45 protein-coding genes, 1 tRNA gene and 2 other annotated features (1 of these 48 running past the window's edge) are annotated in these 57,671 nt (G+C 33.6%); of the genes, 43 read left to right on the top strand and 3 right to left on the bottom strand.

Annotated elements, in window-relative coordinates; genetic code table 11:
* Positions 1 to 317 precede the first annotated feature (317 nt).
* The 25 genes from C7958_RS10985 to C7958_RS11105 all read left to right on the top strand — a co-directional run bounded on the left by C7958_RS10985 (position 318) and on the right by C7958_RS11105 (position 31,161).
* On the top strand, positions 318 to 1,079 hold the full coding sequence (locus C7958_RS10985) for a DeoR/GlpR family DNA-binding transcription regulator (protein WP_111572727.1): 762 nt from the start codon (positions 318 to 320) through the stop codon (positions 1,077 to 1,079).
* A 22-nt stretch (positions 1,080 to 1,101) separates the two neighbouring features.
* Positions 1,102 to 2,034, top strand: a complete 933-nt coding sequence (gene pfkB, locus C7958_RS10990; RefSeq protein WP_111572728.1) for a 1-phosphofructokinase — start codon at positions 1,102 to 1,104, stop codon at positions 2,032 to 2,034.
* Between the two features lie 21 nt (positions 2,035 to 2,055).
* A complete protein-coding gene (locus C7958_RS10995) occupies positions 2,056 to 2,505 on the top strand; it encodes a PTS sugar transporter subunit IIA (protein ID WP_111572729.1) in 450 nt (149 codons plus the stop codon).
* Positions 2,506 to 2,564: 59 nt separating this feature from the next.
* Positions 2,565 to 3,953: a PTS fructose transporter subunit IIC gene (locus tag C7958_RS11000; protein ID WP_111572730.1), complete on the top strand. Its 1,389-nt coding sequence runs from the start codon at positions 2,565 to 2,567 to the stop codon at positions 3,951 to 3,953.
* A 209-nt stretch (positions 3,954 to 4,162) separates the two neighbouring features.
* Positions 4,163 to 5,194, top strand: a complete 1,032-nt coding sequence (locus tag C7958_RS11005) for a peptidyl-prolyl cis-trans isomerase (protein ID WP_111572731.1) — start codon at positions 4,163 to 4,165, stop codon at positions 5,192 to 5,194.
* Positions 5,195 to 5,305: 111 nt separating this feature from the next.
* Positions 5,306 to 5,521 (top strand) — a binding site (T-box leader).
* A gap of 81 nt (positions 5,522 to 5,602) precedes the next feature.
* A complete protein-coding gene (locus tag C7958_RS11010; RefSeq protein ID WP_111572732.1) occupies positions 5,603 to 6,415 on the top strand; it encodes a transporter substrate-binding domain-containing protein in 813 nt (270 codons plus the stop codon).
* A gap of 26 nt (positions 6,416 to 6,441) precedes the next feature.
* Positions 6,442 to 7,605 carry an aminotransferase class I/II-fold pyridoxal phosphate-dependent enzyme gene (locus C7958_RS11015; protein WP_111572733.1) on the top strand — a complete coding sequence of 388 codons (1,164 nt, stop codon included), beginning with the start codon at positions 6,442 to 6,444 and terminating at the stop codon, positions 7,603 to 7,605.
* Positions 7,606 to 7,638: 33 nt separating this feature from the next.
* Positions 7,639 to 8,931, top strand: a complete 1,293-nt coding sequence (gene larA / locus C7958_RS11020; RefSeq protein ID WP_111572734.1) for a nickel-dependent lactate racemase — start codon at positions 7,639 to 7,641, stop codon at positions 8,929 to 8,931.
* 9 nt (positions 8,932 to 8,940) lie between these two features.
* Positions 8,941 to 9,618, top strand: a complete 678-nt coding sequence (locus C7958_RS11025) for an amino acid ABC transporter permease (RefSeq protein ID WP_111572735.1) — start codon at positions 8,941 to 8,943, stop codon at positions 9,616 to 9,618.
* A 2-nt stretch (positions 9,619 to 9,620) separates the two neighbouring features.
* A complete protein-coding gene (locus C7958_RS11030; RefSeq protein ID WP_111572775.1) occupies positions 9,621 to 10,355 on the top strand; it encodes an amino acid ABC transporter ATP-binding protein in 735 nt (244 codons plus the stop codon).
* Positions 10,356 to 10,479: 124 nt separating this feature from the next.
* Entirely contained in the window at positions 10,480 to 11,604 is a 1,125-nt protein-coding gene (ald, locus tag C7958_RS11035; RefSeq protein ID WP_111572736.1) for an alanine dehydrogenase, read from the top strand.
* 80 nt (positions 11,605 to 11,684) lie between these two features.
* On the top strand, positions 11,685 to 12,812 hold the full coding sequence (alr, locus tag C7958_RS11040; protein ID WP_111572737.1) for an alanine racemase: 1,128 nt from the start codon (positions 11,685 to 11,687) through the stop codon (positions 12,810 to 12,812).
* A gap of 135 nt (positions 12,813 to 12,947) precedes the next feature.
* Positions 12,948 to 13,159: a binding site (T-box leader), on the top strand.
* A 110-nt stretch (positions 13,160 to 13,269) separates the two neighbouring features.
* The gene (gene serS, locus C7958_RS11045; RefSeq protein ID WP_111572738.1) at positions 13,270 to 14,538 is read left to right on the top strand and encodes a serine--tRNA ligase; all 1,269 of its coding nucleotides are present in this window, start codon (positions 13,270 to 13,272) and stop codon (positions 14,536 to 14,538) included.
* A 443-nt stretch (positions 14,539 to 14,981) separates the two neighbouring features.
* On the top strand, positions 14,982 to 15,632 hold the full coding sequence (locus C7958_RS11050; protein ID WP_111572739.1) for a bifunctional 2-keto-4-hydroxyglutarate aldolase/2-keto-3-deoxy-6-phosphogluconate aldolase: 651 nt from the start codon (positions 14,982 to 14,984) through the stop codon (positions 15,630 to 15,632).
* Between the two features lie 473 nt (positions 15,633 to 16,105).
* A complete protein-coding gene (locus C7958_RS11055; protein WP_111572740.1) occupies positions 16,106 to 17,128 on the top strand; it encodes a sugar kinase in 1,023 nt (340 codons plus the stop codon).
* Between the two features lie 106 nt (positions 17,129 to 17,234).
* On the top strand, positions 17,235 to 18,194 hold the full coding sequence (locus tag C7958_RS11060; RefSeq protein ID WP_111572741.1) for a sugar kinase: 960 nt from the start codon (positions 17,235 to 17,237) through the stop codon (positions 18,192 to 18,194).
* A 384-nt stretch (positions 18,195 to 18,578) separates the two neighbouring features.
* Positions 18,579 to 20,843, top strand: coding sequence for an HD domain-containing phosphohydrolase (locus tag C7958_RS11065; protein ID WP_111572742.1), 2,265 nt, complete (start codon positions 18,579 to 18,581; stop codon positions 20,841 to 20,843).
* 188 nt (positions 20,844 to 21,031) lie between these two features.
* The gene (gene nrdJ / locus C7958_RS11070) at positions 21,032 to 23,422 is read left to right on the top strand and encodes a ribonucleoside-triphosphate reductase, adenosylcobalamin-dependent (RefSeq protein ID WP_111572743.1); all 2,391 of its coding nucleotides are present in this window, start codon (positions 21,032 to 21,034) and stop codon (positions 23,420 to 23,422) included.
* 528 nt (positions 23,423 to 23,950) lie between these two features.
* On the top strand, positions 23,951 to 25,318 hold the full coding sequence (locus C7958_RS11075) for an MATE family efflux transporter (protein WP_111572744.1): 1,368 nt from the start codon (positions 23,951 to 23,953) through the stop codon (positions 25,316 to 25,318).
* 61 nt (positions 25,319 to 25,379) lie between these two features.
* The gene (locus C7958_RS11080; RefSeq protein ID WP_111572745.1) at positions 25,380 to 26,300 is read left to right on the top strand and encodes an ABC transporter ATP-binding protein; all 921 of its coding nucleotides are present in this window, start codon (positions 25,380 to 25,382) and stop codon (positions 26,298 to 26,300) included.
* A complete protein-coding gene (locus C7958_RS11085) occupies positions 26,290 to 27,057 on the top strand; it encodes an ABC transporter permease (protein ID WP_243834331.1) in 768 nt (255 codons plus the stop codon). The genes C7958_RS11080 and C7958_RS11085 overlap by 11 nt, the downstream gene beginning before the upstream one ends.
* Before the next feature lie 84 nt (positions 27,058 to 27,141).
* Entirely contained in the window at positions 27,142 to 27,918 is a 777-nt protein-coding gene (gene djlA, locus C7958_RS11090) for a co-chaperone DjlA (protein WP_111572747.1), read from the top strand.
* Between the two features lie 48 nt (positions 27,919 to 27,966).
* Positions 27,967 to 28,920, top strand: coding sequence for a 2-hydroxyacid dehydrogenase (locus C7958_RS11095; protein WP_111572748.1), 954 nt, complete (start codon positions 27,967 to 27,969; stop codon positions 28,918 to 28,920).
* 47 nt (positions 28,921 to 28,967) lie between these two features.
* A complete protein-coding gene (locus C7958_RS11100) occupies positions 28,968 to 30,251 on the top strand; it encodes an iron-containing alcohol dehydrogenase (protein WP_111572749.1) in 1,284 nt (427 codons plus the stop codon).
* Between the two features lie 16 nt (positions 30,252 to 30,267).
* Positions 30,268 to 31,161 (top strand): SMP-30/gluconolactonase/LRE family protein, encoded by an 894-nt coding sequence (locus C7958_RS11105; RefSeq protein WP_111572750.1) that lies wholly within the window; start codon positions 30,268 to 30,270, stop codon positions 31,159 to 31,161.
* A 174-nt stretch (positions 31,162 to 31,335) separates the two neighbouring features.
* On the opposite strand, the gene C7958_RS11110 is transcribed toward C7958_RS11105, so the two are convergent.
* Positions 31,336 to 33,372 (bottom strand): methyl-accepting chemotaxis protein, encoded by a 2,037-nt coding sequence (locus tag C7958_RS11110; protein WP_111572751.1) that lies wholly within the window; start codon positions 33,370 to 33,372, stop codon positions 31,336 to 31,338.
* A 298-nt stretch (positions 33,373 to 33,670) separates the two neighbouring features.
* Here C7958_RS11110 and C7958_RS11115 point away from each other — a divergent pair, with 298 nt between their 5' ends.
* From C7958_RS11115 to tkt, 5 genes are all read left to right on the top strand, one after another.
* A complete protein-coding gene (locus C7958_RS11115) occupies positions 33,671 to 34,126 on the top strand; it encodes a PTS sugar transporter subunit IIA (RefSeq protein WP_111572752.1) in 456 nt (151 codons plus the stop codon).
* Between the two features lie 70 nt (positions 34,127 to 34,196).
* On the top strand, positions 34,197 to 34,466 hold the full coding sequence (locus tag C7958_RS11120; RefSeq protein ID WP_111572753.1) for a PTS sugar transporter subunit IIB: 270 nt from the start codon (positions 34,197 to 34,199) through the stop codon (positions 34,464 to 34,466).
* Positions 34,467 to 34,480: 14 nt separating this feature from the next.
* On the top strand, positions 34,481 to 35,758 hold the full coding sequence (locus C7958_RS11125; RefSeq protein WP_243834332.1) for a PTS ascorbate transporter subunit IIC: 1,278 nt from the start codon (positions 34,481 to 34,483) through the stop codon (positions 35,756 to 35,758).
* A 1-nt stretch (position 35,759) separates the two neighbouring features.
* A complete protein-coding gene (locus tag C7958_RS11130) occupies positions 35,760 to 37,943 on the top strand; it encodes a BglG family transcription antiterminator (protein WP_111572754.1) in 2,184 nt (727 codons plus the stop codon).
* Between the two features lie 28 nt (positions 37,944 to 37,971).
* Positions 37,972 to 39,927: a transketolase gene (gene tkt / locus C7958_RS11135; protein ID WP_111572755.1), complete on the top strand. Its 1,956-nt coding sequence runs from the start codon at positions 37,972 to 37,974 to the stop codon at positions 39,925 to 39,927.
* Between the two features lie 88 nt (positions 39,928 to 40,015).
* Here the strand turns inward: tkt and C7958_RS11140 are convergent, their stop codons facing one another.
* On the bottom strand, positions 40,016 to 40,753 hold the full coding sequence (locus tag C7958_RS11140) for a YaaA family protein (RefSeq protein ID WP_111572756.1): 738 nt from the start codon (positions 40,751 to 40,753) through the stop codon (positions 40,016 to 40,018).
* Between the two features lie 120 nt (positions 40,754 to 40,873).
* The gene (locus C7958_RS11145) at positions 40,874 to 41,746 is read right to left on the bottom strand and encodes an AraC family transcriptional regulator (RefSeq protein ID WP_111572757.1); all 873 of its coding nucleotides are present in this window, start codon (positions 41,744 to 41,746) and stop codon (positions 40,874 to 40,876) included.
* A 299-nt stretch (positions 41,747 to 42,045) separates the two neighbouring features.
* Between C7958_RS11145 and C7958_RS11150 the strand changes: the two genes are divergently transcribed.
* The 13 genes from C7958_RS11150 to C7958_RS11210 all read left to right on the top strand — a co-directional run.
* Positions 42,046 to 43,047, top strand: coding sequence for a TRAP transporter substrate-binding protein (locus C7958_RS11150; RefSeq protein ID WP_111572758.1), 1,002 nt, complete (start codon positions 42,046 to 42,048; stop codon positions 43,045 to 43,047).
* Between the two features lie 80 nt (positions 43,048 to 43,127).
* Complete coding sequence (locus tag C7958_RS11155; protein ID WP_111572759.1) at positions 43,128 to 43,598, top strand: TRAP transporter small permease; 471 nt, start codon at positions 43,128 to 43,130, stop codon at positions 43,596 to 43,598.
* A 21-nt stretch (positions 43,599 to 43,619) separates the two neighbouring features.
* Complete coding sequence (locus C7958_RS11160; RefSeq protein WP_111572760.1) at positions 43,620 to 44,915, top strand: TRAP transporter large permease; 1,296 nt, start codon at positions 43,620 to 43,622, stop codon at positions 44,913 to 44,915.
* Between the two features lie 19 nt (positions 44,916 to 44,934).
* A complete protein-coding gene (locus C7958_RS11165) occupies positions 44,935 to 47,340 on the top strand; it encodes a glycoside hydrolase family 31 protein (RefSeq protein ID WP_111572761.1) in 2,406 nt (801 codons plus the stop codon).
* A gap of 16 nt (positions 47,341 to 47,356) precedes the next feature.
* Complete coding sequence (gene uxaC / locus C7958_RS11170) at positions 47,357 to 48,772, top strand: glucuronate isomerase (RefSeq protein WP_111572762.1); 1,416 nt, start codon at positions 47,357 to 47,359, stop codon at positions 48,770 to 48,772.
* Between the two features lie 252 nt (positions 48,773 to 49,024).
* Positions 49,025 to 49,112 (top strand) — tRNA-Ser (locus C7958_RS11175).
* Positions 49,113 to 49,338: 226 nt separating this feature from the next.
* The gene (locus C7958_RS11180) at positions 49,339 to 50,094 is read left to right on the top strand and encodes an IclR family transcriptional regulator (protein WP_111572763.1); all 756 of its coding nucleotides are present in this window, start codon (positions 49,339 to 49,341) and stop codon (positions 50,092 to 50,094) included.
* A 252-nt stretch (positions 50,095 to 50,346) separates the two neighbouring features.
* Positions 50,347 to 52,032 (top strand): dihydroxy-acid dehydratase, encoded by a 1,686-nt coding sequence (gene ilvD, locus C7958_RS11185; RefSeq protein WP_111572764.1) that lies wholly within the window; start codon positions 50,347 to 50,349, stop codon positions 52,030 to 52,032.
* A 29-nt stretch (positions 52,033 to 52,061) separates the two neighbouring features.
* Positions 52,062 to 53,321: a GntP family permease gene (locus C7958_RS11190; RefSeq protein ID WP_111572765.1), complete on the top strand. Its 1,260-nt coding sequence runs from the start codon at positions 52,062 to 52,064 to the stop codon at positions 53,319 to 53,321.
* Between the two features lie 9 nt (positions 53,322 to 53,330).
* The gene (locus tag C7958_RS11195; RefSeq protein ID WP_111572766.1) at positions 53,331 to 54,224 is read left to right on the top strand and encodes a dihydrodipicolinate synthase family protein; all 894 of its coding nucleotides are present in this window, start codon (positions 53,331 to 53,333) and stop codon (positions 54,222 to 54,224) included.
* A gap of 496 nt (positions 54,225 to 54,720) precedes the next feature.
* Positions 54,721 to 55,311: a TetR/AcrR family transcriptional regulator gene (locus C7958_RS11200; protein ID WP_208320758.1), complete on the top strand. Its 591-nt coding sequence runs from the start codon at positions 54,721 to 54,723 to the stop codon at positions 55,309 to 55,311.
* A gap of 293 nt (positions 55,312 to 55,604) precedes the next feature.
* The gene (locus C7958_RS11205; RefSeq protein ID WP_111572768.1) at positions 55,605 to 57,377 is read left to right on the top strand and encodes a flavocytochrome c; all 1,773 of its coding nucleotides are present in this window, start codon (positions 55,605 to 55,607) and stop codon (positions 57,375 to 57,377) included.
* Between the two features lie 89 nt (positions 57,378 to 57,466).
* On the top strand, positions 57,467 to 57,671 hold the 5' portion of the coding sequence (locus C7958_RS11210) for a NusG domain II-containing protein (RefSeq protein WP_111572769.1). The gene runs 146 nt beyond the window's last position; only the first 205 of its 351 coding nucleotides appear in the window; the start codon lies at positions 57,467 to 57,469; the stop codon falls past the right edge of the window.

Consider the following 57,671-nt stretch of genomic DNA (forward strand, 5'->3'; position numbering starts at 1 on the left):
CCCCGATAGCTCAGTTGGTAGAGCAGATGACTGTTAATCATCTTGTCGTAAGTTCGAGTCTTACTCGGGGAGCCATTTTTATTTAGAGACCTTTTAGAGGTCTTTTTTTTATGCCATCTAAAATAAATCAAAAATTAGATCAAATTAATTATTATTTTACATATTATTTATTTATAGAAATAGAAGGGGATTTATTTTATTAAAAGTTTTTTGAAAATTGTGTTGACAAACATAAACGAATAATATATAATCATAAATGAACAAAAACGAAAGTAAACAATCATAAACAATCAAAATAATGAAAAGAGGTTTTATTAATGTTTGTCGAAGAGAGAAGAAAAAATATAGTAAGTTTATTACAAAATAAAAAAAGAGCAAGTGTTAATGAACTGAGTAAAACCTTTGATGTTTCACGTGCAACAATTCGTAGAGATTTAAGTGAACTCGAGAAGTCTGGTTTTCTTCGCCGCACCCATGGAGGAGCAATATTAAGTGGCAGCAGCAAATTAGAACCTACTTTTAAAGAAAAGGAAGATAAATTAGCTGACGAAAAAAAGTCGATTGGAAAAAAAGCTGCTGAAATTATAAAAGATGGAGATACAATATTTATTGATGCTGGAACTACAACCAGACAGATAATTGATTTTTTAGAAGATAAAAAAAATATAACAATTGTTACTCATGCTCTGCATATTATAAATAAGATAAATGAAGATAATCTTGATTGTGAATTAATAGTTATTGGTGGTAATTTTAAAAAATCAACAGAGGCTATGATTGGACCACTGGCTGAAGATTATTTAAAAAAATTAAGAGTGGATAAAAGTTTTATTGGTTCAAATGGATTTAATTTAGATTCGGCTGCGACTACTCCTGATTTGAGTGAAGCAAAAATAAAAGAAATTGGTATGGAAATTGCGGGAGAAAATTTTCTTTTATTTGATCAGAGTAAATGGGAAGATATATATTTTTATAGATTTGCAGAATTAAAGCAAATAGATTTTATTATTACAGACTATATTGATGAGAATAGGGAAAAAAGTTTAAAACAGGAAAATATTAATATCATTTTAGCTTAGATTTAATAAGGGAGGTGAGCAGATGATTTTAACAGTTACTTTGAATCCTGCCCTCGACAAAATTATTATTCTGGATAATTTAAAATTGGGTAAATTAAATAGAGTTAAGGAAACAACTATTCTGGCAGGTGGAAAAGGTATAAATGTTTCTGAAGTTTTAACAGAATTAAAAATTGATAATAAAGCTCTTGGTATTGTGGGAGGAAATAATGGTAGGGTAATCACTTCAATGCTTGAAAAAAAGGGTGTTAAATCTGATTTTATCTGGTCTGATTTTGAAACAAGAGTCAACTTAAAGGTTAAAGAAAAAAATATAAATAGAGAAACAGAAATTAATGAGGGTGGTAAGGTTAGTAAAGAAAATATTGATGATTTCAAGGCTGCTTTTGAAAAAAAAGTTAAAAAAAATAAAACTCTTGTTTTGTCAGGAAGTTTACCTGCAGGAGTTGAAAAAAATATTTATGCAGAATTAATTAATAAAGCTAAAGAAAATGATGCTAGAGTTATTTTAGATAGTTCTGGGGAAGAATTTAAACTGGCTTTAAAAATGGCGCCCTATTTAGTAAAACCAAATTTAGAAGAAATTGAAAATTTACTGGGACGAAAAATAAATAATAATGATGATTTGAAAAAGGGAGCTAGATATTTGCTTGAACAGGGTGTAAATGTTGTAATGATTTCACTGGGTGAAAAAGGAGCTTTTATTGCTTCCGAAGAAGAGGGATATAGAATTTATACACCTCAGGTTAAGGTTTCTCAGACAACAGTTGGTGCTGGAGACACAATGGTTGCTGGCCTGGCTGCTGAAATAGATAAAAATGAAAGTTTAAAGGATACAGGTATTTTTGCTGCTGCTTTAGCAACTGCTTTTGTGGAATCAGGTTCCATTTCCAGGATTGATGAAGAGTTAATTGAAAGAATAAAAAATAGCATTAAAGTTGAAAAGGTATATTAAGTAAAGAAAAGGGGTATAAAAATGGAAGTAAATGAATTTATTAATCAAAATTTAATTAAAATGAATCTTGAAAGTAAGGATAAGGATTCTGTAATCAAAGAAATGATCGAGATTATGGCTGAAAATGAAATAATAACTGACAAGGAAGAAGTTATAAAAAAAGCAATGGAAAGAGAAGAAAAAGGGACAACTGGAGTCGGAAAAGGTGTTGCTATTCCACATGTAAAAAGTGATGCTGTTAAAAGACCTGCTGTTGCTTTTGGACGTTCTGATGCAGGGATTGATTATGGATCAATGGATGAAAAACTTAGCCATTTATTTTTCTTAATTACTGTTCCCGAAGAATCTCACGATGAACATTTAAAACTTTTAGCTCAGCTATCCAGAAACTTAGTTCATGATGATTTTAGAGATAGTTTATTAGAAGCTAAAGATGCAGAAGAAGTAATGAATATTTTAGAAAATATCTAAATATTTTTTAAAAGTTATTTCTAAAATTAAGTTATTAAAAAAATGAGGAGGATTGGTTTATGAAAAAAATTGTTGCTGTAACTTCTTGTCCAACTGGTATAGCACATACTTATATGGCTTCTGAATCATTAGAAGAAGCTGCTAAAAAAATGGATGTGCAGATGAAGGTAGAGACTCAGGGTTCTGTAGGAGTAGAAAATGAATTAAGTGAGCAGGATATTAAAGAAGCTGATGCCGTTATAATTGCAGCTGATACAAATGTCAGCCATGAGCGTTTTGGGGGTAAGTCTATTGTAGAAGTAGCGGTTGCCGATGCTATTGATGATGCTGAATCTTTAATCAATCAGGCACTGGAAAAAGCAGAAAAGGGTGAAAAAACAGAAGTAAAAGCAAATTTACAGGGTCAGGTTAGTGATGAAAAGTCTAAAAGAAAAGCCAAAAGATCTGGTCCATATAAACACTTAATGACCGGTGTTTCCTTTATGCTACCTTTTGTTGTAGCAGGAGGTTTATCTATTGCATTATCCTTTGTATTTGGTATTAATGCTGCCGAACAGGAAGGTTCACTTGCTGCTGCTTTAATGCAGATTGGTGGAAGTTCGGCCTTTGCCTTGATGGTTCCAATTCTTGCTGGATATATCGCTTTCTCAATTGCTGATCGTCCTGGTATTGCTCCTGGTATGATTGGTGGTATGCTGGCAAGCAGTATAGGAGCTGGATTTTTAGGTGGTATTATTGCTGGTTTTTTAGCTGGTTATGTTACTCAGTGGTTAAAAGAACACATTAAACTTCCAGAAAATCTACAGGGATTAATGCCTGTTTTAGTTTTACCTTTTCTCTCCAGTTTAATAATTGGACTGTTAATGATTTATTTAATTGGGCCACCTGTTGAAGGAATAATGACAGGTTTAGAATCATGGTTACAGGGTATGACGGATGCTAATGCTGTTTTACTTGGACTTATTTTAGGTGCAATGATGGCTTTTGATATGGGAGGACCTGTTAATAAAGCAGCTTACACATTTAGTGTGGGACTTTTAGGTTCAGAAATTTATGGACCAATGGCAGCTGTAATGGCAGCTGGTATGACTCCTCCACTGGGACTTGCTTTAGCAACTTTATTATTTAAAAATAGATTTACCAATCAGGAAATTGAAGCTGGAAAACCTGCCTGGTTTATGGGTATTTCCTTTATCACAGAGGGAGCTATTCCATTTGCAGCAGCTGATCCAATTAGAGTAATTCCTTCTATCATGACCGGTTCTGCAATTACAGGTGCTTTATCAATGCTCTTTGGTGTTGGTTTAAAGGCACCACATGGTGGAATATTTGTCTTACCAATTCCAAATGTTGTAACTAATCTTGGATTTTATGCTCTGGCAATTATTGCCGGAACTATTGTCACAACATTTATGTTGAGATTATTAAAACCTAAATTAGCTGAATAAAAATAAAGAGTGAGCAGCTATCAATATTTATTATCTAAATAGAAAATTAGAGTTTAAAGGAGGCATCAATTTGATGCCTCCTTTTTTCTTGCCTTAATAATTAGAATAGGATTAGAATCACTTAAGTTCGTTTGCTTATCACTAAATTTGTGGTATAATAATTAACAATGGATAAATATTAAGAATATTTGAATTGGGAGTGTTTATTAATGAATTTAAAGAAAAATATTTTAATTATTGCAGCAGTAATATTAGTAGTTTTATCTATGCCGGTAATGGCACAGGATATGGAAGATGTTAATGAGGCAGTAAGTGAAGAAACTCCAGAAGTTGCAGCCTATGTAAATGGAGAAGAAATTTCAATGCAGGAACTTGAACAATTTGCTGGAGTTAGAAATATTTTAATGCAGATTTTACAATCAAATCAAGAATTTGGTTCTGTACTTTTACAGACTGAGGCTGGACAGAATGTTGTAGAAGAATTCCGTCAGTTGAAGCTGGAACAGTTAATTACAAATGAATTACTTGTTCAGGAAGCTCGGGATAGAGGACTTGAAGTTAGCAATGAAGAAATGAACAATATTTTTGATCAGCAGGTAAATGCTTTAAAACAGCAGAATAATTTAAATGATGAACAGTTAGAACAGGCTATTCAGCAGCAGGGATTTGAGTCCATGCAGCAGTATAAAGATATGTTTTTTGAAAATAATATGAATGGTTTTTTAGTTAATAAATTAAGAGAAGAAGTAGTAAACGAAGTCAGTGTAAGTGATGAAGAAGCAAGAGAGTATTATGATAATAATCAGCAGCAGTTTGAAACTTCTGAACAGAAAAAAGTTAGCCATATTTTATTTGATGATCAGGCTAAAGCTGAAGAAGTACTGGCTGAAATTAATAATGGTGCAGATTTTGCAGAAATGGCCAGAGAACATTCTACCGGTCCTACAGCAGAAAATGGCGGAGATTTAGGTTTTATCACTGCTAATGAGCAGGGTTTAGATAGAACTTTCCGTGATGCAGCTATGGAATTAGAGGTAGGAGAAGTAACTTCTGAACCTGTGGAAACTCAGTTTGGTTTTCATTTAATCAAAGTTACTGATTCCAGAGAAGCCGGAATGAGAGAGTTTGAGGAAGTTAAATCTCAAATCAAAAGTCAGCTGAGAAGTCAGAAACAGAATCAGGCTTTTCAGGAATTTGTTGAAGGTTTAAGAGAAGAAGCAGAAATAGATATTCGATTATAAATTAATAAAATAAAGTAAAGTTAAAATTCCTGCTCTGGTAAAATGAGCAGGAATTTTTTTAAAATACTTGCATTAATTTATCAAAAGGTGTATAATTATTAAAATTTAATATATAATCCTGTTAAAGGAAGAGTAAATTTTAAATTAGTCTAAGCAAGCTGGAGTAGCTGTGAGTCCAGAACTAAGGTTGAATTGAAACGCATCCTGGAGGAGCTTTGCTGAAAAATATATAATAATATTTTAGGTAAAGACATTTAAGCTGTGTTAAAGCATTGAGTGGATTTTTGTCAAGAAGAGTGGTACCACGGGTTTATTCTCGTCTCTAATTTATTTTAGGGGACGGGATTTTTTGTTTTATAGTATTTTTTAAAAATCTAAGGTGATAATATTTGAGGAGGAGAGAAGAAGATGTTTAAAAGCAAAAAAATTATTTTATTATTAGTGATGATTGTTGGAGTTTCTTTATTATTAAGTGGTTGTACTGGTGGCAATAACCAGACGAAGTTTGAAAAAATAAAAGAAGAAGGAAAAATTGTTTTGGGAACAGCTGCTGATTACCCACCATATGAGTTTCATAAACAAATTGATGGTGAAGATCAAATTGTAGGTTTTGATATTGAGATAGCAAAAGAAATTGCAAATGATTTAGATGTAGACTTAGAAATTAAAGATATGAAATTTGATGGATTATTAGCCGCCTTAAAAGCCGGTAATATTGATTTTATTATTGCAGGAATGGTTCCTACAGAAGAAAGAGCTGAAAGTGTAGATTTTTCTATTCCTTACTATGAAGCTGAACAAAGTTTTTTAACTAAAGTAGAAAATAAATCTAATTATAAAAAAATGTCGGATTTAAATGGTCTAAAAATTGGAGCTCAAAAAGCAACTACTCAGGAAAATATTGCAAAAACAAAGATTGATGCTTCTGAGTATAAATTTATCAGCAAAATAACCGATCTAGTTTTGGAGCTTAAAAATGATAAAATTGATGGAATAGTTCTCGTTAAACCTGTTGCTGAATCATATGCAAAAGCAAATGGAGATTTAGCTGTAGCTGATTTTATGTTGGGAAAAGAAGATAGTATTGCAATAGCAGTTGATAAAGGAAATGAAGCTTTAATGAAAGAAATTAATTCTTCTTTAGAAAGATTATTGGAAAAAAACAAAATCACAGAATTTATTGCTGAAGCTACAAAATTAGCTGAGTCTAACCAGGATTGATAAAATTGAAAATTAGGAATGATAAGATGAGCAATCGATATTTAAGTAGTATTTTTAAAAAAGAAAAAAAATCATTTTTTGCAAAAGCTGCAGAACTAAAAGAATCTAAAAAACATATAATAGATTTAAGTCTTGGCGATCCAGATTTAATTACAGCCAAAGAAATTATTAATAAAGCAACTTTTGATGCAAAAAATGGGCATACTCGTTATGCTCATCCTCGAGGCGATTATGAACTACGGACAGAAATTATAAAGTATTATAAAAAAACATATGATCAGAAAATAGCCAGAGAAAAAATTATGCTGACTGTTGGGGCCTGTCATGGAACATTTCTGGCTCTAGCAGCAGTTTTGAATCCTGGAGAAGAAGTAATTATACCTTCTCCTTATTTTGCTCCTTATAAAGAACAGGTAAAACTTGTCGGAGGGCAAGCTGTTTTTGTTGAAAGTAAATTTGAAGATAATTTTAAACTAGATCTTAAAGCTATTAATGAAGCAGTAAATAAAAAAACGAAAGCTATTCTTATAAATTCTCCTCATAATCCTACTGGAGTTGTACAATCAAAAGAAATTTTAGATCAATTAATGGAGATAGCAAGAGCAAATGATCTATTAATTTTCTCTGATGAAGTGTATGAAAGTTTTGATTTTGAAAATAAATTCCACTCTTTAATAAATTACAAAGAAGATTTTGAGAGAATTATAATCCTAAATAGTTTTTCAAAAACTTTTGCTATGACGGGTTGGAGATTAGGTTTTGTTATTGCGGATTCAGATATTTTAGATGTAATGCAAAATATTAATGAAGGTGTCTGCTATTCTGCCCCAACGATTTCTCAACGAGCAGCAACCGCTGCCTTAAAAAATGAAAATAAGTTTAAAACTGAAATTACTGTTGAATTCTCTGAAAGAGTAAAATATGCTAACCATAGACTAAAAGAAAATAAAATAATTGAGGTTGTAGAGGCTGAAGGAGCATTTTATATTTTTCCAAGAATTAAAAATACAGGTCTCACGGCTGAAGAATTTGCTTTGAGATTACTAAAGGAAAAAGAAGTTTTGGTTTTACCAGGAAATGATTTTGGTGATAAAAAAGGAGAATTTATAAGAATCGCCTGTACTTTAAAATTAGAAGAATTAAAAAAAGCTTTTGATAGAATAGATGAATTTACTGAACAATTTTTTTAAAATAATTACGTAAAAAAGATTGGGGTGAATAATTTGCAGCAAGAAATTTCCTTAAAATATGGAGAAAACAAATTTGAACTTAGAATAAAAAAAGATAGAATAAAAAACATTATTACTGCAAATTCTGTTGAAAAAGTTGAATTTGATAAAATGATTAGTCATGCTTTAAAGAATCCAATCGGAACTAAAAGGTTGAGCCAAAAAATGAAGGTTGGAGAAAGTGTTACAGTTGTAATATCTGATATAACAAGAAGTTGGCAGCAGATTGATAAGTTTCTACCATTTCTAATTGCTGAATTAGAAAAAGGTGGAATTAAGCTTGCAGATATTACTATACTGGCGGCAACCGGTTCTCATCGTTTTCATACGGAAAAAGAAATTCAATCGCTACTTGGAGAAGAGTATTATGGTAAGTTGAATTTTATTGATCATGATGCTAACGATAAAAAACAATTAGAATTTTTAGGAGAAACTTCTTTTGGTACTCCAGTTTGGATTAATAAATTAGCTCTAGATGCTGATCGCTTAATTTTAACAGGTGGAATTGTTTTTCATGACCTGGCTGGTTTTGCGGGAGGTAGGAAATCAATTCTACCTGGTATTGCAGGTTATGAATCAATTATGAAAAATCATTCTCTTTCTTTAAAAAAAGATGAGGGAGGAATTAAAGAAACTGTTACAAGTAACAATTTAGCAAATAATCCAGTTAATTTAGATATGCTGGAAGCGGCCAAAATGGTTAATGTCGATTTTATTTTCAATGTACTACCTGATGGGGCGGGTGGTATTGCAGCAGCAGTGGCTGGGGATTTAATTAAGGCTCATGAAAAAGGCTGTGATATTTGCAGAAATTTATTTGGAATTCAAATGGAGGAAAAAGCTGAGCTTGTTTTTGCTTCCTGTGGTGGTTATCCAAAAGATATCAATTTATATCAGGGATCTAAATCACTTGTAAATGCTGTTCAGGCTGTTAAAAAAAATGGGTATTTAGTTTTACTTTCAGAATGTAGAGAAGGGATTGGTCATCCAGAGGTCAAAGAAATAATTGAGAATTATAAAAGTAATATTGAGCGGGAGAAATATTTACGCAATAACTTTACTATTTCTCGTTACACAGGATATTTAATCACTAAAGAAATTGAAGACATCAATTTAATTTTGGTTAGTGAACTTGATAAAAAGATATTAAGCAGTACAAAGATAGAGGTCGTTGATAACTTGAAAGATGCTCTAAAGATTGTGGAAGCAGCATTTGAAGAACTGCCTGAGACATATGTTATGCCGGCAGCAGCAAATACTCTTCCAATATTTAAAGCTGATGATTAGGGGGATAACATGGATTTTTCATTTTTAGCTGATTATAAAGGTTTTTTTATTAGGGGAACACAGATCACAATTTTACTGGCATTTTTTGCAGTTTTATTTGGTATTTTAATCGGAATAGTTTTAGCTATGTTTAAAATTTCAAGCAACAAATTTTTAAAAGGAATTGCCTCAGTTTATATTGAATTTATTAGAGGAACACCGCTTTTGGTTCAGTTATTTATTATCTATTATGGTCTTCCATACTTGGGTATTGAATTCCCTGATTTTCCATTATTTGGCCAGAACGTAGGAGATTTTATGGCCGGGGTAATTGCAATGTCTGTTAATAGTGGGGCCTATGTTGCTGAAATTTTTAGAGCTGGTATTCAGGCAGTGGATAAAGGTCAAATGGAAGCAGCTCGTTCTTTAGGTATGCCCTATTTGATGTCGATGAAGAAAATAATATTACCTCAGGCGTTTAAAAATATACTACCTGCTTTAGGTAATGAATTTATAGTTGTAATTAAAGAATCAGCGATAGTTTCAATTATTGGTATTCACGATTTAATGTATAATGCAGATACTGTAAGAGGAAATACGTTTAAGCCTTTTGCACCTTTAATTGTAGCAGCTGTGATTTATTTTGTAATTACTTTTACCCTTTCTAAATTTGTTGGATTACTTGAAAAAAGGATGGATACAGAATGAATATGATAGAAATTAATAAATTAAATAAATATTTTGGAGATTTGCATGTCCTCAAAGATATAGATTTAAAGGTAAAGGAGGGAGAGGTGGTTTCTGTAATTGGACCCAGTGGTTCAGGAAAAAGTACCCTTCTCCGCTGCTTAAATAGATTAGAAGAGCCCAGTTCTGGGGATATTATTTTTGAAGATATTTCAATTATGGATGATGAGCAGCATGATATAAATGAATTGAGACAGAAAATGGGGATGGTTTTTCAGCAGTTCAATCTATTTAATCATATGAATGTAATGGAAAATATCACTTTAGCTCCTATAAAATTAAAAAAAATAAACAAAAACGAAGCTAAAAAAATTGCTTTAGATTTATTAGAAAAAGTTGGCCTTTTAAATAAAGCAGATGCCTATCCGTCCCAATTGTCGGGTGGACAAAAACAGAGGATTGCTATTGCTCGGGCTCTTGCTATGTCGCCTGATGTAATGCTTTTTGATGAACCAACATCTGCTTTAGATCCGGAAATGGTCGGAGATGTATTAGAAGTCATGAAAAATTTGGCTGCAGAAGGTATGACAATGGTCATTGTTACTCATGAAATGAGCTTTGCGCGCGATGTTGCAGATCGAGTAGTTATTATGGATGCGGGTAATATTATTGAAGAGGGAAATCCTAAAAAAATATTTAATAATCCTGAACATCCGAGAGCCAAAGACTTTTTAAGCAGAGTACTTAATCTATTTTAGATTTAAGTACTCTCTTTTTTTAAAAAAATGACATCAAAAATGAAAAATCTTTTATTAAAGTTTAATATCTGATATTATTAGTATAAATAAGATTTTCTTTAAAATAAATGAGGAGCTGATTTTAATGATAATTGCTGTACCCAGAGAAATTAAAAATAATGAGAATCGGGTAGCTTTAACTGCTGCTGGAGCTGAAATTTTGAAAAAAACAGGCCATCAAATTTTAGTCGAAAAAAATGCAGGTCAGGGAAGTGGTATTTTTGATCAGGATTATAAAAAGGCTGGAGCCGAAATAGTTGCTGATAAAAAAGAGCTTTTTCAAAAAGCAGAAATGATCATTAAAGTTAAGGAACCTCTAAAAGAAGAATATGATTTATTTAAAGAAGGTCAAATTTTATTTACTTATTTACATCTGGCTGCTGATCGGGAATTAACAGAAGCTTTAAAAGAAAAAAGTGTGACTGCTGTTGCTTATGAGACAGTACAGAATGAAGATGATGAGCTTCCGCTTTTAACACCGATGAGTGAAGTAGCGGGCAGATTATCAGTGCAGGCTGCAGCTTCTTTTCTGGAAAAACCTAAAGGTGGAAGTGGAGTTCTGCTGGGGGGAGTACCTGGAGTTAAACCAGCTAAATTAGTTGTTATAGGTGGTGGAATTGTAGGTCGTAATGCTGCCAAAGTTGCACACGGTATGGGTGCAGATATAACAATCATGGATATTAAACAGTCCACTATGCGCTATATTGATGATATTTTCCAGGGGAAAATAAAAACTATCATGTCAAATAATGCCCATGTGGCAGAAGAAGTGAGTCAGGCTGATGTAGTAATTGGAGCAGTTTTAATTCCTGGAGCCAAAGCACCTAATCTGGTTACAGAAAAAATGATAAAAACTATGACTGATGGCTCTGTAGTTGTTGATGTGGCAATTGATCAGGGTGGATGTATAGAAGGTACATATCCAACAACTCACGATGATCCAATATTTAAAAAACACGGAGTTATTCATTATTCAGTAGCCAATATGCCGGGAGCAGTTGCTCGAACCTCAACTTTTGCCCTGACTAATGCAACCCTTCCTTATATCAAAAAATTAGCTGCTCAGGGATATAAAAAAGCAATGTTGAATGATTATTCTCTGGCTTTAGGTTTAAATATTTATCAGGGAGAAATAGTCTGTCAGGCAGTTGCAGAAAGTTTTGATCAGGAACATAAAGACTTAGATCAGTTATTAAAAAAATGGAAGTAAAGCTCAGAATAAAAAATGCCACATGCAATTTGATTAAAATTAGATTTGAAGTATAGAAAGTAGTTGATGGAGGTAAAGAGATGGAGCTACAATTAAAAAGGCCGGCCTGGGTGGAGATTGATCTCAGCGCCTTAGAAAATAATTATAATTTTATTCGCAGTAGAATTAATGAGCAGACTAAAATTGCTGCAGTTGTAAAAGCAAATGCCTATGGTCATGGAGTTGTAAAGGTAGCTCAAAAATTATCTCAACTGGGAGCCGAATATTTTTGTGTTGGCAGTCCGGATGAGGGAATTGAATTAAGAAAAGCAGGAATAACAGAGCCAATTTTAGTGCTGGCTGAAGTTTTGCCAACTCAGTATCCTGATATAATTAATGGAAATTTAATTCAAACAGCAGCCTCTATAAAAACTCTAGAATCTTTAAATAAAGCAGGAATTAAGGCGGCCAAAAAAGTAAAAGTTCATTTAAAAGTTGATACCGGGATGGGCAGAATTGGATTTTTCCCAGAAGAGTTAGCTGAAGTTTATTCTCTGGCTCATAAATTAGAAAATATTAAAATTGAAGGAATTTTTTCTCATCTGGCAACAGCGGATGAGGAGAAAAAAGATTTTTCTTATCAGCAGCTGCAGAGATTTAATTCTGCCCTGGATAAAATAAAAGCTGACGGATTTAAATTGCCGCTGCTCCATATTGCCAACAGTGCAGCTGTAATTGATATTAAAGAAAGCTCTTTAGATTTAGTTAGACCCGGAATTATGCTTTATGGGCTTCTACCGTCGGCTGAGTTGAATAAAGAAGCAGATTTGAAGTCGCTGTTATCATTTAAGACCAGGGTAGTCCAGCTTCGAAAATTGCCTGCTGGTTCTGCGGTCAGTTATGGTTCTACATATAAAACTGAGACTGAGGAAAAACTTGCAGTTCTGCCGGTTGGTTATAAAGATGGATATCCACGACTTCTTTCTAACCAGGGAGAAGTTTTAATTAAGGGGCAAAGAGCACCAATCAGAGGTAGAGTCTGTATGGGTCAGACTATTGTCAGTGTTGATCAGATAGATAATGTTGAAGTTGGAGATGAAGTTGTTTTAATTGGCAAACAGGGAAATGATGAAATATCAGCTGCTGAAATAGCTAATCTCTGTGGGACAATAAATTATGAGATAGTCTGCAATTTAAGTGAGCGGCTGGAAAAAGTCTATTTTGATTAAACACTAAACTTGTGAGAGCAGATTATGGTTTAAAAATCTGCTCATTCTTCCCTTTTAATTAACTTTTAGTAAATTTAACTTGAATTTATAAAAATGCTGTAATATAATGAGCATAATAAATAAATAGCCAACTATCTAAAAGCTGTGAAGGACAATAGTAGATTTATTAACTGAAATTAGAGAGCTGATGGCTGCTGCAAATCAGTCAGTTAAAAATCGAATCCAGTCTGGAGCTGTGAGGCCGAAATAATTTGAGTAAGCTGAACCGGTTGAGTCCGTTAAAACTATTTAAGCGGCGGCATTTTTGCTGTCATTAGGGTGGCACCACGAGCAATCTCGTCCCTTTTTCAGGGAGGGGTTTTTTTATTTTCAGGGTAATTTTTTCTTATAATCAATTTTTTATAACTTAAGCTAATAATAAATTTAGATTTCAAAATAAATTTGAGGGGGAATAAAAATGTTAGATATGAGGTTTATCAGGGAAAATCCGGAAGATTTAGATGAAGCAATGGAGAAGAGGAAGATGGAGTCACCAGTTGCAAAGTTTCAGGAACTGGATGATAAGAGGCGGGATCTGTTATATGAAGCAGAACAGTTAAAACATAAGCGTAATGTTAATTCGGATAAAATTGGAGAGTTAAAAAGAAATGGAGAAGATGCTTCTGATCTGATTTCTGAAATGCAGGAAGTCTCGGCCAGAATCAAAGAACTGGATCAAAAAGTAGCAGAAGTGGAAGCCGAATTAAATGATTTACTGTTAGCTATTCCAAATATTCCGCATGAGTCCGTACCTGTCGGTACTGATGAGGAAGATAATAAGGAAATTAGAAAATGGGGTGAGCCCAGAAACTTTGATTTTGAAGATAAAGCCCACTGGGATATTGGCGAAGACTTAGATATTTTAGATTTCGAAAGAGGAGGGAAGGTAACTGGAACCCGTTTTACCTTTCTTAAGGGAGCAGGTGCCAGACTGGAGAGAGCTTTAATTAACTTTATGCTCAATCTGCATACAGATGAACATGGCTATAAAGAAGTATTTCCACCTTTTATTGCCAATGCAGACAGTATGACCGGGACGGGACAGCTGCCTAAATTTAAAAAAGATATGTTTAAATTGGAGGGACTTGATTATTATTTAATTCCAACCGCTGAAGTTCCGGTAACAAATATGTATCGTGATGAAATTTTAGATGTTGAGCAGCTGCCTGAATATTTTACAGCCTATAGTGCCTGTTTTAGAGCGGAAGCAGGAGCTCATGGTCGTGATACCAGAGGAATTATTCGTCAGCATCAATTTAATAAAGTGGAAATGGTTAAGTTTGTGAAACCAGAAGATTCTTATGCTGAGTTAGAAAAAATAACTGCTGATGCAGAGGATGTCCTGCAGAAACTGGAGCTTCCTTATCGAGTTGTCAGCCTCTGTACAGGGGATTTGACCTTTGCATCTGCTAAAACTTATGATTTAGAAGTCTGGATGCCGGCTTATGATACTTATAGAGAAATTTCTTCCTGTTCCAACTTCGAAGATTTCCAGGCCAGACGGGCTGGAATCCGCTATCGCCCTGAACCAGAAGCAAGTACAAAATTTGTGCATACTTTAAATGGATCCGGTCTTGCAATTGGAAGAACAGTAGCTGCAATTTTAGAAAACTATCAGAATGAAGATGGTACAGTGACAGTACCTGAGGTTTTAAGACCGTTTATGGGAACTGATGTAATTGAATAAAGTTAGTTCTTTGTAATTTATTTCAATTGTACCATATTTCACTTGTACCAGGTACAAAAAAACCTTTTTGTACCTGGTACCAATAATATATTAACTTTAAAAGATAATAATGTAAGTGATAGAGTCCTTTTTAGGGCTCTATTTGTTTTTTGTGAAATTTTTTAATTTTTTTGGTCAAAAAAGAAGGATTATTGCTCTGAGTATAGAATAATATTAAACGAGATGTAAATAAAACAGTGTTTTACTATTAGAAACAAAGTTATTTACTTGGCAAATTTAGTTTTTAATAGTAATTTTTGAGATAAAGCCGGATTTTAAATTACAATAGATTTATATGTACTTACTGTATTTTCTAAAAATATTTAATTACCGGCTGAGAGATTAGAGTAGATTGCTGAGCTGTTTTGACAAAGAAGATTTAAAATTAAAAGGAGGCTTATTTAATGAGTAAAGTTGAAGATTTAAAAAGAGTTGAGGAAACTGGGATTGTTGCTGTTGTTAGAGCAGAGAATGCAGAAAAAGCATTAAAAATTACTGAAGCTGTAAAAAAAGGTGGAATTGAAGCCATTGAGATTACAATGACTGTTCCTGGAGCTGTTGATGTAATTAAGCAGTTGACTGATGAGTACAGTAAAGATGAAATCTTAATTGGTGCAGGATCTGTTTTAGATGCAGAAACTGCTCGTGCCTGCATTCTAGCTGGAGCTGAGTATATTGTTTCTCCTTCTTTAGATGAAGAAACAATTGCTATGTGTAATCGCTATCAGAAAGCTGTTATGCCTGGTGCAATGAGTGTAACTGAGGTTGTTAAAGCAATGAAATATGGTGCAGATATTGTTAAGATTTTCCCTGCGACCTTATTTGGCCCCAAGATTATTAAAGCTGTTAAAGGACCTTTACCACAGGCACCTCTAATGCCTACTGGTGGAGTTAGCCTTGATAATGTTAAAGATTGGATCAAAGCTGGAAGTTTAGCTGTTGGTGTTGGTAGTTCTTTAAGTAAGGGTGCCAAGACTGGTGACTATGAACAGGTAACAGAAACTGCTAAAGAATTTATTAGGTTGATTAAGGAAGCCAGAGCAGAAATGAATTAAATTTTTAATTCAAAATCATTTTTAAGAATAACTATCATTCATCTCTCAGCTAACTCAGCTTACCTTCCCGATCAGCACCTCGTGTGCTGCGGTCAGCTCAAGACATCGTGTCTTTCGAGCTGAGTTAGCGGAGATATTCATTAAGTTATTCTAGAAAAAATTATAATTCATAAAAATTTAATATCATTTCTTTTAGGTGAGAACGCTGAGTTAATTTGATTTCATACAGATAAAGTTCTTAATTTATGAGATTTAAGACCATTTCTTTTAGTTAAGAAGATTGGCTGAAGTGTTCTCAGATTTGTGAGCAGATTAGCCAGCTGAATGGTCCGTTTTACTGTCAGAAGTAAATTTAATTGAGACTTGTTCATTCTGATATTTCTAAGTTTTATTAAATAAGGCTTAGTATTAAATTGTTATTTACTTAAATTGATTTTAATTTAAAACAAAAATTAACAGGAGGTTTTTATTTTATGTCTAAGAAAGTTGTTACATTTGGAGAGATTATGTTGCGTTTGACTCCACCGGATCATGAACGTTTTGTTCAGGCTGACACATTTAATGTTATTTATGGTGGTGGGGAAGCAAATACTGCAGTATCTCTAGCCAATTATGGCCTGGATGCTCGTTTTGTAACTAAGTTACCTGATAATCCACTGGGACAGGCTGCTTTAAATGAAGTTCGTCGTTTTGGAGTTGATACTGATTATATTGCCCGTGGTGGAGACCGTTTAGGAATTTATTACTGTGAGAATGGTGCAAGTCAGAGACCATCTAATGTAGTTTACGATAGAGCTCATTCTGCAATTGCTGAAGCTGAAAGTGCAGATTTTGACTGGGAAGAAATTTTTGCTGATGTAGACTGGTTCCACTATACTGGAATTACTCCAGCTTTAAGTGAGAAGATGTCAGATGTTACTTTAGAAGCTGTTAAAGCTGCTAAAAAGCATGGTGTAAAAGTAAGCTGTGACTTAAACTACCGCGCTAAGCTCTGGAGCAAGGAAAGAGCTGGTCAGGTAATGGAAGGTTTAATGGAATATACTGATGTTGTAATTGCTAATGAAGAAGATGCCGAAATGGTATTTGATATTAAGAGTGGTTCTGATATTACCAGTGGTGACTTAAATGTTGAAGGTTACAAAGATGTTGCAAAGCAGTTAATTGACCGCTTTGACTTAGAATTAGTAGGAAGTCACTTAAGAATCAGCCACAGTGCTTCTCGTAATGGCTGGTTAGTTATTCTCTTTGATGGAGAAAATTTTGTTCAGTCAACTAAATATGATATCACAATTATTGACCGGGTTGGTGGAGGAGACTCCTTTGCTGGTGGCTTAATTTATTCTCTGGTAACCGGTAAAGAGCTTCAGGAAGCTGCTGAGTTTGGTGCTGCTGCTTCTGCTCTAAAGCAGTCAATACCTGGTGACTTTAACCATGTAAGTGTTAAAGAAGTAGAAACTCTAGCTGGAGGAAATGCTTCCGGAAGAGTTAAGAGATAAGTAGTTAATAATTCTATTTCAATAAAGGGCTGCAGCTTTAAGCTGTGGCCTTTTTTTCAATTTTAGCATTAAAGGCAAATTTTTATTTTTTTAGGAGGAATTTCAAATGATTGATCTTGTTACTATTGGAGAGACAATGGCGGCAATGGCACCAAATGAGGTAGGTTCCTTAAAGTATTTGAATAATTTTTCTAAGTATATAGCAGGAGCAGAATCTAATGTTGCAATTGGGGTTAAGCGGCTCGGTTTTAATTCAGGTTGGATCAGTAAACTGGGGAAGGATCCGCTTGGTGATTATGTAGAGTTTTTTGTCCGCGGTGAAGGAGTAGATGTCTCTCAGGTAAGAAGAGATGAAGAACATAGAACTGGATTGTTGATTAAAGAAATGCATACAACCAAAGAACCGAAAGTTTTTTATTATCGTGATAATTCTGCTGCCAGTCATCTGGCTCAGGAGGATATAAATGAAGAATATATTAAAAATGCTAAACATCTGCATTTAACAGGTATTACACCTGCTTTAAGTCAGAGTGCTCAGGGAGCATTTTTTGAAGCTTTAAGGGTGGCTCGAGAAAATGATCTGAAAATTTCTTTTGATCCTAACTTAAGATTAAAATTATGGGATTCTATAGAGGAAATGAGAGAGGTAATGTTAAAAATTATTCCTCAGGTTAATGTTCTGCTGCCAGGAGTTGAAGAAGGAAAAATTCTACTTGGCCTTTCTGAACCGGAAGCAATTATCAAGGGGTTTTATGAGATGATGGAGCCGGGATCTTTAATTGTCTTAAAAATTGGTGCCAGAGGTGCTTTATATTATCAGGGAGACCAGATTGAACAGGTTGAGCCTTACTGTGTGGATAATATTGTGGATTTGATTGGAGCCGGAGATGCTTTTGCAGCGGGATTAATTACCGGTCTTTTAAGGGAACTGCCAATTAGAGAAGCAGTTGAGCTTGCTAATTTAGTGGGTGCCCTGTGTATTACTGTTAAAGGTGATATAGAAGGACTTCCCACCTGGGAACAGGTTGAGGTTTATCAGGGGAAAAAGGAAGAAATTCATCGATAGTAAAAAGAAATTAAGACTTAATAACTATTATAAAGTCCCCTTTGGAGTTTGAATTTATATTACAAGAAAGAATATAAATTTGTTCTAAAGGGGCTATTATTGGAGCATATTTTTTACCGTTTAATTATTCAAATATTTCTAAAAATGAAATAAATTTGTTAAATATATAATCCTACCTATAAATTACAGTTAGCACTTTTTAAATTAGCTAACTGTTTTTCTGTTTATACCCCTTCAGCGATAATCGGTAAATTTATATTATGAAATCCGCTTCTATTAAAAGGGGATTTCATTGTAATCGAGAATAAAAGTAAATAAGAGGAAATTTTTTGATAGATATTTAAAAATGAGTAATATCGTAATTAAAAACTGGAGGAAAAATTTATGGAGGTAGATTATAAAGAGATTGAAAATATAAATTTACTAGATCTTGGGGATCATGCTGTTTTATTTTATGAAGGAAATGAGGAACTTTTATCTGCTATTCATGCTTTTATAAAAGGAAGTTTGAAAAATAATGAAAAATGTATTTATATTGATGAAAAAGCTAACCAAAAGAAAATTTTAGCTGAATTAAATAATTCTATCGGAAATATAGATGATTTATTAAAATCTGGACAGCTGCAGCTTTTTGTTTTAGAAAAATTATATGGTAATCCAGATGATTTTAGTGCTGATGATATGATTTCTTTAATTGAAACAAATGTAAAGTTAGCTAAAAAAGAAGGGTATAAAGGTCTAAGTATTACTGGCGAATTAAAAGGAGTTATCGATTTTAATGGTGGTAAAGAAGAAATAATTAAATATGAATGGAAGCTTCATGATCAAATTTTTGAAAAATATCCAGTTAGAGCACTCTGTAGATATAATATTAACTTTTTTGATAATCAAACTATTAAAGCTGCAGTTGAACTTCATGACTATATAATCTGGCAGGGTATGCTGCATGAAAATCCCTACTATATTAATCCTGAAGGATACAAACAGCAGAGGGTAGAAGAATATGAAATAAAAAGTTGGCTTAAAAATATACAGCAATATCAAAAAAAAGAAACCATGTATAAAAAAGAAATAAACAAAAGTCAGCAGAAATATTTTGAACTTTATAATGAGGCTCCAATTGGAATTATAAAAACAAATTCTAAGGGTCAGATAATCGAAGCAAATAAAAAAATGATGGAAATGGGCGGTTTTGATAGTATTCAGGAAGTTCTGAATAATTATGCTGATTTAGGAGAAATAATTTATTATAAACCTGATAAGAGAAAAGAATTTTTAATGAAATTAAATAAAAATGGTGAAATTAAAAATTTTGAATTTAGAGCTAGAAAAAAAGATGGAAAAATTATCTGGTTAAATATGAGTTCTAAAATTATCGAAAGAAAAGATAATGGGGATTTTATTATCGAAAGCTTTGTTTTTAATATCAGCGAGAAAAAAGAATATGAAATTTCTTTAAAAGAGAAAAAAGAAGAACTTGCAGCTTACAATCAGCAGCTGCAGGCTTATAATGAAGAGACTACTGCAATAAATGAGGAGCTGGAAGAATCTTTTACTGAACTTGAAAAACTTAATGAGCGTTTTGAAAATATGGTTTCTCTGGTTTCTGATATAGATAATTTGAATACAATCTCGGAAGCTGAGTTTTTAAGTAAAATTTTACAGCAGGCAGTAGAGATTATTTATGAAGCTGATTATGGCAGTGTTTATACTTTTGGGGAAAATCATGTAAATTTTATTGACTGTGTAGGTTATGATTTAAAATTATTAAAAAATAGTGAAATTCCTAATCAAGCTTTTTATAATCATGAGGCACCAATAGAGATTATTGATATTGAAGAAGTAAAAAAACGGAATAAAAAATATATGCGCAGTGATAAATTTAAAGAATTAACTGAGATTAGTTTAAATAAGCATAAAGAGATTATGTATTTTAATTTAATAATTAATGGAGAAAAAAAGGCGGGTATAAGTTTAGACATTAAAAATAGTAGTGATAAAAGCTTTACTAATAGTTCTAAAAAATTATTTTCTGCTTTTTATAATATTGCTTCTTCATTCTATAAACTTAAGGAATATAATAATCTCCAGGATGACTTTACTAAAGAGTTGATTTCTGCAACTGTTAAGATGCTGGAGATGTATGATTTATATACCAGGGGTCACTCCGAAAATGTAGCCGAGCTGGCAGTAGAAATTGCAGAAGCCATGGAGCTTGAACAAAAAAGAATTGATGATATATACTGGGCGGGTTTAGTGCATGATCTTGGTAAAATGCTTATTCCTTTAGAAATATTAAATAAAGAAGGAAAATTAAGCAAAAGTGAATATGAAATAATTAAAGAACATCCTGTTTTAGGAAGTAATGTCCTGGAAAGTTCCAATTCATTAAAACAGATAGCTAAATTTGTGCGTCATCATCATGAACGCTGGGATGGTCGTGGTTATCCTGATGGTTTAAAAAAAGATGAGATTCCACTTGAATCCCTGATTCTCTGTGCAGCAGATTCCTGGGATGCAATGCGTTCTAAAAGAACTTATAGAGATCCCTTAAGTTTTAACGAGGCTTTGACAGAAATTAAAAAAAATAGAGCCAGCCAATTTTCACCGAAAGTAGTAGATGTCTTATTAGAAGTTTTAAAAAATTAAATCCAAAATATGAATAATGACATTAGCCTTATCATAAAAGCTTTAATTAGATTTCCTGTTTGCCAAAAACACTTATTTAGCAACAAAAGCAATTTATAAATGTTAAATTTTATGCTATAATAAATGTCTAGACATTTATTATAGCACATTTAATATAAATGCAACAAAATTTTAAGGAGGTTTTTATTTTGAGTAAATCCGACATGACGGTAATTAAACGGGATGAGAGAGAAGTAGCATACAGTCGGGATAAGATCACCAAGGCAATCTACAGAGCCATGATCGAATCAGGTGAAGATGCAGATAAAGATGATGCAGAACAGGTAGCCTTAGATGTAGAATCAGATTTGATAACAGAATTTTACAATCAGGATCGAGTTCCCAGGGTCGAAGAAATTCAAGACTTAGTGGAAGAAAAATTAATGAAGGCTGCTTATATTACAACAGCAAAGTCATATATTTTATACCGAAATAAAAGACAGCAGTCCAGATTGCAGAGAAAAAAAGAAAGGGAAAATCCACTTTTAACTAATGATTTTTTAAGTAAATACAAGCACCAGCCCAATCCTTTTCCAACTGAGCTGGGAGAATTTATTTATTATAGAACATACTCCCGCTGGTTAGAAGAAGAACAGCGTCGGGAATACTGGTGGGAAACAGTAAAAAGAGCTGTGGAATACAACTGCTCACTGGCTCCTACAACTAAAAAAGAAGCAGAAAAATTATATGATAATGTCTATAATTTGAGAAACTTCTTAGCTGGAAGAACACTCTGGACAGCAAGTACGGAATCCAGCAAAAAATACGGTATGTCAAATTATAACTGTTCCTTTACGGTAATTGATAGTTTTAAAGCCTATCAGGATTTATTTTATCTGCTAATGATCGGATCAGGTGTAGGCTTTCGTGTCCTGCCGCGTGATGTAGAGAAACTGCCAAAAATTAGAACAGATATTGAAGTTATTCATAAATATTATGAGCCGGTAGAAAAGGATGAACGAAGAGAATACACTGACTTTGATTTTGATGAAGATGATGTAGTAACAGTTAATGTTGGTGACTCCAAAGAAGGCTGGATTCAGTCTTTAGAGTATTATTTTAAATTCTTAGTCGATCATGCCTATCGGCCTTTAAAAAGGATCATTTTTAATTATGATTCTGTGCGTCCAAAAGGGGAAAAGCTAAAAACTTTTGGAGGAACGGCTTCCGGACATCAGAGTTTAAAGCGAATGTTTACTAAAATCGATAAATTATTAAGTGAAAAACCAGACCGTGCTCTGGATGATATTAAGCGGGTTAAATTAAAGCCAATTGACGCAATGGATGTGGCAAATATAATTGCCGAAAATGTTGTATCTGGTGGAGTTAGACGTTCATCTCAGATCTGTCTTTTCAGTGAAGATGATAAAGAAATTGCTCAGGCCAAGAACAATTTATATGTTAAAGAAGATGACGAATGGGTAATTAATAAAGAAATATCTCACCGTCAGATGAGCAATAATAGTATTTTTTACGAAGACAAACCTACTAAAGAACAGTTAAACTGGCATGTTAAACAGATGCGCTTTAGTGGAGAACCTGGATTTATTAATGCTGTAGAAGGAAGCCGCCGCCGTGATAACTTTAAAGGAGTTAATCCCTGTGCAGAGATTCTTTTAGATTCCAGAGGGGTCTGTAACTTAACTTCCTTAAATGTAATGGCTTTTGTTGATGAAGAAGGTAATTTAGATAAAGATTCGATGTTTGAAGCTCAAAAATTATCTGCGAGATCTGGTTACCGAATGGCCTTAATTGAATTTGAATTACCAGAATGGGATCAAATTAATAAACGAGATAGATTAATCGGTACTTCCTTAACCGGCTGGCAGGATATGAAAAATGCTGCTGATTTAAATGAAGCTCAGGAAGCTGAGTTGTTAGAAGAACTGAGTCAGGTTGCTCATCAGGCTGCTCAGGAAATTGCAAAAGAGGTAGGAGATAACGAGCCCAAGCTGATTACTACTGTTAAGCCAGAGGGGACTCAGACTCAAATGCCTACAGTTTCCAGTGGACTGCATTATTCTCACAGTGCCTATTATGTGCGCCGGGTAAGAATTTCTGCTTCTGATCCGCTGGCCCGGGTCTGTGAAGAACTCGATTATCCGATCTATCCAGAAGTTGGCCAGGATCCAGATGATCCGGAAACACTGGTTGTAGAATTCCCTGTTAAAGCTCCCGAAGGAGAGGTTAAGGGAGATGTAGATGCAATAGATCAGCTGGAAACATATAAGATGTTTATGGAAAATTATGTTGATCACAATGCTTCTATTACTGTTCATGTTAAAGATGACGAATGGGAAGATGTAGAAGAATGGTTATGGGAAAATTGGAATAGTGTAGTTGGAATTTCCTTTATTTCCTATAGTGATAACTTCTATGATTTAATGCCCTACGAAGAAATTACAGAAGAAGAGTATACTCAGCGGGTTGAAGAGATGGAAAGATTTAATCCTTCTCTGGTCTCCAAGTATGAAACTGAGTACTTAGAAAGAGAAATTGATGATGCTTCCTGTGAAACAGGAGCCTGCCCGGTAAGATAAGGTGCCCGTACCGGGTACGGAACCAATTAATGGTAAAATAACTCTGATAAATAAAAACACCCTTAAAGGCTTAATTAATCAGCCGGTAAGGGTGTTTTTTTATAAAATATTTATTTTTTGATTTTAAATACTGCTTTTTATTTTAAGAATTTAGATACAAAAGGAGATGATTTATCTTTGACCAGATCCGGCTTCTTCCACAAGTTCTCTTGCTACTTTTGCCATAATAGTATAACCTCCAATTAAATTGATTTTTAATAGTTACCATTATTAATAGTATTATAATTTTAGGTAGAGATCCCTACCTGAATAAGAAAATAATTTTGAACATTTATAAAATTTAAAAAATAATACCTATTATATAAATCAAATTGTTGTCAGTCTTATTTTATTAGTCAGTATTTTTATGATAGAATATTTAAATAGTGAGATATGCGGCTAAAATTAAATTTATAGATCAGCTCAGATTGAATTTAATCAATGCTACCTGAGTAAAACAAATTAAATTAGTTTGATTGGAGGGTTAATATGGCACTTAAATCAAAATCAAGTCGAATGGGGGAAGAGCCGATAATTAAATTACTTTTCAAATTATCTGCTCCTGCAATTGCAGGGATGCTCATTCAGGCTCTGTATAATATAGTAGATAGTATTTATGTGGGCCGTTTAAGTACAGATGCTTTATCTGCTTTATCAATCTCTTTTCCGGTGCAGATGTTTTTAATTGCGGTCGGAGTTGGAACCGGAGTCGGTACCAGTTCTTTGATCTCCAGGCTGTTAGGAAAGGGAGATAAGTGTAGGGCAAATAATGTGGCAGAACATGTCTTTTTTATTGCAATTATTTATGGAATTTTAGGTGGATTGCTGGGCATATTTTTTTCAGAAAATATAATCAGATTATTTACTAATGATCCAGTTTTAATAGATTTAGGTTATCAGTATATAAATATAATCTTAACTGGATCGATTGCCATCTTTATCCCTGCAACTTTTAACTATATTCTGCGGGGAGAGGGGAATACTTTTTTACCGATGCTGACAATGATGATCGGAGCAGTCTTAAATATGATTATTGATCCCTTTTTAATTTTTGGCCTGGGACCATTTCCCCAGCTCGGTGTAGCCGGTGCTGCTTATGCAACTGTATTTTCGCGTTTCATTGGCGGTATATTTATTGTTTTTGTTTTATTTAGTGATAAAAATGAGTTAACATTAAAATTAGAGGATTTTAAATTTGACTTTCAAATTATAAAAGAAATTTATAATGTGGGTATTCCGGCGATGGCCAACCGGCTGCTGTTTAGCGTTTCAATTGTTTTTATCAATTTAATTTTAGGAGCCTTTTCTTCAACTGCAATAGCAGTCATGGGTTTAATTTTTAGAATGCAGTCTTTCTTTTTAATGATGGTCTTTGGCCTAACCCAGGGATATTTGCCGATAGTTGGCTATAATTACGGCCACAATAATCCTGAGCGGATGAAAAAAACCATTCTGGTTGGTAATGCAGCTGCCTTAAGTTTTGGGGTATTTGGTTTTATAGTTTTTCAGCTATTTCCGGGGGCTATAATCAGATTATTCAACAGTGATCCACAACTTTTAAATATTGGAATCAGAGCTTTAAGGAGAGTCAGTTTATCTTACTTTTTTATGGTCTTAAATATTATTGGAGTCGCAACTTTTCAGGCTGTAGGTAAGGGAATGCCCAGTTTTGCGATAACATTTTTGCGTCAGGCGATACTTTTGGTTCCCGGAATGTATCTTTTAGGAGAGTTTTTTGGATTGGATGCTGTCTGGCTTTCCTTTCCGATTGCAGAAACGGTGTCTTTTGTAATTATGATTATCTGGCTGATAGCTACAATTAAAAGTTCAATGGCCAGGATGAGAGAAGCAGTTTAAAGCTTAATTGATTGATAAGAAGATAAGCCCCCTATTTTTTAGGGATAGAAGGAGGAATAAAATGTCGACAGCCATTAAAATTAGAGAAATTAATAAAAGTTATGGTGAGTTACAGGCGTTAGATGATATAAATTTAGATATTCAAAAAGGTGAGTTTTTTGGTCTGTTAGGTCCAAATGGGGCCGGAAAAAGTACTTTAATTGGAATCCTGGGTGGTCTGGTCCATAAGGATTCGGGTGAGGTTACTGTACTAGGTAATGATATTATAACTGATTATAGGAAAACTAAAAAATCTCTGGGAATTGTGCCTCAGGAGATTACATTTGATCCCTATTTTACTGTGCGAGAAACACTGGAGATTCACTCTGGCTATTTTGGGATTAAAGATAATGGTGATAAAATTGATGAACTGCTGAATGCCTTAAGCCTTGATGATAAAGCAGAAATCGGGCCGCGACAGCTGTCAGGTGGAATGAGAAGAAGGCTCTTGATTGCTAAAGCTCTGGTCCATGATCCAGAAATAATTGTTTTAGATGAGCCAACTGCCGGGGTTGATGTAGAGTTAAGAAACAGCCTCTGGGAGTATGTGATTCAGTTAAATCAGCAGGGGAAGACAATTATTTTAACCACTCATTATTTAGAAGAAGCGGAAGCTCTCTGTGACCGGATTGCAATTATGAACAAGGGCAAGATAGTTAAGGTTGACAGCAAGGAAAATCTGATTAATTCGATTGATAAAAAGGTGATTAGTGTTAAATTTGCTGCCCCAGTAAAAGGATTTGAGAAAGAATTAGTAGAAATTGATTTTGAAATAAGTGATGATCAAAGACAGATCAAAATAGAATCTGCAAAAAAGAATTTGAATAAAATTCTCAAAAAAATAAATGATTTAAACTTAGATATTATCGATATGGACATTGAAAGTGCAAAACTGGAAGATGTCTTTATTAAGCTGACTAACTTAGGGGATGATGACAATTAATACAATTACTTTTTTGAGTCTGGTTAAAAGAGAGGTTTCGAGATTTTCTAAGGTGGCCATTCAGACGATATTTGCCCCTTTGATTTCAACAGGGTTATATTTAATTATCTTTTCCTATTCTTTTCAGAATCGAGAGGTTGCAGGATATGGAATTCCCTATATAAATTTTATTGTTCCCGGCTTGATTATGATGAGTTTAATTCAGAATTCATTTGCCAATACGTCCTCCTCTCTAATTGGTGCTAAGTATAATGGGATTATCATTGACTTTTTGCTGGCCCCATTTTCTCATATTGAACTAACTTTAGGTTTTATGATCGGAGGAATGGTCCGGGGAATGCTGGTTGGTAGTGTGACTTATTTAGTAGCTACTTTCTTTTATGGGGGAGCTGTTGCCCATCCATTTTTAGCAGTATTTTTTGCGATTTTAGTTTCTTCCATCTTCTCCCTTTTTGGAATAATTGCCGGTTTGTGGGCGGAAAAGTTTGATCATGTTTCAATTTTTTCCAACTTTTTTATTACCCCGCTGACTTTTTTAAGTGGAGTTTTTTATTCTGTTAAAGGGCTGCCCGGAATCTGGAGTGAGGTATCTTTATTCAATCCTGTTTTTTATATGGTAGATGCTGTTCGTTACTCTTTTGTCGGCCAATCCGATATTGCACCTGCTTTTTCAGCTTTGGTCATTGGAAGTCTAGTTGTTATTTTGCTGGTAATAGTTACTTATTTATTTAAAATTGGATATAAGGTTAAGAGTTAAATATCTAGATAATTTTATTACTAAAATGTAAAATAAAGTAAAAAAATATTTGATTGATTACAAATTTAATTGGAGGTTAAAATTATGGCCTGGATGGGAAAAATTCTTGGCGGTACAGTTGGTTGGTCTTTTGGTGGTCCTTTAGGAGCAGTAATTGGAGCTGCTATTGGGAATCACTTTGATCAGAGTGGTTCCAGTAATTCTAATGGTAATCAATTTGGAGCTGGACAGAGAGGTAATTTAAATCAGCAGGAAGAAAAACAGACAATCTTTTTTACCAGTATTTTTTCGATGCTGGCAAAATTTGCTCAGGCTGACGGAACAGTCAGCAGATCAGAGATTAAAACTATTGACCGTTTTATAAAAAATGAACTCAAGCTGCAGGGAGAAGCTCGCAGGCTGGCAATTAGTATTTTTGATGAAGCCAAAAGAAAAAATAATAGTTTTGAAGAATATGCACAGCAGTTTTATGATAACTTTAAAAATGAACAGACTCTAGTTTTAGGGATGTTTGATCTGCTGCTGAAAGTTGCGGTGGCAGACAATGATTTCCACCATAAAGAAGAGCAGTACATAAAAAAGGCTAAAAAAATATTTAAGATAAATGACAGTCAGTACGAGAGCATCAGATCTCAGTATCTAGATACAAATGACCTGGAGAAGTATTATAAGATTTTAGAATGTTCTCCTGAAGCAGATTTTAAAGAAGTTAAGCGCCAGTATCGCAAGAAAGCTAAGGATTTTCATCCTGATAATGTAATTGGTAAAGGACTGCCGGAAGAATTTGTGGATTTTGCTGAACAGGAATTCAAAAAAATAAATAATGCTTATGAGACAATTAAGGCAGAGCGAAGTGCTTAAAATCAATTAACTTTTAGGTAATAATTATAATTTAGGGGGAGATGCTAAATGAAAATTGTGATGATTGAGCCAATCAATATTTCGATGATGAAGATTGAAGAATACAGGCAGAGATTTGAGGCTGCGGGACATCAACTGATTGCCTATTCCAAACGTGCAGAAGATAATGAGGAAATGATAAAAAGAATTAAAGATGCTGAGATTTTGATTATTGCTAATCAGTCCTTACCCGCAGAAGTTATCAATGCAGCTGAAAAACTGAAGATGATTTCGGTTGCCTTTACCGGTTTTGATCATATTGATATGGATGCCTGCCGGAAAAATGATGTTTTGGTTGCCAATGCTTCTGGTTATGCCAATCAGGCTGTGGCTGAACTGGTCTTTGGACTGACAATTGACTTAATGCGGAAGATTAAGGATTCTGATCAGGCAGTAAGAGCAGGAGAAACCAGAGCAGGTCTAATTGGAAACGAACTTGCTGGCAAAAATTTTGGGATAGTTGGTTTTGGTTCAATCGGCCAGAAAACCGCCCGGATTGCAGATGCTTTTGGCTGCAATATTTTAGTTGATAATCATAAAAAACATCAAAACGAAGAAGAACTTGAAGTGGAATATCTGGAACTAGATGAGCTGATGCAGAAAAGTGATATTGTGAGTCTGCATGTCCCACTTAAAGAAGCAACAGAAAATTTAATTGATGCCGAAAAAATTAAGCTGATGAAAAAGAGTGCAATTTTAATTAATACAGCCCGCGGTCCTGTAGTTGACAGTCAGGCGCTGGCTGAGGCTTTAAATAGGGAAGAAATTGCCGGAGCAGGTATCGATGTTTTTGAGATGGAACCGCCGATTCCTGGAGATCATCCGCTTTTAAATGCCAAAAATACTATTTTAACACCTCATACAGCCTTTGCAACAGAGGAAGCATTTATAAAAAGAGCTGAGATAGTGTTCAACAATATTGAAAAATGGTTGGCTGGAAAGCCGCAAAATATAGTAAGTTAAACTAATTGTAGCTTCTAAAAATTTTTGAGAAAGGTGGTATCTCTAAAATGAATTTAAAAGAAAAAGCAAAAGAACTACTTTATGATTTTAAGGGAGATGAATATGCTCTGGGTGTTGGAATTTTAAATAAAGTAGGTGAATATGCTAAAGAATATGGGGATAATGTTTTATTAATCTCCAATGACACTTATCGGGAGACAGCTGTTAGAGAGATTCAGAAATCCCTTAAGGAAAACAAGATAAAAATAGCGGGGAATAGAGTTTTTCCGGGCTCAAATCCAAATGCTCCCCGGGAAGATGTCTATCGACTGGCTGGATATATCCATACTTTTGAACCTGACTGTATAATTGTTATTGGGGGAGGAAGTACAATCGATGCAGTTAAAGCTGCAAATGTACTGGCTTCACTTGGCCATTATAGTCCTCATATTGATAAATACTTTGGAACGGATATGGTAACAGAAGCCTTAGAGCACAGTAAAGAACATTTAATCCCAACTATAGCGGTTCAGACTGCATCGAGTTCTGGTGCTCATCTGACAAAGTATTCGAATGTAACAGATGTAGTCAGCGGTCAGAAGAAATTAATAGTAGATGATGCTGTTATTCCTAAAAAATCTGTTTTTGACTATGAAGTGACAAAGACAATGCCCTTAAAAGTAACAGTTGATGGTGCGTTTGATGGTCTGGCCCACTGTCTGGAAGTTTTTTATGGGATTGATGCTCAAAATTATAACTTAGAAAAAGAAATTGCTTCTACAGCAGTAGAACTGATAGTTAAAAATACTCCAAAAGTAATTGGTGATCTGCAGGATACGGAAGCCCGTGAAGCACTGGGATTGGCAACAGATTTAGGTGCTTATTCGATTATGGTAGGTGGGACTAATGGCGGCCATTTGACTAGTTTTTCTTTAGTAGATGTCAGCAGTCACGGTCGGGCCTGTGGAATAATGAATATTTATTATACAGTCTTTTTTGCCCCGGCAATTGAACCACAATTAAAAGTTTTAGGAGATATATTTATTAGAAATGGTTTTCTGGATGCTGATCTTAATGATTTAAGTGGTCGTCAATTAGGAGAAGCAGTGGCCAGAGCTATGATTAATTTTGCTGAGGAGATTAACTTTCCCACCAAATTATCTGAACTGGATGGATTTACTGATCAACATATTGAAAGAGCTTTAGAGGCTGCTAAAGATCCGCAGTTAGAGATGAAATTAAAGAATATGCCGATTCCGCTTAATGCCTCAATGGTCGATGAATATATGGCTCCAATACTTGAGGCTGCAAAAACTGGGGACTTAAGTCTGATCAAAAATATAGAAGCTTAAAAGGTGGATGAGTTGAATGAAAAAAATTAATGATAGACTTGACCTTATTTTAGATGCTAAAGCTCAAATTGCAGAAGGACCTTTCTGGGATCAGGAAGAGCAAGTTTTGTACTGGGTGGATATTTTAGAAAAGAGAATAAATATTTATAATCCAGCGGCAGAGGAAAACATGGTTATTCAGCTGGAGAAGATGATTGGAGCAATTATCCCTACAACTGAGAAGGGAAAATTGCTGGCAGCTCTGGAAGATGGAATCTACCTAATTAATTCAGAAACAGCTGAGGCGGAGTTTTTAGTCAATTCAGAATCAAATACTGCCCAGACAAGATTTAATGATGGTAAATGTGACCCAAAAGGAAGATTCTGGGTGGGAACAATGGATTTAGAAGAAAACAGGGAGCTTGGAACTTTATACTGTCTGGATCAGGATTTAAATTTAGAGGAAAAAATTAAAAATGTTAAGATTTCCAATGGTCTGGCCTGGGGTCTGGATAATAAGACAATGTATTATATTGATTCACCGACTAAAGAAGTTTTAGCTTTTGACTATGATTTAGAAACTGCTGAGATTTCAAATAAGAGATCAATTATTTCTTTTGCAGAAGGTGAAGGAGTACCTGATGGAATGACTATTGATGCTCAGGGCAAGCTCTGGATAGCACACTTTGGCGGAGCCCAGGTTTCAAGCTGGGATCCTGAATCTGGCAAAAAAATTGATAAAGTTGAACTTCCGGTCTTAAATGTTACCTCCTGTGCTTTTGGCGGTAAAAATTGGGACGAACTTTATATAACCACAGCCAGTGTTGGCCTGAGTGAAGAAGAAAAGAAAAGGCATCCTTATGCTGGTGGGATTTTTAGATATCAGGCTGAGGTTAAGGGTTTAGAGGCTGTTAAATTTAAATTAAAGTAAATCTGAATACTTATTAAAATTTATTGTAATTTTATATTTATAATTTAATTAACATTGACAAAAAGACAAAAACAGCGATAAATTTATCGCTGTTTTTGTCTTTTCCATTTTTATTAAGATATAATTAATAAATGAATGTTTAAATTATATCTTAACAACTTTGTTTAAAAACATTTAAAGTTCAAATTGTGAAACAATTTCTGATAGTTTTTCTGCCATTTTTGCTAATTCATCCGCAGATGCAACAATTTCCTTAGTTGAGCGATTCTGTTCCTCTGTTGAGGCAGCAACTTTTTCTGCATTTTCTGCTGATTCCTGACTAACAAGAGAAATTTCTCCAACAGCAGTTTCAATATAATTACTGCTTTCTTCAATCTCTTCAATATTTCTTTTTATTTTTGAAATAAAGTCTTTTAAATTAATAGATGCTTGATCAACCTCTTTAAATGAGAGTCCTGTCTCTTCAATTGATTTAACACTACTATCGACAACTATTTCAGTATCATTCATTTTTTTTACTGCTGAATCTACACCATTTTGTATTTCTTTAATTAAGGAAGCAATTTTGTCAGTTGCATTTTCGGACTCTTCAGCTAGATTTCTAATCTCATCTGCAACAACACTAAATCCTCTCCCAGCTTCTCCAGCTCTAGCAGCTTCAATAGCAGCATTCAAAGCAAGTAAATTTGTTTGAGTGGCGATATCATTTATCAGAGATATTATTTCGCCAATTTCTTTTGATAGCTCTCCTAGATTATAGACATTGTCTGCAACTCTTTTTGAATTATCTTTAACATTTTTTATGTTTTGAATAGATTTATTTATATTTTTGTCTCCCTGTTCTATATTTTCTATAACAGATTCAGCTTGATTATCCATCTGTCCTGACATTTTATTGATTTCGATTATTTTTTTTGAAAGCAGATCTATACTGGAAGAAGTTTCCTCAATCTGGGCTGACTGTTCTTCTGCTCCCGAAGCGACATTCTGGACTGCATTTCCAACTTCATCAGCAGCTACGGCAACTTCTTGGCCTGAAGCGGCAAGTTCTTCACTTGAGGCTGATAGATTAGCTGATATGTCGGCAGCCTGACTAATAATTATTTTTAGATTGTTCTGCATTACTGAAAAAGCAGTTGTTAATTTTCCGATTTCATCTTTTCTATTTCTAAGTTTTTCTGGTATTTGATCTTTTAAATTTCCATTGGAAACTTTTTGGCAGCTTTCAACTGTTCTATTTAGGGCTTTAACTATAGAATTGGAACTAAAATATAAAACTCCTGCAATAAGAAGAAACAGAAAAGCACCGATAATTAATATCAAATTTCTGGTATTTGTTATAGTAGTATATATTTTCTCCATTGAAAATTTCAAATTAATTATTCCCTCTGATTCTCCCTGTTGTTTAAAAGGAAGAAAAACACTGTAAATTCTCTGGCTAGATTCATTTTCATCAGTATATATTTCTTCTGTTGAATATACTTGATCACTATTTATTATTCTTTTTATATTTTCATCTGTTATTTTTTTGCCAATAAGCTGGCTGTTATTTGAAGCTTTAATGTTTAAATTTTCCTCAATAAATGAAGCCTCGACTATATCTTCACTAGCAGCAATTTTATTCATTATTGTCTGATAGCTGAAGCGTTCCGTTAGCGCTTTTACTTCATTTGCTCTGATTCCAACCTGAATAAAACTTTCATTATCAGCCTTTAAATAAGCATATTTATTATAATTATCCGACTCAGAATCTTTACGAATATCTTCTATCAGCGATTTGTTTTCTGATCCTATAAAGTCATGGACAGGATGATCTGCTTCAGGTTTCCAACCCAGATAAGAATCTACTGTTGAATAAATAATTTCTCCCTGACTATTATACCAGTAGATTTCATTGACACCAGTTTGATTCATTATATCTTTAAGTAAATTGTTATTTAAATCTTCCCTTCTGCTCAGAACTATTCTGGCAGCCGTTATTAATTTTTCTCCCAGCATAGTTTCAATTTTATTTAGTGAGTTCAAATTATCAGAAAGCTGTAGCTCAGCCTGTTGAGCCAGTCTGATACCATCTTCTTTCTGATTTTGCAAAAGATTATTTTTTGTAATATCTGAAGCAAAAAAAGCAATTACATTAATCCCAATTAAAATTAAAATAATTGGAACAACTAGTAGTTTGAACTTTAAAGATGAAAATATTTTATTAAACAATTTTTATCTACCCCTCTCAATAATTAAATAGCTATGATATTTTTATTATATAATAAAAACTTTAAAATTAAAATAAGGATTTGTTAAATTTTTGTAAGAGTTTATCTAAAAAAATTTTAGCAAGCAGCTTAAAAATATTTAATTATGGCAGCAAACAATTTTTTTATAATAAACAAAATATTTTGCCACAATGGCCAGAAAAAGAAGTAGTTTATTAACTATTGCTATTTCGAGAATCATAGGAGTATAATGAAGGCAGAAGTTAAAGAAAAGCAATTAATTCCGGAGGTGAAAAGATTTGATTTTAGATCTTTTGAAAAGTCAAAATATAGAAGTTAATGTAAAAGCAGCTGACTGGAAAGAAGTTGTTGATAAGACAGGTGATTTATTATTAAAATCCGGGCAAATTGAAGGAAAATATATAGAAGCAATGAAACAGTCAATTATTGATAATGGACCCTATGTAGTTATTGGGGAGGGAATTGCACTTTTACACGCCCGCCCTGAAGATGGAGTAAATGAAAATTGTCTCAGCCTGATAACTCTTAAGGAACCGGTCGAGTTTGGCAATAAAAATAATGATCCTGTAAAAATTGCCTTTGCTTTTGGTACAGTAGATAATGACAAACATGTAAAAACAATTTCAGAACTGTCAGTGGTTTTAATGGAAGAATCAGCAGTTGATACGATTGCTGAAATGGGGAGTGCGGAGGAAATTTTAGAATATATCAAAAATATACTGGAACAGCAGTAATTTCATTTAAAATAATTTTGAAATTCGTAAATTTTATCAATTAGTCAACAAAAAATAGGAGGAGAAGAGCATGAGAGTATTAGCAGTATGTGGGATGGGTCTGGGCAGCAGTCTGGTTTTAAAAATGAATATAGAAAAAATTATGGAGCAGGAAGGAATTGAAGGTTCCGTTGAAGTCAAGGATTTATCTTCTATTATGGGAGAACAGGCGGATTATATTTTTGCCAGTGAAGAAATTGGAGCAAAAATTGAACATCCAGCAGAAGTCATTAGTGTCAAAAATATGACAGATAAAAATGAAATTAAAGAGAAGGTTCTGGCAGCATATAAAAAACTTTAAGGAGGAAATAACTTATGGATTTTTTAATGTCTTTTATTAACTTTTTAGTATATGAGGTTTTAAATCAACCAGCAACTTTAGTTGGTTTAATGGCATTTTTGGGACTGGCACTGCTTAAAAAACCATTTTCTAAAATAATGTCAGGAACGTTAAAGAGTATCTTAGGTTTTGTAATCCTGGGTGCAGGTGCTAATGTATTAGTTGGCAGCCTGAATAATTTAGGCCCCATGATTCAGGAAGCATTCAATATTCAGGGTGTAATACCGACAAATGAAGCAATAGTCGCTCTGGCTCAGCAGACACTTGGGACTCAAACTGCTTTAATCATGGCTTTTGGTTTTATAGCTAATCTGCTTTTTGCAAGGTTTACACCCTTAAAATATGTATTTCTTACCGGTCATCATATTTTCTTTATGGCAGCCTTATTATCAGCGGTTTTAAGTACAGCAGGATTAACAGGAGTACCTTTAATAGCGGTTGGAGCTGCAATTTTAGGTTTTGTAATGGTTCTTTTCCCTGCTTTAGCAGAACCGTTTATGAAAAAAATTACCGGTGGTACTGATGTGGCACTTGGTCACTTTGGAACAACAGGCTATGTTGCAGCCGGTCTTGTTGGCAAAGTAGTTGGGGATCCGGAAGACAGCACAGAAGATATTAAAGTTCCTAAATATTTGAGTTTCTTAAAAGAATCAGTTCTTGCCACTATGCTGACTATGATCATTATTTTCTTTATAGTATCCTTAATTGCAGGTCGTGACATTTATTCTCAGTATTCAGGTGGACAGAGTATCTTTATGTTCGCACTGATGCAGGGTATTACTTTTTCAGCAGGTGTTCATATTATCTTAACTGGTGTAAGAATGATCATCGGTGAGATTGTTCCAGCATTTCAGGGCATTGGAGAAAAGTTAGTTCCGGATGCAAAACCTGCACTGGACTGTCCGATAACCTTTACCTACGCACCAAATGCAGTAATTATTGGTTTTTTATTCAGCTTTTTAGGTGGGCTTGTCAGCATGTTCTTCCTGGGACCTCTGGGTCTGGCTTTAATTATTCCTGGAATGGTTCCTCACTTTTTTACCGGAGCAACTGCAGGAGTATTTGGTAATTCCACAGGTGGTAAAAAGGGAGCAATGCTGGGTGCCTTTGTTAATGGAATCTTAATCTCATTCCTACCAGCACTCTTATTACCGGTTCTGGGATCACTGGGTTTTGCAAATACAACCTTTGGTGACGCAGATTTCGGGATTGTTGGGATAATAATTGGTTATATAGCGAAGCTGTTCGCTTAAAATGAAAAAGAGTACAAGATTATTTGAGTTATATAAATACTTAGTTGATCAGAAGGAGCCTGTTTCTATAAAGGTTCTTTCTGAAATTCTAGAAGTAAGCAGTAGAACAATTCGCTATGACCTGAATGAGATTAAAGATTTGATTCAAAAATATGAGTTAAAGCTGATTAAAAAACCAAATTTTGGTGTGCTGTTAGAAGGATCAGACGAAGAACAGTTTAAAGTCTTTGCAGAATTTAATAATTTTTATAACAGCCGGCATTTTAGATCAGCTAAAATGCGAAAATATCTTATTTTATACAGACTTTTTCAGAAAAAAGAACCAGTGTTAATTTTTGAACTGGCTGATATTTTAGATGTGAGTTCTGCCACTGTGAGCAAAGATTTAGATCAGGTAGAAGAATGGCTGCAGAACAGAAGTTTGAATTTAATTAGAAGAAGAAATTATGGAGTTCAAATTGAGGGAGCAGAAATTGATATCAGACATGCAATGAAGAGCCTGCTCAATGAAAGTTATGAAACAGGAAATATGATTGAATTATTAAATAAGAGCAATAAAAAGGTTGGTTTTAAGAGTCGTTTAGATCACGGATATAATGAGGAAATCAAAAATCTTCTGGGAGAGCTTAACCTGACAGAAATCGAAGACATAGTTAAAGTGGCTGAAGAAGAATTAAAGATTAGTTTTACCGATAGTGCTTTTACCGGTCTGATTGTCCATATTGCTTTTGCAATTTCTCGTCTGTTAGCTGAACAGGATATTAAAATTGCTCCCGCAAGACTGCAGGTGGTAAAAGATAAGCAAGAATATCAGATTGCAGAAAAAGTAGCCCGGCTGTTGGAAAAAAAATTCCCAGTTGATATTCCAGAAGATGAAATAGCATTTATTACAATTCATCTTATGGGTGCAAAAATGAGACAGGGAGAAGTTCAGACTGATTTAAATGAAAATGAGCTGAACTATCTGGTTCAAGAAATGATTAAAGTTGTTGGACAATATTTCACCGTCGATCTTGCAGCTGATAAAAAGCTGCATTCCGGACTTTTAATTCATCTGCAGGCAATAGTTAATCGAATAATCTTTGATCTGCCGATTAAAAATCCACTTTTAGAAGATATAAAAGAAAAATATGAAGAAGTTTTTCAAGCTTCAAAACTGGCAGCAAGATTGATCCAGAGTGAATTTTATGTAGAAGTCAGTGAAGATGAAATTGGTTATATTACAATTCATTTTGGGGCAGCACTGGAGAGAATCAATTATCAGGAGAAAAAAAAAGCAAGGGTAGCAATAGTCTGTTCGAGCGGTGTTGGAACTACCAATCTTTTAGAAGTCAGATTAAATAATGAGTTTAAGGTAATTGAGATAGTTGCCAGCCTTTCCAGTCTGGATTTAGAAAATAATGAGTTACTTGATGAGATTGATTTTATTATTTCTACTATTCCCTTGAGTTTGGAAAAAATAGATGTTATTGTAGTAAATCCATTTTTAAATGATAGTGATGTAGAAAAAATAAGAGCCTACCTTCGTAAAGAAAAAATTGAATATGGTATTTTTTCTGAAGAAGAAAAGGATAAACACTATCAGCCCGAAAAAATCATAGATCTTCTAAAACCATATCTGGAAAAAGATAAGCTGCAGGAGGCTTTAAAAAAAGTTGAAATGCACTTTGAATCAGCTCAAGAAAATGTTAAAAATAAGATACAGCGAAAAAAAGATGCCAGGGGTTTACTCAAGTTATTAAAGAAGGATCAAATTAGAATAATCGATGAACAAATTGACTGGAAAGAAGCCATTAATACAGCAGGTAAACTGTTACTTGATAAAAAAATAATTGAACCAGGATATATTAAAAGAATGATAGAAATTGTAGAAGCTAAAGGACCTTATATTGCAATTGCACCAGAGATCTGTCTTGCTCATGCAGGGATTGAAGATGGGGTTAATCAATCGGCAATTAGTCTATTAATAATCAGGGAAGGAATTAAGCTGGGTCATCAATTTGATCCAATAAAATTTATTTTTGTGCTGGCTCCAATTGATAAAAAAGGACATATGCCTGCTCTGACAGATATTATAGATTTTGCCAATAACCAGAAGCTGATGGAAAAACTAGCATCTGCAAAATCAGCGACATCTGCTTATAAAATGTTAAAAAATAATTATGAAAAAGAAATTGAATATTAATACTAAAAATAGAAAGGATGTTAAAATCATGCTGCAAAAAATAGCGAATTCTGTTAGAGTTTTATCTGCAGATACTGTGGAATATGCTGGCTCAGGTCATGCCGGGATGCCCTTAGGTTGTGCAGAAATTGGAGCTTATCTATTTGCAAGGGAAATGAAATATAATCCTGATGAGCCTGAATGGTTTAACAGAGATCGGTTAGTTTTGTCTGCCGGTCATGGTTCAATCTGGCTTTATTCTTTACTTCATCTAACCGGTTATGATCTCAGTCTTGAAGATCTTAAACAGTATAGGAAGTTTGAATCTAAAACCCCGGGACATCCAGAGTATGGTATAACTCCAGGAGTTGAGATGACTACTGGTCCTTTAGGTCAGGGCCTTGCTCATTCTGTCGGGATGGCCCTGGCCGAGGAAATTCTGGCTGACAAATTTAATAAAGAAAATTATAATTTGATTGATCATTACACTTATGTGGTTGCCGGTGATGGAGATCTGATGGAGGGAGTTAGTTATGAAGCAGTTTCCCTGGCCGGTAATCTGGGACTTGATAAATTAATTGTGATTTATGATCATAATGGGGTTTCAATTGATGGACCAACTGATATAACTTTCGACGAAGATATTGAAAAGCGGTTTTCTGCAGCTAACTGGCAGGTTATTTCTCCAGTTGATGGTAATGATTTTTTAGATCTGGAATATGCTTTTAACAAGGCAAAAGCCGATCAGAAACGGCCAACTTTGATCATAGCTGATACTAAAATAGCAAAAGGAATAACTGCTAAAGAAGGTCAGAGTTCTGCTCATGCTTCACCGCTCGGTCGAGAAGAAATTTTGGAAATGAAAAGAAAAGCTGATTTTCCAGAAGCTGAATTTAAGGTGCCGGAAGAAGTATATCAATATTTTAAAGAACACAAACAAAAATTAGCTGCTAATTTTGCTGACTGGGAAGAATTAAAAGATCAATATGTAAACAAGTTTGAACAGGAATACAGAGAGCTGCAGGCCGGAATTAATTTAAAGAGTGAGCTTGATTTTGCTGGCTCAAGCATTAATTTTGAAGAAAAAATGCCTCCTAGAAATTATTCAGGGGAGTATTACAGATATTTAGCTGATCAGATTCCCTATTTAATCGGTGGCACAGCAGATCTTTCTGCCTCAACCAGAATTAATCTTGATCAGTATTCAGATATTCAAAAAGAGAATTTTAGCGGCAGAAATATTAAATTTGGAATTAGAGAACATGCAATGGCAGCTGCAGCAGGTGGCATTATGCTGCATCAGGGTTTAAGACCTGTTATTGCTACTTATTTAACCTTTTCTGATTATATGCGGCCTTCAATCAGGATGGCGGCAATAATGGGATTACCTGTAATTTATGTATTTACCCACGATTCAATTTATGTTGGTCAGGATGGCCCAACTCATCAGCCAGTAGAGCAGCTTGAATCTTTAAGAATGATCCCCGGTTTGAGAGTTATCAGACCGGCAAATGGCAGAGAAGTTAAACTGGCCTGGGAAGCTGCAGTTAAAGAAAATAAAAAACCTGTGGCATTGGTGATGGCCAGACAGGCAGTAGATTCTTATAGTAAGGAAATAAGCAGTCTAGAATTTGAGAGAGGAGCTTTTATAGTTTCAGATACTGCTGAAGCAGATATTGCAATTATGGCTGCTGGAAGTGAGGTAGAAACTGCTTTAAAGGTTAAAAACCTACTTAAAGGAGATTATAAAGTACGGATAATTTCCACTCCTGAAAAAGAAAAGCTGCATCAAAACCAGAAATATTTAGAACAGCTGTTTGGAAATGCAAAATTGACTGTTGCCATAGAAGCAGGTAATCCTACGGGATGGTATAGAGTAATGAAAGGTAACTCATTAGTTTTTGGAGTTGAAGATTTTGGCTTCAGTGCTCCTGGAGAAAAAATAGCAGAAGAGTTTGGCCTGACTGCAGAAAATATAGCTAAAGAGATAAAAAACAATATTTAAATTTGATAAAAAATAGATTTAATTACAAAAAGCCCGCTGAGATAGCGGGCTTTGCAATATGGCTTAACTTTTATTAATTATTTTAATTTTATTCTTCAAATGGTTTGATAAAATAAAAGTTTTTCTCATCAGAATGCTCTTCATTATATTTATAACCATCGACTTCAATTTCTTTAATTTGATCAATGCTTTCAATTCTGTTTTTAATCAGCTGATCAAGCATTTTTCCTCGATTCTGCTTAACATAATAGCCAACTGTTTTCAGGCTGCCATCTTCTTTTTCTTCTTTAAAGTAAAAATCAATGATTCTCCCCTGATAATTTTTTTCGACTACCTTACTGTATTCATTTGAAGCCAGATTGAAAATTAAATCAACATCAGTAAAATAATCTTCCATTACTTCCTGCCAGTAATCATAAAGATTAGTTCCATCCGGTTTAAGCTTCATTTCCAGTCTGTAGGGCCAGATTTCTGTATCAGAATGGACTGGCCCATACATTGGGGAAAGAATGACCAGTTTTTCCTGGAGATATGAGAACTGATCCTGATCATAGCTATCTAGTTCAAGCTGTTTAAAAACAGCTCCATTATAGCATTCAATAGCTGGGATGGTCTGATCGTCAAAACTGTGTTCCTGATAGAGCTCATATGTTCTATCTAAAAGATTTCCCTGGATATCAAGTTCTGAAGCTAAATTTTCTTTTGAGAGTGATTTTAGACAATTAAATAATTTTTTGGTCTTTTTTTCTTTTAAAATATTTCCGCCTTCTTCTTTGCGATTTCTTTCGTGATTCTGTGTTTTGCTTGGTGATAAAATTATTTTCATTAAATTCATTCCTTTCTATTTTAATTTATATATTATTTTCTTATTTTAATTATTCAAGAAAGGAAAGATTATACCTTTAATCTGATAAATATAGTTATTTGGGAATATCTTTGATGATATTTATTCATTAAAAACTTGGTATCTTTCAATAGAAGAACGTTTTTCTTGATAATCTTTAGGAGAAATACCAACTTCTTTTTTAAACGATCTAAAAAAAGTAGAATAGTCTCCAAAATTCAACTTGGCGCAAACCTCACTACAGCTGTTATTATCTAGTAAAAGTCTTTTAGCTGACATAATTTTTTTATATCTGATATAACGTATAATTGAAACTCCAGCATGTTTTTTGAATATATGAGACAAATAAGACTTATTTAAATGAAAGTTATTAGCAAGTGAATCTAGAGAAATAGACTCATTGATGTGTTGATTAATATATTTAATAATATCTAACATACGTTCATTATATTTAATAGTTTCACTTTCTATTTTCTCTTTTCTGGTAAATAATTCATTAATTAGAATTAATAGTTGAACAAAAAGAGTTTCAATCATAAGTTCCGAGGTGTCATCTTTTTGATGAGCATATTCAATTATTTTTTTAAAGTAAGAGTATATTTTTTTATTTTTATCATATATTTTATTATGGTTAGCTTCTTTTCTATTTTCAAAGCATTCTAATAAATTAAAATTATAAGAATCATATTTTGATAAAACCCAGGGGAAGAAGTGAATTATAATTCTTTCATAGGGTTCATTTTTATTGAAAATTGGTTTGTGTAATTCTCGATTATTCATTATCAACAGAGTATTTTCTTTCAACTCATAAGCATGACCCTCAATGTAATAGGTAACATCTCCTTTTAAAAAATAGAACAGCTCATAAAAATCATGAAGATGCATATTAAATTTGTCATAATCGGTTATTTTTTTTGATTGCTTATAATCTACTTCCAAAAAATTATTATTTAAGTAGTAGTCATTTTTTCTCATGGTTTCACCTCATTTAAGATTTATTTATATTATATCTTATATTATATCTAAAGAATTGCAATATTTAAAGCAGAAAACTCAAAGATTAACGAGAAAAATTACTGTATAATTAATCTGAAGTTAACAATTCAGTACTGTTGACAATCAATTAGAATAGATTTAATTTATTAAATGATAAAAACTATCAAATTGGGGTGATAAATTCTAGATTTCAAAGAGCTTCAGTGTCTTAGATTTGTATTTATGTTAAAAGTTTAAGAGAATATATTAATTTTCAACTTAATTTAGGAGGATAATAAATGAAAAAAGTTGCTTTATTTTTAATTCTATTTGTTTTATCAGTTGTTTTAGTAGGTTGCAGTTCTACAGATGAAAGTGTAGGTGATTCAACTCAAAAATTGAAATTAGCCCATAATCTAAATGAGAGACACCCAGTTCATCTTGCCTTAGAAAGATTTAAAGAAACAGTAGAAGAAAAATCAGAGGGAAATATTGAAATAACAATTCATCCTAATGGACAGTTAGGATCAGAGTCACAGGTGTTAGAACAGCTTCAAGCTGGTGCTTTAGCGATGACAAAAGTTTCAGCAGCTGCTTTAACTTCTTATTCTGAAGGTTATAATGCCTTTACTTTACCATATGTTTTTGCAGATGAAGATCACTTTTTTAAGTCAATGGAGTCAGATGCAGTTCAGAAATTATATAATTCAACAGAAGAAAATGGTTTTATTGGTTTAACTTTTTATGATTCTGGCGCGCGTTCATTCTATCATGTTGATAAAGCAATTCTAACTCCAGAAGATTTAGACGGAGAGAAGATTAGAGTAATGGGTTTCCAATCTCAGATTGATATGATGAAAGCTCTGGGTGGAACTCCAGTAACAATGCCTTATGGTGATGTATATACTTCTATTCAGTCAGGAGTAATTGATGGAGCTGAAAGTAACCCGACTGCACTGACAAATGGTAATCATGGTGAGGTTGCAAAACATTTCTCTTTTGATGAGCATACAAGGATACCGGATATTGTGGTTATAAGTGCACAGATTTGGAATTCACTAACTGAAGAGCAGCAGGCTATAATTAAAGAGGCAGCTGTTGAGTCAACAGAATACCAAAAAGGTGTCTGGGATGAAGCTATATCTGAGGCTAGAAGTCAGGCAGAAGATGAGATGGATGTAACATTCCATGAAGTAGATAAAGAACCATTTAGAGAAGCCGTTCAGCCAATGCTGCAGAATTATAAAGATGAATATCCTGAAGTTAGAGAATTATTAAATGTATTTAAAGAACTTGAATAGTTTTTTTAGTAAAAAGGTCTGTAAAAAGACCTTTTTATTACTTTGTTTAAATTTCAAGAATATTTAAAGAGGTGAATTAAATGTTAAAAATAAAAAAGGGAATGAATAAGGTATTATCTTATCTGACAGCTTTTTTATTGATTTCAATGACTGCTTTAGTTATCTGGCAGGTTTTTACTAGATATATATTAAGAAACCCGAGTACTTTTACAGAAGAATTAGTAAGGTTCATGTTAATCTGGACCTCATTTTTAGGTGCTGCCTATACTTTTGGAATCCGGGGACATATGGCATTAATATTTTTGAGAAATAAATTGGTAGGTAAAAAGAAAAGAGCTCTTTATCTTTTTATTGATTTAATTATTTTAATTTTTGCTCTGATATTAATCAAAGGCGGAATAAACTTATCTTCTAATTTAATTCAGATTAATACTCCTATTCTGGGGGTTTCAAAAGGTCTTGTTTATTCTATAGTGCCAATTTCGGGATTTTTAATTACAATTTATCAGATTTTTAATATACGCGAAGATTTAGAGATGGAGATTAATTAATATAATTTTAGGAGGTTAAAAATGGGAAGTGCTGCAATAATATTATTATTTTCTTTTTTAATACAGCTTGGAATTGGAATTCCAATATCTATTAGTATCGGGATGTCAACTTTAATTACGGCATTAACTACTCTGCCTGTTGATATTGTGTTTTTTTCAATTGCGCAAAAAATGATTGGTGGTATTGACAGTTTTTCGTTACTGGCTGTTCCTTTATTTGTCTTTGCTGGTAATGTAATGAATAATGGTGGTATTGCAAAAAAATTGATAGATTTTGCTAAAGTTATTGGAGGAAGACTGCCTGGCGCTCTGGCCCACGCCAATGTGCTCGGAAACATGTTGTTTGGTTCTTTATCAGGTTCTGCTGTAGCTGCTGCGGCAGCGATTGGAGGAACCATGGGTCCAATTCAGGAAGAAGAGGGCTATGATCCTTCCTATGCTGCTGCAGTTAATATTGCCTCATCACCAACCGGAATGTTAATTCCACCAAGTGGGGTCTTAATTCTTTATTCACTTGTGGCAGGAGGAGTATCTATTTCTGCTCTTTTTGTAGCAGGTTATATTCCGGGGATTTTAATGGGATTATCCTGTATGCTGGTTGCTTATGTTTATGCCAAGAAAAATAATTACCCAGTAGCAGAAAAAGTTACTTTTAGAGAAGGTTTTAAAGTATTTCTGAAGGCGATTCCAAGTCTGTTATTAATAATTATAGTTATTGGAGGTATAGTAGCCGGTATTTTTACTGCAACTGAAGGTGCTGCTATGGCAGTTGTTTATACGATATTTTTATCTTATGTTTATGGAACTTTATCAATTAAATCTTTTAAGGATATAGTTCTTAAAACTGCTGTGACTACAGGAGTAATAATGTTTTTAGTTGCTTCATCTTCGGCTATGTCCTGGATTATGGCTTATACAGGTATTCCGCAGGCAATTAGTAATGCAATTCTTTCTGTTTCGGATAACCAAATAATTATATTATTAATTATGAATATTACTTTATTAATAGTTGGAACTTTTATGGATTTAACTCCAGCAGTACTAATATTTACGCCAATATTTTTGCCGATAGCCAAACAATTGGGGCTGCACCCGGTTCATTTTGGAATTCTTCTGGTTTTCAATCTTTGTATTGGAATAACAACTCCACCAGTAGGAAGTGTTTTATTTGTAGGCTGTAGTGTAGCTGGAATATCTATCGAAAAAGTTATAAAACCAATGATTCCATTTTTTGCAGTGCTTATTATCGCCTTACTTATTGTAACATTCATTCCAGAAATCAGCTTATTTTTACCAAGGTTATTTGGTTTATTATAATTACAGGGAGTGCTAGAAAATGATCTATAATAATTATTTGTTTAAATTTATTAAAATAGAAGATAATATATTATCATTTGAAGATGATTTTAATTCAGCTGAATCTAAAATCAAGGTGAAGCTATTTATACTAGAAGAAGATATTATCCGTGTTCTTTTTATAGAAGAAGAACTAGAATTAGATAGAACCTGGCAGGTGGCTCCAGGGATGGGGGATATACCATATGAAGGTAGAGATAAAATGGATACAGCTGTATTTTCACTGCCAGATTTTGAATGGAGTCAGGAAAATAATGATTTTAAAATTGAAACCAAAAAGTTAAAAGCAAAAATAGATCTAAATGGATTTAAAATAGACTGGTTTGCAAAGACTAATTCTGGCTGGATAAAGATTGCAGGTGATAGAAAAACCCAGAGTTATAATTTTAATAACAGTCTGGGAGATGGTATTTATCACTATCTGGAAAGAGATACTAAAGATCAGTACTTTGGCTTAGGAGAAAAAGCAGGAGAAACCGATCGATATGGTAATCGTTATCGGATGTTTAATGTTGATCCGATGGGTTACGATGCTGAGCAAACAGATCCGCTTTATAAACATGTTCCATTTTATATTACCAGAAATAAAGAAAACAAAATCTCCTATGGTTTATTTTACGATAACCTGTCAACTTCAGTCTTTGAAATGGGATCAGAGTTAGATAATTATCACGGTTATTATAGATACTATCACGGTAGACATGGGGATTTAGATTATTATATGATACTTGGCCCAGAAATAAGTGGGGTAACTGAAAAGTTTTCCTGGCTGACCGGAAAAACAATATTTGAACCAAAATGGAGTATAGGTTATTCAGGTTCTACTATGACTTATACTGATTCAGCTAATGCTCAGGAGAAACTGCTAACTTTTATTGAAGATTGTCAGGAACATGATATACCCTGTGATTCTTTTCAGCTCTCATCAGGTTATACATCAATTGATGATAAAAGATATGTCTTTAATTGGAATAAATCCAAAATACCTACTCCAAACAAAATGACTCAGGATTTTCATGATAATGGACTAAAACTCTGTGCTAACATAAAACCCTGTTTATTACAGGATCATCCAAAATTTGAACAGCTTAAATCTGAGGATATGTTCATAATGAATGAAGATCAGAGCAGTGCTGAAATAGCTCAGTTCTGGGATGATTTAGGAGCCTATCTTGATTTTACCAATTATAAAACAATTAACTGGTGGAAGGAAAATGTAAAAGATAAGCTCCTGGAATATGGTATTGATTCTACCTGGAATGATAACAATGAATATGAAATCTGGTCAGAAGAGGCAAAGGCAAATGGATTTGGAAAAGCATTAGATATTGAATTGATCCGGCCAGTACAGACCTTACTGATGATGAAAGCTTCTTATGAAGCTCAAAAAGAATATGCACCTGATAAAAGGCCATATTTAATTTCTCGCTCAGGCTGTCCCGGGATGCAGCGTTATGTGCAGACCTGGTCTGGAGATAACAGAACCAACTGGAAAACCTTAAAATATAACATAAAAATGGGAATAGGTTTAAGTTTATCAGGAATTTATAATTTTGGTCATGATGTCGGAGGTTTTTCAGGCTCAGCTCCTGAACCAGAATTATTTTTAAGATGGGTACAGAACGGTATTTTCCACCCCAGATTTACAATTCATTCCTGGAATGACGATAAAACAGTTAATGTTCCCTGGATGTACAGTGATGTATTACCTGGGATTAGAGAAGCAATTAAATTTAGATCAAAAATAACCCCATATCTCTATAATTTGCTTTATCAGTCATCTCAATTTTATTCTCCAATGGTTAAACCGACTTTTTATGACTTTGAAGAAGATGAAAACACTTTTAAAGAAAATGACGAATTTATGCTGGGTGATTATCTTTTAGTTGCTTCTGTTGTTGAAAAAGGGAAAAGAAAAAGAGATGTCTACCTGCCAGATGGTGCTTACTGGTATGATTATCATTCTGATAATTTTTATGAAGGTGGAGATGAAGTTATTCTGGAATCCCCCTTAGAACAATTCCCTTTACTGGTTAAAGAAGGGGCCATTCTACCTGTTAATGAAGCTGAAATAACATTTGAGAATAAGGATGAAGATAAAAGAGCTTTTGAGATTTTCCCATTTATTAACAAGGGAAAAGAAAGTTATACTTTATTTGAAGATGATGGCTGCAGCTATGAATATCTAGAAGGTAATTATGCTGAGATTACAGTAGATATGAGCTGCGATCAGGAAAATATTAAAATAAACATTGAAAAAACTGGAGCTTATAATCTTTCCTATGATGATATAAAACTTTATTTTCCAGAAGCAGAGAAAAGAGAAATTATTGTAAATGGAGAAAAATTAAAAAGCGGTAAAAATACTTATACTTATCTAATTTAATTGGAGGTGAAAATTATTGAAAGAATTTATGAATGAAAATTTTCTTTTAGAATCTGAAATAGCTGAGTCTTTATTTCATAATTATGCAAAAGATATGCCAATCTTTGATTACCACTGTCATTTAAGTCCTCAAGAAATTGCTGAGGATAAAAAATATGAAAATATTACAGAAGTATGGTTAGCAGGAGATCACTATAAATGGCGAGCAATGCGCAGTAATGGGATAGAAGAAAAATATATAACTGGTGAGGGAAGTGATTATCAAAAGTTCTTAGCCTGGGCTAAAACTGTGGAGAACTGTATAGGAAATCCTTTATATCACTGGACACATTTAGAATTGCAGAGATTTTTTGATATCCATCAAACTCTGAATGAAGAAACAGCCAGTAGAATCTGGAATAAGGCTAATAAATTACTGGCAGAAGATGAATTTTCTGCCCGCAATTTAATGAAAAAAATGAATGTTAAAGGGGTTTGTACTACTGATGACCCGATAGATAGTCTAGAATATCACAGGACAATTGCTAAAGATGATGATTTTGATATTAAGGTATTACCTACTTTTAGACCTGACAAAGGAACTAAAATTGCTGAGCCCGGATTTTCTGACTGGTTAACTGAACTTGAAAAATTAGTTGCAAAGAAAATAGAAAGTTATGATGATTTTCTTGCTGCCTTGAAAAGTAGAGTAGAATTTTTCCACAGATGTGGTTGTAGATTAGCTGATAATGATCTGCCTTATGTTATGTATCAGAGAGTTAAAATTGAAGATCTGAGAAATATTTTTAAGAAAGCAGTTAAACAAAAAGAGCTGACAAAATTAGAAAAAGACCAGTTCAGAACAGAAGTGCTGCTGTACTTAGCTGAACTTTATTCAGAATTAGGATGGGTAATGCAGCTGCATATTGGAACACTCAGGAATAATAACAGTCGAATGTTTAACAAAGTAGGTGCTGATAGTGGTTTTGATTCAATTTCAGACTGTCAAATAGCCAGACCATTATCTGATTTTTTGGATGCACTAGATTTGAATGATAATTTGCCTAAAACAATTTTATATACTAATAATCCTAATCATAATGAAGTTATTGGTACAATGATCGGCAATTTTCAGGGGGATGGAATTCCAGGTAAGCTGCAATTTGGTACTGCCTGGTGGTTTAATGATCATATTGATGGAATGCTTAATCAATTAAAAACTTTAGCAAATCTGGGAGTATTGAGTACCTTTGTGGGAATGTTAACTGATTCCAGAAGTTTCTTGTCTTACCCGCGCCATGAATATTTTAGAAGAATACTATCTAATTTATTAGGGGAATGGATCAATAAGGGCTATTATCCAGATGATGATAAGAAAATAAAAAAAATTATTCAGGATATTTCGTTTTATAATGCAGAAAAATATTTTGACATACATCTATCAAATTATTAATTCACCAATAAGATCAATTGAATGATCTGAGTTGTGGAATTTATCTATTATAAACGCTATTAAATTTCTAATTAGTTCAAGTTTATTTTGCAATTAAGCTTTGTAATAAAAAATAATAAACTGCCACAATTAACAGTAGAATTTGTTGAAATTATAATAATTAGTGGAGTATCAAAAAATAATCTCTGAAAATAACTAATTTTTCTTGACACCACTAAAAAGATATAGTACAATACTACTTGTGACATAAGTGGAGAGATGTCCGAATTGGCTAAGGAGCCGGACTTGAAATCCGGTGAAGCCGAAAGGTGTCAGGGTTCGAGTCCCTGTCTCTCCGCCATTGAATATTAAGGGCTGATGCCCATTTAGAGACCTGCCGAGAGGCGGGTCTTTGTGTTTTGGGGTTGAATCCTGCAATTTGAATTTCAGAATCAAATTGTTTTGAAATTTGCAGGATTTTTAAATTTTAGCTTGAAATTAGTAAAATATAGCATAAGGATAACTTTTAGCTAATTAATCATAGGGTCATATAATTAAAATAACTATTTAACAGAAGGAGAATATAAATGGTACATAATCCAACATATAGAGTTATTTCTATATTACAAGCTGTTTCTAATCATCAAGATGGATTTACACTTAGTGAGCTAACTAAAGAAACCGATATTCCATTAGGAACAATTTCACCAATATTGAAAACACTATTGGACTATAGATTTTTAGAATTAGATAGTTCTACAAATAAATATACAATAGGGATTCAATCATATTATATTGGTTCTTCCTTTGTTAGTAAAAATTCTACTCTTGATTTAATACGTCAGGAGATGAATTCACTCTCAAATGATTGTAATGAGACTTGTCAGCTAGGTATCTTAAAAAAAGGGCAGGTCTTTTATTTAATCAAGGTAGAAGGTCAAGAGCCAATTCGAATTGTTTCAGAAGTAGGGAAAAGTCTTCCTGCCTATACTACAGCACTTGGAAAGGCGATTTTATCTCGTTATACAGAAACAGAGCTTGAAGAGCTTTATCCAGATGGTTTAAAAGCATTAACTTCTAATACAATTACAGATATGGGTATTTTAAAAGATCAATTAAAGGATGTTAAAGCTACTGGTTTTGCAATAGAAAATGGAGAAAGTGGAGAACACACAAGCTGCATAGCTGTCCCAATTCATCAAAATCATGAGATAGTTGCTGGTTTAAGTGTTGTTTATCCCAGTTTTAGAGAAACAAAAGAAAAACGAGATTTTATCAAAGCAGCTTTATTAAAATATAAAAATAATATTGAGAAGATTTTAGTGGAGCATAATTTAATATAAAAATCTAGAAATAGCCCAGATCTATAATTATTATAGTTCTGGGTGTTTTTTTATGTCTAAAAGATTATGTTTAATGACATAGAAATAGTTTAGATAGGTCTTTTTATTTTGCTTATTTTATAGAATAGGACCGGACATTTGTCCTAAATGTAAATAAATTAAAAAAATTCTAAAACAAAACTTGATTTTCGTATATAAATAAGATATCATATATACGAAAGAGAATACAATACAAAAAAAGGGTGATGTCAGATGAAGTACAGAAGTGAAAAAACTTTACGAGGAACTGAAAATCAATATTATCGAGCAACTTATAAGTCGATGGGATATTCAACTGATGATTTAAAGCGTCCGATTATTGGTATTGCTAACTCATGGACTGAAGGTGTACCAGGACATTTTAATTTGCGTCAGGTAGCACAAAGAGTAAGAGATGGTATTTATCGTGCTGGAGGAACACCTGTTGAATTTGGAACTATTGCTTGTTGTGATGGGATGGCCCAGGGACACGATGGTATGCATTATATTCTACCTTCTAGGCAAATTATTTGCGATAGTGTAGAAACTTTTGCTCAAACACAATTAGTAGATGCTCTGGTATTATTAGGATCTTGTGATAAGATTGTGCCAGGTATGTTGATGGCAGCAGCCAGACTGGATATTCCATGTATACTTCTTCCTGGTGGACCAATGGAAGGTGGTATTGTATTTGATGGAAGAGAGTCTGACCAGACATCAAGTATAGAAGCACTGGGGATGTTGAGTGCTGGTAAAATTACTGAAGATGAATACACTGTTTTAGAAAATTTAAGCTGTCCCAGTTGTGGTTCCTGCTCTTATCTTGGAACAGCAAATACTATGTGCTGTTTATCAGAAGCTTTAGGAATGACATTACCCGATGGTGCAATGATTCCTGCTACTTCAGCAGATCGCCTGAGAATTGCTGAAAAAACTGGCATAAAAATTGTAGAATTAACTAAACAAGAAATTAGTGCACGTAAGATTATTACAAAAGAAGCTATTCGCAATGCTATTAAAGTTTGTCTGGCTATTAGTGGAAGTACTAATGCTGTTATGCATTTAACAGCAATTGCACATGAAGCAGAGTTAGATATGGATGTATTAGCTGAATTTGATAAATTAAGCCGTAAGACTCCTCAAGTTGCTAAAATTAATCCAGCTAGCCAGTATAATTGTGTTGATTTTCATAAAGCTGGGGGAGTACCACGAGTTATGGAATCTTTAAAAACAAAATTAGATCTGGATGCTTTAACAGTTACTAATCAGACAGTTGAGAAAAATATTTCTGATCATGTTTATCAATATCCAGAAGATACAAGAGTAGTTCGTTCAGCAGAAGAACCTTTTGGATTTGAAGGTGGGGTAGCTGTATTAAGAGGTAATCTAGCCCCTGATACAGGTGTAACTAAACCAGGAGCCTTTGATAAGAGTCTATATCACTTCACTGGTGAAGCTATTTGCTTTGATAGTGAAGAAGAGGCGGAAGAAGCTATTTTGAATGGAAAAGTTAAAGCTGGTCATGTAGTAGTAATTCGCTACGAAGGACCAAAGGGTGGACCTGGAATGCGGGAAATGTTTAAGGCTATGAAATATCTCTATGGACGTGGTTTAGGTAAAACAACAGCTCTTATAACAGATGGTAGATTTTCCGGCACAAATAATGGATGTTTTGTTGGCCATATTTCTCCAGAAGCAGCAGAAGGTGGACCAATTGCAATTGTAAATGATGGCGATAAAATTGAAATTGATGTAGATAATCGCAGTCTGAAATTGTTAGTAAGTGATGAAGAAATTGCAGAGAGATTAAGATCCTGGCAGCGTCCTGAGCCAAAATTCAAGCGAGGATATTTAGGACTTTATGCTAAACTTGCAGCCTCAGGTTCTGAAGGCGGTATATTAAAGACTGAGCAATTATAAATACTATAAATTGAAAAGAGGTGAACTAAATGAGTGTATCAGCTATAGGCGCTATATTGGCATTAGTTATTGCAATTATTCTAATCTTAAAGAAGGTTCCTCCAACCTATGCGATGATAATTGGAGCAATCATCGGAGGATTAGTTGGTGGAGTGGGTTTATTTAATACTGTTACATATATGATAGATGGCACCAAAAATATTGTTTCTGCTGTAATAAGAATTGTAGTTGCTGGTGTTCTCGCAGGAACATTAATTGAATCAGGGGCAGCAGCACGAATTGCAGAGTCCATTGTGGAAAGACTTGGCAGTAAAAATGCAATACTGGCAATGATACTTGCTACTTGGGCTTTGACTGCTGTAGGCGTTTTTGGAGATGTAGCTATAATTACTGTCTCTCCCATCGCTATTCAGATTGCCCAAAAGGTAGGCTATAGAAAACTAGGTATCTTGATTGCTATGATCGGAGGAGTTAAAGCCGGGAATGTAATGAGTCCTAATCCTAATACTATTGCAGCCGCCGAAACTTTTAAAGTTCCACTTACTTCTATGATAGCAGCAGGTATTCCAGCTGCAGCTGCAGCAATTGTTATTACATTGATTATTGCAAAGCGTTTATCACATCATGGAACAGAAGTAGTTGCAGAACATATTGTAAGTAGAGATGAAGATCTTCCTGGTCTAGTAGCCTCACTTTCGGGACCTGCAGCTACTATTCTTCTTTTACTGGGGCGTCCACTTTTTAATGTAACTATTGATCCTTTAATTGCTCTACCAGTTGGAGGCTTGGTAGGAATGATTGTAATGGGAAAAGTAAAGCATATTATTCATTATTTAGAATTTGGTTTAGAAAAAATGAGTGGAGTTGCAATGCTGTTGATTGGAACAGGTACTTTAGCCGGAATTATTGCTAATTCAACTCTAAAAGTAGTAATAATAGATGGTTTGAATTCGGTTGGTTTACCAGCATTTTTACTGGCCCCAATTTCTGGAATTTTAATGGGCGCAGCGTCAGCTTCTTCCACAGCTGGCACAACTCTGGCAAGTCAGGTGTTTGGGGGAACTATTTTATCATATGGAGTAGGCTCCCTGGCTGCAGGTGCAATGGTTCACTCGGGTAGTTTTGTATTTGATGGTCTTCCTCATGGATCATTTTTTCATGTTAGTGCGGGAACTGTTAATATGCAGATTAAAGAAAGACTAAAATTAATTCCTTACGAAGCATTTATAGGGTTTTGTATGGTAACTACTTCTACAATTTTATATGGAGTAATTAAAATATTAGGATAGGTGAGAAATATGAAAGCTGAAATTATAACACCATCATTAACAATATTTAATGATGACGGAAGTATTGATTATGGTGGGAATCGCAAGTTAATAAGACATTTAATTGATAATAAAGTAGATGGAATCGTACCGCTGGGAAGTACAGGCGAATTCACTTCGCTTTCATTTAAACAGAAAAAAGATTTTATAGACTTTTATTTATCTGAAATTGATGGAAGTGTTAAAGTATTACCTGGAACAGGATGTATAAATTATCAGGAAACAATTGAACTCTCTAATTTTGCTCTAGCTAAAGGTGCTGAAGGAGTACTTATTATCGGGCAGTATTATTATGCTATGACTCAAGCAGATATTTTTCATTACTATGATTATTTAGCTAAGCAGATTGAAGGGAATATATATTTATATAATTTTCCTGCCCGGACCGGTACTGACATTACTCCGGAAACAGTATTACGTCTACTGCAGAATAATAAAAATATTATAGGAATGAAAGAATCAGTTTCAACATTTACCCATACAAAAGATATTATGCAGTTAATTAAAACTGAATTTCCTCAGTTTAAAATGTATTCAGGTTTTGATAATCAGTTTTTAGATAATATTGATTATGGAGGTCAAGGATCTATAGGTGGTTTATCCAATATTTTACCTGGTCTTTGGTCAAAATGGGCTAATGCTAAAGAAGATGATCTTTATAATGAAGTCATTAGTATTAAAGAAAAAATTCTTTCGCTTATGAAATTATACCAAATTGAGTATAATTGCTCAGGTCTTTTCAAAGAATTATTGAAAGCAAGAGGATTAGATATCAATACTACAACACTATTTCCTTTTGAGGATGTAAAAAAAGAATCAATAACAGAAGGTTTAGAACTTATTTCGCAGGTAATGGATGAATAGAATATAAAAAAATTGAATTAACTACTTAAAAAGGCTTCTCTGCTAAGTTCAGAAAAGTCTTTTTTGTATATATAGCTATAATAATTCACTAACATTACATAAAAATATTTAAGCATTGTCAAATTTAAGTTATTGATAAAGTATATTATCTATCAAATTAATCCATTAGAAAATGATAAATATTATTTTTGGAGAAAAATAATGTGGTGATTGATGGTTTTTCTCTTAACAAGAACGACATTTTATTATTTTAAAAGTAAATTAATGAACATTTTAAAAGGAATTAATTTCTTTTTGCAGAATACTAATAGTTAGTTAGACTAGAATATCAGTCTAAATGTGAATTTAAGTATAAAAGTATTTGTTACTAAAATCATTTTAGAACTGATCTAATAAAGCTGCTCAATAAGTAGTCAGGGCTGCAGAAAATGCAGCTTAAAAGCAATAGATTTTTGGTATAAAAATACTAAAGAAATAACTGTAAAGGAGGATGCAAATGTCAACCAGCCGCGATATACAGGCTAAATTAACAAAAGAGAATATTTATAAAAATGCTGTCAAATTGATTCAAAAAAAGGGTTTTGATAATATTTCTGTTAATGAAATTTGTGATAGGGCAGATGTTTCTGTGGGGACTTTTTATTATTATTTTAAAAGCAAAGAAAATATTTTATTTGAGATATATAAAAAATCAGATAATTATTTTGAAAATACAGTTTATGAAAATTTAAAGTCAGAGAACAGCCTGGAGAAGGTGAGAGAGTATCTTTTTCATTATATAAAGTTTGTCAAAAGTGAGGGTATCGATATGGTAAAAAAACTCTATATACCAAACAATAAGCTTTTTATTAAAAAGGGAAGAGCTATGCAAACAATTTTGGAAGATATTATTGCAGAAGGACAGCAGAAGAATCAAATATCGAATAGAATGACTCCGAAAGAAGCTGTCAGATTTTCTTTTGTAGTAATGAGAGGAGTTGTCTTTGACTGGGCTGTTAATGATGGCAGTTATGATATTATAAATTATTCAGAATCATTTATAGACTCTGTCTGTGACTATCTTTCTATTAAACAAGAAGATTGTTAAATATAATTTAAAAATAAAGCTGTTTATGTATTTTGACAGTATTATTATTTTGTGATAAACTGAACGCATTCAGTGAATTAATTCACTGAATAGAATCTATAGAACATTCAGGGAGGTGATTTGCTAAGTAAAGTAGTGCTTAGTTTTTAAGTAGTAAATATTTTAGGGGATAACTAAAAGTTTTAAAGTAAAAAGGGAAAAATATATTTTTTTGATATTAAAGTTAATTTTTTCACAAAAAAGCACTATCAAACAAATTTCAAAAATTAACAAAAAGAAGGGAAGATAAAAAAATGAAAAAGTTATCAATTATTTTATTTTCAGTAATGCTTACTTTATCATTATTGGTTACTCCTGCAGGAGCAGCAGTAATGAGTCTGGAAGCAGGTACATATAGTGGTAATGGAGAAGGGATGAATGGAACAATTGAGGTTAAAGTTACAGTCGCTAAAGATGAAATTACTAATATTGAAGTAGTTTCAGAAAATGAAACCGATGGGATGACTGATGCTGTATTTGAGAAAATACCAGAGGATATTCTTGCTTATCAGTCATTAGCAGTAGATGCAGTTTCTGGTGCAACATTTGCCAGTAAAGGGCTGTTAGCTGCAGTTACAGATGCATTAAAAAAAGCAGGTGCTGATGTTGATTTCTTAAAAAACAAAAAAATTGAAAAAAAAGCAGCTAAGAAGATAGAAGATAGAACTACGAATGTAGTTGTTATTGGAGGTGGTAATGCAGGTTTAGCTGCTGCAGTGACCGCCAGTGATCAGGGAGCCGATGTAATTCTTCTAGAGAAAATGCCGATGCTTGGGGGGAATTCAATTAGAGCCGGTGGAGCCTATAATGCAGTTGATCCAGAAAGACAAAAAGAGCAGGGGATAGAAGATTCTGTAGAAAGACATTTTTATCATACATATACTGGTGGTGATAAAGAAGGTAAAATCAAATTGATTTATACCCTGGTTGATAATGCAAATAAAGGGATAGATTGGTTGGAAAGTATGGGCATGGGTTTTGAAGATGAAATATTTACTGTACTTGGTGCACTCTGGCCCAGAAGTCATGCACCCAGTGAGCCAGTTGGAAACGGATTTATAAACACTATGCGCGATCAGGCAGAAAAAAATGGTGTAGAAATTTTACTTAATACAAAAGCAGAAGAACTGATTACAGAAGATGGACGAGTTGTTGGAGTTAAAGCCAGCACAGAAGATGGTAATTTTGAAATCAGAGCCAGCCAGGGTGTGGTTATGGCAGCAGGTGGATTTGCGGCAAATGTTGAAATGAGAAAGAAATATAATCCTCTGCTAGACGAAAAAACTAAAACAACCAATCACCCTGGAGCTACTGGTGATGGAATCGTTATGGCAGAAAAAGTAGATGCGGATCTGGTTGGGATGGAATATATTCAGAGTCTTCCTTTAGGTGATCCCAAAACAGGCTCACTCAAAGGTTGGGCAGGTATGAGTGTTGAAAACTATATTTTTGTCAACAAAAATGGTGAGAGATTTGTCAGTGAATCAGATAGAAGAGATGTAATGACAAATGCACTTATCGATCAGCCAGATAGCTTTATGTATATAGTATGTGATGCGCATTCCATGCCGGCTGGGTCCAAAAACTCATTTAATGAAACAATTGAAGAGCTTGTAGCCAAAGGTAAAACTCTCAAAGCTATGACCATTAAAGGACTGGCAGAGAAAATGAATGTAGATCCTGAGGCATTTGCTCAGACAATTGAAAAGTATAATAAAGCTGTAGAAACTGGAGATGATGAGTTTGGTAAAACATTATTTGACAAAAAGTTAAATAAACCTCCTTATTATGCAAGTCCAAGAGTACCTACAGCTCACCATACAATGGGTGGAATTAAAATTAATTCGGATACCCAGGTAATTGATACAGATGGCAATGTTATCCCCGGCTTTTTTGCTGCTGGTGAGGTAACAGGTGGTATCCATGGAACAAATAGATTAGGTGGTAATGCTCTGCCTGATACAATTGTGTTTGGTAGAATTGCAGGAGAAGCTGTAGTTAAAAATTCACCTGCAGAAATAAAATAATTAATGATTAAATTAGGCTGCCCTTTAGAAATAAAAATTTTAAAGGGGGCCTTTTATCTTAAATAAGTCAACTGGAGTGACAATGGTTTATGAAGAAAAAGGAAATAATAAGTATTATAGTTTTACTGCTGATTTCTCTTGCTTTTATATTCTTTTTTAATATTGATTCAAATAAAGAAGCCAAAAAAATTATTGAGGTTCAGGTTGGAAGTCAGATTTATCGCAGAGTTGTTATAAAAAATAATGATTATGAAGAAACTATTCCTATCAAAAGCAATTTCGGTTTGAATATAT

This window comes from Halanaerobium saccharolyticum (genome assembly GCF_003259895.1).
Taxonomy (GTDB): domain Bacteria; phylum Bacillota; class Halanaerobiia; order Halanaerobiales; family Halanaerobiaceae; genus Halanaerobium; species Halanaerobium saccharolyticum_A.

Coding starts and splice junctions, on each gene's coding strand:
- C7958_RS11075 (WP_111572744.1), top strand. CDS start 23,951: ATGGCACTTAAATCAAAATCAAGTCGAATGGGGGAAGAGCCGATAATT.
- C7958_RS11100 (WP_111572749.1), top strand. CDS start 28,968: ATGAATTTAAAAGAAAAAGCAAAAGAACTACTTTATGATTTTAAGGGA.
- C7958_RS11080 (WP_111572745.1), top strand. CDS start 25,380: ATGTCGACAGCCATTAAAATTAGAGAAATTAATAAAAGTTATGGTGAG.
- tkt (WP_111572755.1), top strand. CDS start 37,972: ATGCTGCAAAAAATAGCGAATTCTGTTAGAGTTTTATCTGCAGATACT.
- serS (WP_111572738.1), top strand. CDS start 13,270: ATGTTAGATATGAGGTTTATCAGGGAAAATCCGGAAGATTTAGATGAA.
- C7958_RS11095 (WP_111572748.1), top strand. CDS start 27,967: ATGAAAATTGTGATGATTGAGCCAATCAATATTTCGATGATGAAGATT.
- C7958_RS11130 (WP_111572754.1), top strand. CDS start 35,760: ATGAAAAAGAGTACAAGATTATTTGAGTTATATAAATACTTAGTTGAT.
- C7958_RS11165 (WP_111572761.1), top strand. CDS start 44,935: ATGATCTATAATAATTATTTGTTTAAATTTATTAAAATAGAAGATAAT.
- ilvD (WP_111572764.1), top strand. CDS start 50,347: ATGAAGTACAGAAGTGAAAAAACTTTACGAGGAACTGAAAATCAATAT.
- djlA (WP_111572747.1), top strand. CDS start 27,142: ATGGCCTGGATGGGAAAAATTCTTGGCGGTACAGTTGGTTGGTCTTTT.
- C7958_RS11000 (WP_111572730.1), top strand. CDS start 2,565: ATGAAAAAAATTGTTGCTGTAACTTCTTGTCCAACTGGTATAGCACAT.
- C7958_RS11155 (WP_111572759.1), top strand. CDS start 43,128: ATGTTAAAAATAAAAAAGGGAATGAATAAGGTATTATCTTATCTGACA.
- C7958_RS11030 (WP_111572775.1), top strand. CDS start 9,621: ATGATAGAAATTAATAAATTAAATAAATATTTTGGAGATTTGCATGTC.
- C7958_RS11010 (WP_111572732.1), top strand. CDS start 5,603: ATGTTTAAAAGCAAAAAAATTATTTTATTATTAGTGATGATTGTTGGA.
- C7958_RS11050 (WP_111572739.1), top strand. CDS start 14,982: ATGAGTAAAGTTGAAGATTTAAAAAGAGTTGAGGAAACTGGGATTGTT.
- C7958_RS11065 (WP_111572742.1), top strand. CDS start 18,579: ATGGAGGTAGATTATAAAGAGATTGAAAATATAAATTTACTAGATCTT.
- C7958_RS11145 (WP_111572757.1), bottom strand. CDS start 41,746: ATGAGAAAAAATGACTACTACTTAAATAATAATTTTTTGGAAGTAGAT.
- C7958_RS11205 (WP_111572768.1), top strand. CDS start 55,605: ATGAAAAAGTTATCAATTATTTTATTTTCAGTAATGCTTACTTTATCA.
- C7958_RS11195 (WP_111572766.1), top strand. CDS start 53,331: ATGAAAGCTGAAATTATAACACCATCATTAACAATATTTAATGATGAC.
- pfkB (WP_111572728.1), top strand. CDS start 1,102: ATGATTTTAACAGTTACTTTGAATCCTGCCCTCGACAAAATTATTATT.
- ald (WP_111572736.1), top strand. CDS start 10,480: ATGATAATTGCTGTACCCAGAGAAATTAAAAATAATGAGAATCGGGTA.
- C7958_RS11200 (WP_208320758.1), top strand. CDS start 54,721: ATGTCAACCAGCCGCGATATACAGGCTAAATTAACAAAAGAGAATATT.
- C7958_RS10995 (WP_111572729.1), top strand. CDS start 2,056: ATGGAAGTAAATGAATTTATTAATCAAAATTTAATTAAAATGAATCTT.
- C7958_RS11125 (WP_243834332.1), top strand. CDS start 34,481: ATGGATTTTTTAATGTCTTTTATTAACTTTTTAGTATATGAGGTTTTA.
- C7958_RS11105 (WP_111572750.1), top strand. CDS start 30,268: ATGAAAAAAATTAATGATAGACTTGACCTTATTTTAGATGCTAAAGCT.
- C7958_RS11160 (WP_111572760.1), top strand. CDS start 43,620: ATGGGAAGTGCTGCAATAATATTATTATTTTCTTTTTTAATACAGCTT.
- C7958_RS11025 (WP_111572735.1), top strand. CDS start 8,941: ATGGATTTTTCATTTTTAGCTGATTATAAAGGTTTTTTTATTAGGGGA.
- C7958_RS11190 (WP_111572765.1), top strand. CDS start 52,062: ATGAGTGTATCAGCTATAGGCGCTATATTGGCATTAGTTATTGCAATT.
- alr (WP_111572737.1), top strand. CDS start 11,685: ATGGAGCTACAATTAAAAAGGCCGGCCTGGGTGGAGATTGATCTCAGC.
- C7958_RS11005 (WP_111572731.1), top strand. CDS start 4,163: ATGAATTTAAAGAAAAATATTTTAATTATTGCAGCAGTAATATTAGTA.
- C7958_RS10985 (WP_111572727.1), top strand. CDS start 318: ATGTTTGTCGAAGAGAGAAGAAAAAATATAGTAAGTTTATTACAAAAT.
- C7958_RS11150 (WP_111572758.1), top strand. CDS start 42,046: ATGAAAAAAGTTGCTTTATTTTTAATTCTATTTGTTTTATCAGTTGTT.
- C7958_RS11085 (WP_243834331.1), top strand. CDS start 26,290: ATGACAATTAATACAATTACTTTTTTGAGTCTGGTTAAAAGAGAGGTT.
- C7958_RS11060 (WP_111572741.1), top strand. CDS start 17,235: ATGATTGATCTTGTTACTATTGGAGAGACAATGGCGGCAATGGCACCA.
- C7958_RS11055 (WP_111572740.1), top strand. CDS start 16,106: ATGTCTAAGAAAGTTGTTACATTTGGAGAGATTATGTTGCGTTTGACT.
- C7958_RS11120 (WP_111572753.1), top strand. CDS start 34,197: ATGAGAGTATTAGCAGTATGTGGGATGGGTCTGGGCAGCAGTCTGGTT.
- C7958_RS11140 (WP_111572756.1), bottom strand. CDS start 40,753: ATGAAAATAATTTTATCACCAAGCAAAACACAGAATCACGAAAGAAAT.
- C7958_RS11180 (WP_111572763.1), top strand. CDS start 49,339: ATGGTACATAATCCAACATATAGAGTTATTTCTATATTACAAGCTGTT.
- C7958_RS11015 (WP_111572733.1), top strand. CDS start 6,442: ATGAGCAATCGATATTTAAGTAGTATTTTTAAAAAAGAAAAAAAATCA.